48 protein-coding genes, 2 tRNA genes and 1 riboswitch (1 of these 51 running past the window's edge) are annotated in these 57,671 nt (G+C 40.6%); of the genes, 5 read left to right on the top strand and 45 right to left on the bottom strand.

The annotated features are described in order from the left end of the window. From yihA to tcuA, 29 genes are all read right to left on the bottom strand, one after another. On the bottom strand, positions 1-422 hold the 5' portion of the coding sequence (gene yihA / locus MHZ92_RS12710; protein ID WP_239432090.1) for a ribosome biogenesis GTP-binding protein YihA/YsxC. 160 nt of this gene lie to the left of the window's left edge; only the first 422 of its 582 coding nucleotides appear in the window; its start codon is at positions 420-422; the stop codon falls past the left edge of the window. After that, the gene (gene lon, locus MHZ92_RS12705) at positions 419-2,743 is read right to left on the bottom strand and encodes an endopeptidase La (protein WP_239432089.1); all 2,325 of its coding nucleotides are present in this window, start codon (positions 2,741-2,743) and stop codon (positions 419-421) included. Before lon ends, yihA begins: the two co-directional genes overlap by 4 nt. 120 nt (positions 2,744-2,863) lie before the next feature. Next, a complete protein-coding gene (gene clpX, locus MHZ92_RS12700) occupies positions 2,864-4,132 on the bottom strand; it encodes an ATP-dependent protease ATP-binding subunit ClpX (RefSeq protein ID WP_239432087.1) in 1,269 nt (422 codons plus the stop codon). A gap of 146 nt (positions 4,133-4,278) precedes the next feature. Continuing rightward, entirely contained in the window at positions 4,279-5,565 is a 1,287-nt protein-coding gene (tig, locus tag MHZ92_RS12695; RefSeq protein WP_239432086.1) for a trigger factor, read from the bottom strand. Between the two features lie 111 nt (positions 5,566-5,676). Further along, positions 5,677-6,654: a DUF3196 family protein gene (locus MHZ92_RS12690; RefSeq protein ID WP_239432084.1), complete on the bottom strand. Its 978-nt coding sequence runs from the start codon at positions 6,652-6,654 to the stop codon at positions 5,677-5,679. 133 nt (positions 6,655-6,787) lie between these two features. After that, positions 6,788-7,795 carry an HAAS signaling domain-containing protein gene (locus tag MHZ92_RS12685; RefSeq protein WP_239432083.1) on the bottom strand — a complete coding sequence of 336 codons (1,008 nt, stop codon included), beginning with the start codon at positions 7,793-7,795 and terminating at the stop codon, positions 6,788-6,790. Further along, positions 7,782-8,129 carry a PadR family transcriptional regulator gene (locus MHZ92_RS12680; protein ID WP_239432082.1) on the bottom strand — a complete coding sequence of 116 codons (348 nt, stop codon included), beginning with the start codon at positions 8,127-8,129 and terminating at the stop codon, positions 7,782-7,784. The genes MHZ92_RS12685 and MHZ92_RS12680 overlap by 14 nt, the downstream gene beginning before the upstream one ends. 158 nt (positions 8,130-8,287) lie before the next feature. Then, positions 8,288-8,638, bottom strand: a complete 351-nt coding sequence (locus tag MHZ92_RS12675) for a VOC family protein (RefSeq protein ID WP_239432080.1) — start codon at positions 8,636-8,638, stop codon at positions 8,288-8,290. A 188-nt stretch (positions 8,639-8,826) separates the two neighbouring features. Beyond that, entirely contained in the window at positions 8,827-9,666 is an 840-nt protein-coding gene (locus MHZ92_RS12670; RefSeq protein WP_239432078.1) for a DUF2935 domain-containing protein, read from the bottom strand. A gap of 148 nt (positions 9,667-9,814) precedes the next feature. Continuing rightward, positions 9,815-11,095, bottom strand: a complete 1,281-nt coding sequence (locus MHZ92_RS12665; RefSeq protein WP_239432077.1) for a cation:dicarboxylate symporter family transporter — start codon at positions 11,093-11,095, stop codon at positions 9,815-9,817. Between the two features lie 123 nt (positions 11,096-11,218). After that, positions 11,219-12,112 (bottom strand): response regulator, encoded by an 894-nt coding sequence (locus tag MHZ92_RS12660; protein ID WP_239432076.1) that lies wholly within the window; start codon positions 12,110-12,112, stop codon positions 11,219-11,221. Positions 12,113-12,123: 11 nt separating this feature from the next. Beyond that, entirely contained in the window at positions 12,124-13,389 is a 1,266-nt protein-coding gene (locus MHZ92_RS12655; protein ID WP_239432075.1) for a sensor histidine kinase, read from the bottom strand. 200 nt (positions 13,390-13,589) lie between these two features. After that, entirely contained in the window at positions 13,590-15,620 is a 2,031-nt protein-coding gene (locus tag MHZ92_RS12650; RefSeq protein WP_239432074.1) for an ABC transporter ATP-binding protein, read from the bottom strand. An 11-nt stretch (positions 15,621-15,631) separates the two neighbouring features. After that, positions 15,632-16,522, bottom strand: coding sequence for an ABC transporter permease (locus MHZ92_RS12645; RefSeq protein WP_239432073.1), 891 nt, complete (start codon positions 16,520-16,522; stop codon positions 15,632-15,634). A 35-nt stretch (positions 16,523-16,557) separates the two neighbouring features. After that, a complete protein-coding gene (locus MHZ92_RS12640) occupies positions 16,558-17,466 on the bottom strand; it encodes an ABC transporter permease (protein WP_239432072.1) in 909 nt (302 codons plus the stop codon). 44 nt (positions 17,467-17,510) lie between these two features. Further along, a complete protein-coding gene (locus MHZ92_RS12635; protein WP_239432071.1) occupies positions 17,511-19,157 on the bottom strand; it encodes an ABC transporter substrate-binding protein in 1,647 nt (548 codons plus the stop codon). Between the two features lie 119 nt (positions 19,158-19,276). Continuing rightward, a complete protein-coding gene (locus MHZ92_RS12630) occupies positions 19,277-19,549 on the bottom strand; it encodes a glutaredoxin family protein (RefSeq protein ID WP_239432070.1) in 273 nt (90 codons plus the stop codon). 17 nt (positions 19,550-19,566) lie between these two features. After that, a complete protein-coding gene (locus MHZ92_RS12625; RefSeq protein WP_239432069.1) occupies positions 19,567-20,904 on the bottom strand; it encodes an LLM class flavin-dependent oxidoreductase in 1,338 nt (445 codons plus the stop codon). Then, positions 20,894-21,913 carry an LLM class flavin-dependent oxidoreductase gene (locus MHZ92_RS12620; protein ID WP_239432068.1) on the bottom strand — a complete coding sequence of 340 codons (1,020 nt, stop codon included), beginning with the start codon at positions 21,911-21,913 and terminating at the stop codon, positions 20,894-20,896. Before MHZ92_RS12620 ends, MHZ92_RS12625 begins: the two co-directional genes overlap by 11 nt. Before the next feature lie 104 nt (positions 21,914-22,017). Further along, positions 22,018-22,560 (bottom strand): NADPH-dependent FMN reductase, encoded by a 543-nt coding sequence (ssuE, locus tag MHZ92_RS12615; RefSeq protein ID WP_239432066.1) that lies wholly within the window; start codon positions 22,558-22,560, stop codon positions 22,018-22,020. A 228-nt stretch (positions 22,561-22,788) separates the two neighbouring features. Next, positions 22,789-23,445, bottom strand: a complete 657-nt coding sequence (locus MHZ92_RS12610; RefSeq protein ID WP_239432064.1) for a carboxymuconolactone decarboxylase family protein — start codon at positions 23,443-23,445, stop codon at positions 22,789-22,791. Between the two features lie 50 nt (positions 23,446-23,495). Further along, positions 23,496-25,199 (bottom strand): acetate--CoA ligase, encoded by a 1,704-nt coding sequence (gene acsA / locus MHZ92_RS12605; RefSeq protein WP_239432063.1) that lies wholly within the window; start codon positions 25,197-25,199, stop codon positions 23,496-23,498. Between the two features lies 1 nt (position 25,200). Beyond that, complete coding sequence (locus MHZ92_RS12600; protein WP_239432061.1) at positions 25,201-25,920, bottom strand: ABC transporter ATP-binding protein; 720 nt, start codon at positions 25,918-25,920, stop codon at positions 25,201-25,203. Between the two features lie 13 nt (positions 25,921-25,933). Next, a complete protein-coding gene (locus tag MHZ92_RS12595) occupies positions 25,934-26,773 on the bottom strand; it encodes an ABC transporter permease (protein ID WP_239432060.1) in 840 nt (279 codons plus the stop codon). Between the two features lie 16 nt (positions 26,774-26,789). Then, positions 26,790-27,773, bottom strand: a complete 984-nt coding sequence (locus MHZ92_RS12590; protein WP_239432059.1) for an aliphatic sulfonate ABC transporter substrate-binding protein — start codon at positions 27,771-27,773, stop codon at positions 26,790-26,792. Between the two features lie 167 nt (positions 27,774-27,940). Further along, a riboswitch (SAM riboswitch) is annotated at positions 27,941-28,053 on the bottom strand. A gap of 208 nt (positions 28,054-28,261) precedes the next feature. Next, positions 28,262-29,557: an amidohydrolase gene (locus tag MHZ92_RS12585; RefSeq protein WP_255723525.1), complete on the bottom strand. Its 1,296-nt coding sequence runs from the start codon at positions 29,555-29,557 to the stop codon at positions 28,262-28,264. 69 nt (positions 29,558-29,626) lie between these two features. Then, positions 29,627-31,144 carry an AbgT family transporter gene (locus MHZ92_RS12580; RefSeq protein WP_239432058.1) on the bottom strand — a complete coding sequence of 506 codons (1,518 nt, stop codon included), beginning with the start codon at positions 31,142-31,144 and terminating at the stop codon, positions 29,627-29,629. Positions 31,145-31,233: 89 nt separating this feature from the next. Beyond that, positions 31,234-32,670 (bottom strand): M20 family metallopeptidase, encoded by a 1,437-nt coding sequence (locus tag MHZ92_RS12575; RefSeq protein ID WP_239432057.1) that lies wholly within the window; start codon positions 32,668-32,670, stop codon positions 31,234-31,236. 519 nt (positions 32,671-33,189) lie between these two features. Beyond that, the gene (gene tcuA, locus MHZ92_RS12570) at positions 33,190-34,671 is read right to left on the bottom strand and encodes an FAD-dependent tricarballylate dehydrogenase TcuA (protein WP_239432056.1); all 1,482 of its coding nucleotides are present in this window, start codon (positions 34,669-34,671) and stop codon (positions 33,190-33,192) included. A 130-nt stretch (positions 34,672-34,801) separates the two neighbouring features. Here tcuA and MHZ92_RS12565 point away from each other — a divergent pair, with 130 nt between their 5' ends. Continuing rightward, positions 34,802-35,674 carry a LysR family transcriptional regulator gene (locus MHZ92_RS12565; protein WP_239432055.1) on the top strand — a complete coding sequence of 291 codons (873 nt, stop codon included), beginning with the start codon at positions 34,802-34,804 and terminating at the stop codon, positions 35,672-35,674. A gap of 37 nt (positions 35,675-35,711) precedes the next feature. Here the strand turns inward: MHZ92_RS12565 and MHZ92_RS12560 are convergent, their stop codons facing one another. From MHZ92_RS12560 to MHZ92_RS12550, 3 genes are all read right to left on the bottom strand, one after another. Next, positions 35,712-37,151, bottom strand: coding sequence for a vWA domain-containing protein (locus MHZ92_RS12560; RefSeq protein ID WP_239432054.1), 1,440 nt, complete (start codon positions 37,149-37,151; stop codon positions 35,712-35,714). A gap of 15 nt (positions 37,152-37,166) precedes the next feature. Continuing rightward, the gene (locus tag MHZ92_RS12555; protein ID WP_239432052.1) at positions 37,167-38,342 is read right to left on the bottom strand and encodes an AAA family ATPase; all 1,176 of its coding nucleotides are present in this window, start codon (positions 38,340-38,342) and stop codon (positions 37,167-37,169) included. Positions 38,343-38,576: 234 nt separating this feature from the next. Further along, positions 38,577-40,703: a transglycosylase domain-containing protein gene (locus MHZ92_RS12550; protein WP_239432051.1), complete on the bottom strand. Its 2,127-nt coding sequence runs from the start codon at positions 40,701-40,703 to the stop codon at positions 38,577-38,579. A gap of 351 nt (positions 40,704-41,054) precedes the next feature. Here MHZ92_RS12550 and MHZ92_RS12545 point away from each other — a divergent pair, with 351 nt between their 5' ends. Next, complete coding sequence (locus tag MHZ92_RS12545; RefSeq protein WP_239432050.1) at positions 41,055-42,809, top strand: PhoX family protein; 1,755 nt, start codon at positions 41,055-41,057, stop codon at positions 42,807-42,809. 106 nt (positions 42,810-42,915) lie between these two features. Further along, complete coding sequence (locus tag MHZ92_RS12540; RefSeq protein ID WP_239432048.1) at positions 42,916-43,689, top strand: divergent polysaccharide deacetylase family protein; 774 nt, start codon at positions 42,916-42,918, stop codon at positions 43,687-43,689. 55 nt (positions 43,690-43,744) lie between these two features. Here MHZ92_RS12540 and MHZ92_RS12535 read toward each other — a convergent pair whose 3' ends face one another. From MHZ92_RS12535 to MHZ92_RS12510, 6 genes are all read right to left on the bottom strand, one after another. After that, positions 43,745-44,485: an ABC transporter ATP-binding protein gene (locus MHZ92_RS12535; RefSeq protein ID WP_239432047.1), complete on the bottom strand. Its 741-nt coding sequence runs from the start codon at positions 44,483-44,485 to the stop codon at positions 43,745-43,747. Between the two features lie 4 nt (positions 44,486-44,489). After that, a complete protein-coding gene (locus tag MHZ92_RS12530) occupies positions 44,490-46,118 on the bottom strand; it encodes an ABC transporter permease (protein ID WP_239432046.1) in 1,629 nt (542 codons plus the stop codon). A 67-nt stretch (positions 46,119-46,185) separates the two neighbouring features. Beyond that, positions 46,186-47,256: a Fe(3+) ABC transporter substrate-binding protein gene (locus MHZ92_RS12525; RefSeq protein WP_239432045.1), complete on the bottom strand. Its 1,071-nt coding sequence runs from the start codon at positions 47,254-47,256 to the stop codon at positions 46,186-46,188. A gap of 156 nt (positions 47,257-47,412) precedes the next feature. Continuing rightward, positions 47,413-48,501 carry a class III poly(R)-hydroxyalkanoic acid synthase subunit PhaC gene (gene phaC / locus MHZ92_RS12520; protein ID WP_239432044.1) on the bottom strand — a complete coding sequence of 363 codons (1,089 nt, stop codon included), beginning with the start codon at positions 48,499-48,501 and terminating at the stop codon, positions 47,413-47,415. Between the two features lie 67 nt (positions 48,502-48,568). Then, positions 48,569-49,345, bottom strand: a complete 777-nt coding sequence (gene fabG, locus MHZ92_RS12515; protein ID WP_239432278.1) for a 3-oxoacyl-[acyl-carrier-protein] reductase — start codon at positions 49,343-49,345, stop codon at positions 48,569-48,571. Positions 49,346-49,390: 45 nt separating this feature from the next. Further along, the gene (locus MHZ92_RS12510) at positions 49,391-49,768 is read right to left on the bottom strand and encodes a polyhydroxyalkanoate biosynthesis repressor PhaR (protein WP_239432043.1); all 378 of its coding nucleotides are present in this window, start codon (positions 49,766-49,768) and stop codon (positions 49,391-49,393) included. A 216-nt stretch (positions 49,769-49,984) separates the two neighbouring features. Between MHZ92_RS12510 and phaQ the strand changes: the two genes are divergently transcribed. Beyond that, complete coding sequence (gene phaQ, locus MHZ92_RS12505; protein WP_239432042.1) at positions 49,985-50,392, top strand: poly-beta-hydroxybutyrate-responsive repressor; 408 nt, start codon at positions 49,985-49,987, stop codon at positions 50,390-50,392. Positions 50,393-50,465: 73 nt separating this feature from the next. Then, entirely contained in the window at positions 50,466-50,972 is a 507-nt protein-coding gene (locus MHZ92_RS12500; protein ID WP_239432041.1) for a hypothetical protein, read from the top strand. Positions 50,973-51,139: 167 nt separating this feature from the next. On the opposite strand, the gene MHZ92_RS12495 is transcribed toward MHZ92_RS12500, so the two are convergent. From MHZ92_RS12495 to MHZ92_RS12465, 7 genes are all read right to left on the bottom strand, one after another. Then, positions 51,140-52,699 (bottom strand): ABC transporter substrate-binding protein, encoded by a 1,560-nt coding sequence (locus tag MHZ92_RS12495; protein ID WP_239432040.1) that lies wholly within the window; start codon positions 52,697-52,699, stop codon positions 51,140-51,142. 130 nt (positions 52,700-52,829) lie between these two features. Beyond that, a complete protein-coding gene (locus tag MHZ92_RS12490; protein ID WP_239432039.1) occupies positions 52,830-53,876 on the bottom strand; it encodes an ABC transporter ATP-binding protein in 1,047 nt (348 codons plus the stop codon). Continuing rightward, a complete protein-coding gene (locus tag MHZ92_RS12485) occupies positions 53,869-54,882 on the bottom strand; it encodes an ABC transporter ATP-binding protein (RefSeq protein WP_239432277.1) in 1,014 nt (337 codons plus the stop codon). Before MHZ92_RS12485 ends, MHZ92_RS12490 begins: the two co-directional genes overlap by 8 nt. Positions 54,883-55,005: 123 nt before the next feature. After that, positions 55,006-55,905, bottom strand: coding sequence for an ABC transporter permease (locus tag MHZ92_RS12480; RefSeq protein WP_239432038.1), 900 nt, complete (start codon positions 55,903-55,905; stop codon positions 55,006-55,008). Between the two features lie 15 nt (positions 55,906-55,920). Next, positions 55,921-56,871 (bottom strand): ABC transporter permease, encoded by a 951-nt coding sequence (locus MHZ92_RS12475; protein ID WP_239432037.1) that lies wholly within the window; start codon positions 56,869-56,871, stop codon positions 55,921-55,923. Positions 56,872-57,470: 599 nt separating this feature from the next. Continuing rightward, positions 57,471-57,542, bottom strand: a tRNA-Glu gene (locus MHZ92_RS12470). Positions 57,543-57,551: 9 nt separating this feature from the next. After that, positions 57,552-57,642, bottom strand: a tRNA-Ser gene (locus MHZ92_RS12465). Between the last annotated feature and the right edge of the window lie 29 nt (positions 57,643-57,671).

Below are 57,671 nucleotides of genomic sequence, written 5' to 3'. Positions count from 1 at the left end.
GCGATGACGATTGTCGGGATATGGTAATGCCCTAAAAAGTCATACATGAGGCAATCATCGACTGTCGGCGGATGCCGTAGATCCACAATAAGAACGACAGCACGCAATTGTTCTCGACCAGTTAAATACCTTTCGATCATTTTGCCCCATGCTTCCCGTTCCGATTTTGACACTTTTGCATAACCATAGCCAGGAACATCGACGAAGAATAATTTTTCTTCGATTTTATAAAAATTCAACGTTTGGGTCTTCCCAGGTTTTGAAGAGGTACGCGCTAAGCTTTTCCGTCCGATCATTTTATTGATGAACGAAGATTTACCCACATTTGAACGTCCGGCCAATGCAAATTCCGGAAAACCATCATCCGGGTATTGTTCTGGTTTGACCGCGCTCATAATCATCTCTACTTGATTGACTTTCATTCGGAAGCCTCCTCTAATGCGTATGACAGTACTTCTTCAGCATCCGATACAAGCTTGAATGTCAGCTCACTACGTACACTTTCAGGGATATCTTCAATATCCCTTTCATTGGCTACCGGCAAAATGATTGTCGTCAAGCCCGCCCTATGCGCACTCAATGACTTTTCCTTTACTCCCCCGATTGGCAACACTCTGCCTCGAAGTGTGATTTCACCGGTCATCCCAACCTCTCGACGGATTGGTTTCTTCGTCAATGCTGAAACGAGAGCCGTAGCAATCGTCACACCTGCAGATGGGCCATCTTTCGGGACGGCACCTTCTGGAACGTGAATATGAATATCGCTCGATTCATGGAAATTAGGGTTGATGGCAAAGTCCACTGCTTTCGATCTGACATAAGATAATGCAGTTTGCGCAGATTCCTTCATGACATCGCCCAACTTACCTGTCAAAATCAGTTTACCTTTGCCGGGAGATAATGAAACCTCAATTTGGAGGGTATCTCCTCCAACCGTCGTATAAGCCAAGCCGGTTGCTACACCGATTTGGTTTTTCTTCTCAGCCTGTCCATAACTATGCTTCTTTTTTCCTAAAAGCGTTTCAAGGGTATTCACGCTCACCGTGACACTTTTCTTTTCTCCTGTCACGATCTGTTTCGCAGCTCTTCTGCAAATCCTTGCAATTTCCCGTTCCAATCCACGGACGCCGGCTTCTCGCGTGTAATAGCGAACAATATTACGGATGGCATCATCATGGAAACGAACTTGCGATTTTGTTAATCCATGCTCCTTCAACTGTTTAGGTATCAAATGATTTTTTGCAATGGACTGCTTTTCCATTTCGGTATAGCCCGGAATGGAAATGACCTCCATCCGATCCCTCAAAGGCCCAGGTATAGAGCTTAAATCATTGGACGTTGCGATAAATAATACATTCGATAAATCATATGGTTCCTCTATATAATGGTCGCTGAACGATGAATTTTGTTCAGGATCTAGAACTTCAAGCATCGCTGCCGACGGGTCTCCCCTGAAGTCATTCGACATTTTATCGATTTCGTCAAGCAAGAACACCGGATTGACCTTACCTGCTTTTTTCATACCTTGAATGATCCGGCCCGGCATTGCGCCAACGTATGTACGCCGATGTCCTCGAATTTCGGATTCATCGCGTACGCCGCCCAGCGAAATCCGGACAAACTTTCGACCAAGAGATTCGGCGATCGATCGAGCCAAAGAAGTCTTACCGACTCCCGGCGGTCCATCGAGGCAAAGGATCGGTCCTCGTAACGAGTTTGTCATTTGGCGGACAGCCAAATATTCCAAAATACGTTCCTTAACTGTTTCGAGACCTTCATGATCACGGTTCAATATTTTCTCTGATTTCTTAATGTCCAATTGATCCTTCGATGCATCGGACCATGGTAAAGCGACGAGCCAATCGAGATAATTTCGGATCACTCCACTTTCCGCAGATGCAGAGTGCGTTTTTTCATATCGATTTAACTCCCGGAATGCAGCTTGTTTTACGTTCTCTGGCATGCCGGCTTCTTCAATCTTTTTCGTCAACTCTACAATTTCAATATTTTTGCCGTCTTTGTCCCCAAGTTCTTTTTGAATAGCTTTCATCTGCTCACGCAAATAAAACTCTTTCTGAGTCCGTTCCATCGCTTCTTTGACACGGGTGTTTATTTTCCGTTCCAGCGCAAGGATTGCCTGCTCATCATGAAGTTTATTGATGAGGAACTCCAATCTTTTCTTGACGTCTGTAATTTCGAGGATTTCTTGTTTGGCAGACAGCTTCAAAGGCAAATGAGAAGCAATCATATCCGCAAATCTGCCCGGTTCTTCTATTGAAGCGATCGAGTCGAATGTCTCTTGTGAAATTTTTGTGGAATAATTCGTGTAATTCTCGAAATAAGGAAGCAGTATACGCATTAAAGCAATGGTTTCTGCATCCATTTCAGTAGTATCTGGAAGTCGTTTGACATCCACGACAGGATAGAGGTCTGCCTCTTCATAATTCGACCACTCGGCCCGCTCAATTCCTTCAATATACAACCGATATGTTCCGTTGTTCAGTTCCGTTAATGACTTCACATAAGCTAAAAGACCGATTTGGTATAAATCTTCAGCTTCAGGGTTTTCAACACCTGTGTCTTTCTGGGAAGCGAGCATGATGTAATTACCGTTTGCTATGGCATGTTCAACAGCAAATACAGACCGCTCTCTCCCAACATCAATATGTAAAACCATCGTCGGATAAACTAACATCCCACGTAAAGGCAATAAAGGCACGTTCAGCTTTTTTCGATTTGGCATGCGGAAGTCACCTCCATAAGTTATGTATATCCATTATTACAATTCATATAAGGTGGAAAAAGCCGACAACCGATGAGCGAATGATTCGCATCGCCGGAGTCAGCTTTATTCCTCCAATTATCAGGCCGTATTCTTCTCTTGATCGAGTTTGAACGGTGTACCATCTTCTCGATAAAGGAGTGGACTTGATTTTTTCAGGACGGAATCCTTCGTAATGATGCATTCGGTAACTTCATCAAGAGATGGAAGTTCATACATAATATCCAACATGATATTTTCAATAATGGAACGCAATCCGCGGGCTCCTGTTTTCCGTTCAATCGCTTCCTTAGCAATTTCCAGAAGAGCATCCTCTTCAAATCGCAATGTCACGCCGTCTAACTCAACCATCTTTTGATACTGCTTAACAATCGCATTTTTAGGAACCGTTAGGATTTGGTAAAGAGTATCTTCATTCAACTGCTCCAATGTTGCAATGACTGGCAAGCGGCCGATGAACTCAGGGATTAGACCAAATCGTTGTAAATCTTCAGGAATCAGTTTCGAGAGCAAAGATGCTTCCTCTTTTGACTCTTCTTCGTTATTCGTACCGAATCCGATAACTTTCTGCCCCGTCCGGCGTTTGATGATCTCTTCCATGCCATCAAATGCTCCGCCGACGATGAAAAGGATATTTGTCGTATCGATTTGAAGGAATTCCTGATGCGGATGCTTCCGTCCACCTTGTGGAGGAACGCTTGCAACTGTGCCTTCAAGAATTTTCAGAAGTGCTTGCTGTACGCCCTCACCTGAAACGTCCCGCGTAATCGATGCATTTTCCGATTTCCGGGCAACTTTATCGATTTCGTCAATATAAATGATCCCTTTTTCAGCACGTTCAATATCGAAATCAGCTGCTTGGATCAGCTTCAATAAAATATTCTCAACGTCTTCACCGACATAGCCCGCTTCTGTTAAGGAAGTTGCATCCGCAATCGCAAAAGGAACATCCAAAATACGAGCCAATGTTTGCGCCAATAATGTTTTACCACTACCTGTAGGTCCGATCAAAACGATATTCGATTTGGCAATTTCCACATCGTCAACTTTGCTATTCGTATTGATCCGCTTGTAGTGGTTGTAAACTGCTACGGCCAACGATTTCTTCGCACGATCCTGACCGATAATATATTCGTCTAAAATGCCTTGGATTTCACGTGGTTTCGGAACGTCCTTTAGCTCGAAGTGCTCATCCAGCCCCACTTCTTCCTCGACGATTTCAGCACAAAGTTCAACACATTCATCACAAATATAAACACCCTGACCAGCTACAAGTTTTCTTACCTGATCTTGGGTTTTACCACAAAAAGAACAACTTAGATTATCTTTTTCGTCATTAAATTTGAACATCAAGCTCACCCCTATTCAAGTGACAATCTTACAAGATTCCCCCGGTTTTATCAACTATTTAGAACTTCTCTTCTATTCCGGCGTACAATCCCGCATCTATGAAAAACAAGGTACGGAAACCCGCACCTTGTATTTTACAGTGGTTATTATTCAGTGACTTTTGCGTTCTCAACTAGGAATTCAACTGTCTTATTGAAGCGTAAATCGTTTTCAAGCACTCGTGTGCCACCTAGTGTTTGTTTGATTTGGTCAATTTCCATACCGAATTGCTCAGACATTTTTTCAAGCTCTGCATTGATTTCCTCTTCGGACACTTGAATACCTTCAGCAGCGCCGATTGCTTCTAGCGTCAAGGATACCCGTACACGGCTTAGAGCATCGTCTCTCATTTGAGAGCGCAATGCAGCTTCGTCTTGTCCTGAGAATTGGAAGTACAAGTCAAGGTTCATACCTTGCATTTGAAGACGTTGACCGAACTCGTCCATCATTCGATCTACTTCTGAATCGATCATCACTTCAGGAATGTCGATTTCTGCATTTCTTGCTGCCGCTTCTACAAGATCATCGCGCATTGCAGTTTCAGAAGCGTTTTTCTTTTCTTCGGCTGTCTGTTCTTTCAATTTTGCACGAAGTTCGTCAAGGCTCTCGACACTGTCATCGATTTCCTTTGCAAGCTCGTCGTCAAGTTCAGGAACTTCCTTCGCCTTGATTTCATGAACTTTCACTTTGAATACAGCAGGTTTTCCTGCCAACTCAGCTGCATGGTATTCTTCTGGGAAAGTAACTTCGATATCTTTTTCTTCGCCTTGCTTCATGCCGACGACTTGCTCTTCGAAGCCTGGAATGAATGAGCCAGAACCAATTTCAAGATCGTACCCTTCAGCTTTTCCGCCTTCGAATGCTTCGCCATCAACGAAACCTTCAAAGTCGAGGTTGACAGTGTCGCCATTTTCAACAGCACCGTCTTCCTTCACTACCATTTCAGCCAATGCTGTTTGGCGGTCTTTTAATTGTTGCTCGATTTCTTCATCTGTCACTTCAGTCTCCTGACGTGTCACTTCAAGACCTTTATAGTCGCCAAGTTTCACTTCAGGTTTTAATGTAACATGCGCTTTGAATACAAGCGTTTTGCCTTTTTCCATTTCATCGATTTCGATTTCAGGCTGAGCAATCGGCTCTACATTTGCTTCGTCAAGAGCGTTGGAATACGCTTCAGGAAGAATGATATCAAGTGCATCGTTATAAAGTGACTCAACACCGTACATTCTTTCGAACATTTTGCGTGGCATTTTCCCTTTACGGAAACCTGGAGCTTGCACTTTCTTTACGACTTTCTTAAAAGCTTCATCGAGCGCTGCGTCGACAGTTTCAGCAGGAACTTCTACTGTGAGCGTCCCTTTATTTCCTTCTTCTTTTTCCCATTTAACAGACATATAAATACCTCCGAATCATTCTGACCAAGTATATTTTCTCACGTTTATACGCTATTTACAACCATTACAGTATATCATAGTCTTCATATCTTTCAACAGATTTCCTGTATATTACCTATCCGTTTGTTCGTCCACTAATTTGATCAAAGAATTCAATTCATTCTCGATCATCGGCTCACCAGTGAACATGCTTTCTATGTATTGCGTATAGGCTTCTGATACTTCGTACGTAGAGTATCCGTCCCATTGGAATGGATAGGCGACAATGCCGTAGCGCAGACTTGCTTCGATTGCCATTTGCATGCGAGTTGGATCCTTATCAAATCGTTCGCCAATTTGGTTGACAACTTCGATGGATCGCTCATCTTGACTCGGAAGTTCAAGCTTTGATGGGATGACGCGCTTGGACTGTCCGAACTTCCGGATCGTTACTTCATTACTGTAGCCGGATTCACGTAGAAGTACGAGGGCGTATGTTTTAACGATTGGATGTACCTTATCGGATTCCACGATTTGCGATAGTTGGTTTTTAATTGTCTCATCCAATTCACCATTTTCAAGAGTCGCAAGGATTTCTTGTTGCTTTTCCACCGTTCTGTCGATGAACTCTTCTATCGTAAACGTGTCTGGCTGCGGAGGTTTTACATCTTCACGTACATATCTATAGGAAAGTCTTTTATTCAAATCACGTAAATAGTTGAATTTCTTCACCATATCGGGTGGTACAATACCTTCGTCAAGGAGGGTTTCTATCGTCATTTCGACTTCATCGTAATCCTGTAGTTGAATGCTTATTGCCAAATACAATTCCATGGCGTCGAGATAGTCGGTCGTTCCGCTATGTAATAATTTCGTTGCGACTTCTTTTGCAAGCCGAAAATCTTTTGTTTCATATAAGGAAACCGCGTATGGTGCCAATACCCGGGTATTGTCAGGATCGAAATGGTACACCTGCTCAAATGCCTCCACGGCTTCTGCATAGTCTGCATCTTCTACGGCATCCAAGCCTTTTTCAATCAGTTGCTCCAAGGCGCCTGGAAAGACAACGATGTTATCTTTTTTGATGAGCTTTCGATATTTATGCCTCACTGGATTCACCTTCTTTCATCCATCCACTATAACATATAGCATTTTCCAACCGGAAATGAATTATTCACTCACTATTACGATATATGAAAACCTCCGAACGAATTGCAGTCCGCAAGGAGGTTTCATAGTAGTTTCAAATTTTCGCTTTTCGATAACTATCATAGATTTCAATTGCCGTGGTTACAATAATGGTTATGACGACAGACCACACCGCCCATTTTTCGATATTATTCACTGACGATAAACTTATTTCCAGTAAATTTGCCAGATAAGGAATAAGGTCATCGTTGATCAGAGTGGGATTGGTTGCAATGACGATAATAGCAAGTAAGCTAAAAGTCTTAATGACTGCATTTAGAGTCATTAGCTTCATTGTCCATTGCCGTTCCTTCCATTTATATACCCACAATCCAAGTTCCATTGCAACAACTGGTAAAACCAATGGCCAATATGACAGTAATGTCGATTGATTAAAAATCGGCATCACCATTTGTAGTCCCGAACCTTCAATGGATAGATAAATACCAATGAGATGGTCTGCATTAAAGTAAATAATGGCCCAGATCGCTGTCCAGACGAATCCAAAAATAACCTCCCCTTTTGAAATCGCCTTTTTCCTTGGAATGATATGAACATATTTTAAATCTTTTGGAGTCCACTTCGTTCCATACTTTGTGATCGGGAGATCGCTTTTCGCCAATCCGATTCTTTCAATGAAAACAAATACGATGGTGACCCAAAAGAACGTTTGGATTAGCACATGTATTACTTTGCCGAGAATGATGCCAAAGCTTTTGATAATAACCGCAAAGACACTTTCATCTCCTGTGAAAAGGACAATCGCTTGAACTACATGGACCAATATTGTTATTAAAATAGCCCAAGGGATAATCATTTTCATCGTCCATATATAAGCATCGTAAACTTTCGGTCCAATCAAATGCATAGGTGTATCACGATAACTTGCGGCTAGCCGCGCTGGATCACCAAGTTTCGAAAGGACTTCCATCACCTCTAGCTCTGTATAATCTTCCGGCAGCATATCTTCAATCGTCGATCTAAGCTCAAGGGCTATATCCCCACGCGTTCTTTCCGGCAGTCTTCTCGTCACCTCGAATACATAGGCTTCAATCAAATTCATCCTCGCTATCCCCTTCCAGTAATGTTTTCAGCTCAAAGGTCATCGTTTTCCATTCGTTTTTCAATAGCTCGTAAATTTCAATGCCATATTCACTGATTACGTAATATTTACGGGGTCTGCTTTCAGTCGTATCCCAACTGCTCGTCAATAGTTCCTGCTTCTCTAAGCGGCGAAGAAGCGGGTATAACGTACTTTGCTCAATTGCTACACCCGCTTCTTCAAGACGCTGGACTAACGAATATCCATATTGAGGAGTCTTTAATTGACTCAATACAGCAAGAGTTAACGTCCCTCTCCTCAGTTCAGTTGTAAATGAATCTACTAGTGAATCCACATTGATCACCTCATCTTCTTATACTGTATATCATACACTATTATATTTTTCCCAACAATAGGCAATGTGCATTGTTTCAAATATTTTTACAGATCAAAAAAAAAAGAGTTACATCGACAGACGCAACTCTTTCATCATTAATATTTTTGCTCAATAGCTTACTTTCCCCAAAATTCAATCCACCTTCCTTCGGGATCTGCAATCCAAACAAAAGTCCCGAACTCGCTTTTTTCAGGTCCTTTTAAAAGTGGTACATCAATTTTATTGAAATGCTCTAACCACGCTTCAATATTTTCCACTTGGAAATTCAACATGACGGACTGTTCGACTGGAAAATAACTATTGTCTTCTTCGAAAAGAGAAAAAACTGTTTCGTTCTCTGGATCTGGTTTCATAATAGTGCCATTCCAATCACCCATTGAAATCCCAAGCGTTTCTTCATACCATTTTTTTAATACGTCTAGATTCTTCGATCTCAAAAAAACTCCACCGAATCCTTTAATTTTCATACGAGTACCCCCCATTATCTATATTGATGAAAAATACGATTTATAGAAAAATTCGTCAGAGATGATCTTAATACCTTCAATTTTATGCAACAAAACTGTATATGAACTTCAATATCGGAGTTTATTTACAATGTAAAGAAGGCCTGAACCTTTGATTTCTCAAGGATCAGACCTTCCGAAATTAATTTCTATGATTTAGCCCCCGTAAGGTGTGCGTCGAACATGTCAATGATCGTGAGGAAATGATCCGCTTCACGATACACATGGTCTGCTAGAAGTGGATGGATGATGCTCTTAATTTTACATTCTTCGATTAAGTCTCTTGCAGTTTTCTTGAAATCACGGAGGGAGACGACTGACACGCGATTTTGATCGAGGAATTGATCCAAGAGTGGCACTGTTTGAGAGTATGGTCTCATTCCATCCAGATCTCTCGCCTGGAACAGCAATTCGTCAAAATCATTGCTGAAATTTCTTGCAATGTCGACAAGTTTCCTTTCCGAAGGATCGAGCAAATGTCCTATGAACTTCGCATGGTCAGCCATAATTCGTAAAAAGAATACATTCTCTTTTATAATTGCATCGGCGAGCGGTTTTAGTTTCCCCTCATTCAATTCAATGAGTCGTTTCCTAAAATAATTCGCTTCCCTGCTAATATGATCGACTAAAAGAGGGAAGTTATTGGCACCGGGCAGCTGACAAGTAAGGATAAGTCCTAACACTTTCCGTTTAAAAGCGTAAATGTTCGTTGCAGCCATCTGTACTTCCGAATTAAACCTTCTGATGGTCATCGGGTCAGTTTGGTTCGTAAATGCATATGCCTGTTGCTCAATCCGCTCAAAGATATGGTAAAACTGATTAGCTTCTGCGATTAATTGCGTATCTTCAGCTCGAAAACCTAATCTGAGAAATAAGGAATGCTCTTTCATAATTCTTGACCAGAATCGTATTTCCTCCAAGGACTGTTCCACAAACTCGGCCGGTGAAATCGAAGTAGTGCTCGTTTGATACTCCTCGTTCCAATACATATGGATCTCCCCCTCATAAATGTACACGCAGTATCAATGTATTCAAGTCCCGTTTGTCCCTATTCCGAGTTTGCTAATCAAGTCATATTTCCGAACAAAAAAGAACGATGTAACGAAAATATCGTTACATCGCTCATATTCAATCCAATTATATCGTTTCGCCAACCATTGATTCTTCCTTACGATCGCCTTTATCTTCAATTCCGAAGCGACCTTCCCATTTAGCCATAACAACCGTAGCCAATGCATTCCCAAGTACGTTGACGACTGTACGACCCATGTCGAGCAGTCGGTCGACTCCTGCGATGAAGGCAAGGCCTTCCAGTGGAATACCGACCGTACCAAGCGTTGCAAGTAATACAACGAAGGATACGCCAGGTACACCTGCAATACCATTAGAAGTAATCATCAGTACCAAAACTAATGTAATCTGCTCCATGATGCTTAGATCGATGCCGTACATTTGTGCGATGAAAATCGCTGCAAGTGCTTGATACAATGTAGAGCCGTCCAAGTTAAATGAATAACCCGTAGGAATAACAAACGACACGATATCTTTCGGAGTGCCGAATTTCTGCATCTTTTCCATAAGCCTCGGTAATACAGTTTCAGAACTAGCCGTAGAGTAAGCCAAAAGGAGCTCGTCTTTTAACAGTTTGATAATGGCGAAGATGCTTGTACCAACAAGTTTCGCAATTCCGCCAAGAATGATGATTACGAAGAAAATCATTGTAGCATATACAAGAATCATTAATTTACCGAGTGGCACTAAAGATTCTAGTCCGAACTTCGATACTGTCACACCGATCAAACCAAATACACCAATCGGTGCAAATTTCATAATCAAGTTGGTCACCCAGAACATAGCATCTGCGGTACCTTGGAAAAAGGCGAGCACTGGCTTTCCACGTTCACCGATCGAAGCAACCCCTAATCCGAATAATACTGAGAAGAAAATGACTGCAAGCATATCGGCATTTGCCATTGCTTGAATAACGTTACTTGGAACGATACCGACAAGAACGTCCATAAATCCTTCATTTTGTACACTTTCAGTTGTTTGGACATAGGAGTCGATATCGCCCTTCTCCAATGTCGACATATCTATGCCTACACCTGGCTTGAAGATGTTAGCCGCGGATAACCCAACGATGATTGCGACTAATGATACGACTTGGAAGTAAATCATTGTCTTTCCGCCAAGTTTACCTAATTGTTTCAGATCGCCCGTACCTGCAACACCAACGATCAAAGTTGAAACGATGATTGGCACAACAATCATTTTAATCATATTGATGAAGATTGTACCAAGTGGTTGCAAATACGTTTCTATAGCGGGGTTACCATAAAAGATCGCCCCAACGATAATTCCTGCTATTAAACCGATAAGTATTTGATAAGCTAAAGGAATTCTAAATATCTTTTTCATAAAGTTGCCTCCCTCTTTTCCCATTGAAAGCGTTTTCTTCGCTTTTTCAAGTGTAAGAGAGACTTATCGAATCCGACAAAATCCGACAAATTGTAAATATCATTTATTTATCACTAGAATGTTCTAAAAAGTTGATTTTCCAGTATACTTTTCTTCTGTTTCCAGGTAAAGCACCTGGATGAACTTCTTTATATTTATTTTCACTCGAGCAGTCGTTTCTTTGTCTTCATCGATTTGTTTCATACGGAGGCGAATGTCTTGGAAGTCAAAATAGCGTGGCGCATAGTACTCGAATTGAGGGGATGTATAATCGACAACTCCCATCGAAGCTATGTTGTTTACCGCAGCTACAATCGTACGGCGGATCCGTTGCTCAATCGCTTTGCTTTCTTTACTTACATTGACATTTTCCATTTTTCGAGCGACCGCCTCGTACAAATCTTTCAAAGGCGGCAATTGCGGAATCCGCTCCTCGCGGCTCATCAAAATTTCTATAATGGCAACGATGTCATCGCTGCCCACTTCGCCGATGATTCCCATATCGTTTAAGATGAAACGAACGATATCACTCACCCTTTTCCGTCTAGGTTGTTCCGTGGTAGCATCAATATTCGCCAGTGAATCCCTGATCGTTCGCAGCGATTGTTGAAGCTGGTACTTTTCCTTTGTCTTCATTAATATACTTCGTACTTCCACACGATTGATCGGCTTATGAATAAAAAACTCTACGCCTTTTTCATATGCCTCTCCGACCATTTCCTTGTTAACGATTTGAGAAATCATAATGAACTGTCCTTGAAAACCTTGCTTCTTCAATTGCTCCAGCGTTTCGATCCCATCAAGTGCCGGCATGAGTAGATCGATCAGAACAACATCCGGTTGGGTGGACTGTATAGGTGCAATCGCTTGCACTCCATTTTCCGCTTCTCCAACGACATATCCAAGTTCGTCTTCATTAATAATTTGCTCAAGCATTCTCCGGGATGCCAAATCATCATCTACAATAAAATATCGCATGATTCTTCACTTCACTTTCGTATCATATCGGATGGAATCCGAATCTGAAAAATTGTTCCTTTTTCCGGTATTTGAAATTGGACGTCACCTTGCAGCGTTTGAATAATCTGCTGGACATGGGAAAGTCCGATGCCTGTTGCCGCCACACCTTGTTCGTTATACTTCGTTGTATAGCCTGGTTCAAAAAGAATCGGAATGTCCTCTTTTCGTATCCCTTTGCCAGTGTCTTGAATCGATATCAAAAGATCGTCCGCTTCCTCGGACACATGTATCGCTATACTGCCCGTCCGATCTATTGATTCAACAGCGTTGGCCGTTATATTATTCAATAATGCTAACAAGGGGATATGTTGATCTGTTTCAAAATCGACAGTTATTGTTAGTCGGAAATCGACGCTCCGTTTCAACAACTCGCTATATTTTCGATTTGAGGTAATGACATAGTCAAACAGATCAGACAAAAGAAAGCGATCTGAACTATCTTCTTTCGTTATATTAGATAATCCTGAAAGTATACGCTGCGAGTCTTTTTTCACTTCATGGATCTCTTGCGCAATTGCAAGTGCTTGTACACTTAAGTCATGCAAATTGTTCTGTTTTAACTTCCGATACAATTCATAGCTAGCAGCTGTTACTTGCTCAACATGATTCATCGATTTCTGCAAATAAAGCGACTCTGCATACAAATTTGAACCGATGCCAAGCATTTCCTGCACTCGCTTTTTTTGCTCAGACAAAATAATGGAGCTATACAAACCAACCACAAAAAAACTGCGAAGCGTTGCCACCCCGCCAAGTAGTGCCAAGTCTCTCAACATCAAGCCGTCGCTGTTTAACGTCCAAATACGCATTACGTTTTCCGTAATATTACCGACAAACTCAAAGAATGTAGCCCATAAACCTAACAAAAGTGGTGCTGTTCGATACTTGTCTAGGCCAATAAAATGAAAACCTAACGCAAATACAACATAATAGAAAAAAATAGGCAAATGATGCTGAAAACTTTCCAACAATGAAACAGATATTGCTGTTACATCAACGCCAGTTCGAAACATAACAACGGCTAAGCCCGTTACAAATCCCGTCAATGGAAGAGAGCCGGACGGTCGAATAAGAAGGAGAAGAAAAAAGATGATACTTCCTAAACTAAACCGAAATGCCTCTCCATAGAACGGTATATATTTAAACTCCCCTGCAACCGCTGTCAAAACAGCCGTCAACAATAAAGCCATGATGTCTATTTTTTGTCCTTTTTGGGTCATATGCTTAGTTAACATATAACATCTCCTACTTGTAGCGATAATCTTCTAAGGAAATTATAGCATGACAAATGTTTATTCGTTTTTTAACGCATTATTAAAAAAAGAAAAGACGATACAAACGTTTCTATTACAACGTTTATATCGCCTTTTTATTATTTTGATGACGTGCTAAGAGAACTTAAATAATGTCATTAGGCCCTAATGACTGCCCTCCGTTATAATATCGGATAATGACAAGCAGCCCAATGTCCCTTTTCCACCTCGCGGAATTCTGGTTGTTGTTCTCTACATTTTGCGGTTGCTGCCGGACAGCGTGTATGAAAACGGCAACCTGACGGTGGATTAGCAGGTGACGGAATTTCCCCTTTTATTGAGATTACTTCTCTCCTACTTAGAGGATTCATGTCTGGAATAGAGCTGATTAGTCCTTTTGTATAATGGTGTGCTGGCTGTTTAAATAGTGTTTCACTGTCGGCTAGTTCCACAAGCTTCCCTAAGTACATAACGCCAATTCGATCGGAAATATGACGGACAACATTTAGGCCATGACCGATAAATAAATAGGTTAAATCAAGTTCACGCTGTAACTCCTGCAGTAAATTAACAACTTGCGCTTGCACAGATACATCGAGCGCGGACACTGCTTCATCGGCTAAAATGAATTTAGGGTTAAGCGCTATCGCCCTGGCAATTGCAATGCGCTGGCGCTGCCCTCCTGAAAATTCATGTGGATATCGATCATATGCATTTCCACCTAAACCTACAGACTCTAGTAATTGCTCAGCTCTAACCCGGTTCTCACGAGCAGTAAAGGATTTATGAACTTTTAACGGTTCTTCAATTATGTCCCCAACTTTCCAACGTGGGTTCACTGAACCATAAGGGTCTTGATAAATCATTTGCATATGTTTACGCGTTTCCCGCAATTCTTTTGAGCTAAGTTCTGCCAAATTCGTCCCTCGAAAAAACACGTTCCCAACACTTGCCTTCTCTAGCTGTAAAAGCAATCTCCCAAGCGTCGATTTTCCACTTCCTGATTCCCCAACAATTCCGAGCGTTTCTCCTTTTTTAATTGTAAAGGAAACATCTTCTACCGCTCTGACATAAGATCGTGGTTGTAAAAAAGCACGTTGTCCAATCGGATAAAATTTACTCAATCCTTCAACAACAAACAAATCTTCCAATTGTGAGTCTGCATTCGCTCTATCCTTTTGACGAACTGTCGTTGTTGACACTTCATTTTCAGTTGCCGACTGTTTCCATGCATCCGATTCCACTAATTCCTCTGAATACCAACATGCCGCTTGGCGACCGTTCACATTCTTCAATGATGGTTTGTTACTTCGGCAGTGGTCTGTTGCAAATGGGCAGCGCGGATGGAACAAGCAGCCTCCAGGCAAATCCGAAAGCGATGGAATGGTCCCTTTAATTGAAAATAATCTTTTACTCCGGTCACTATCCAATGTTGTGACAGATTGCAACAGGCCATGTGTGTAGGGGTGATGTGGTACTTCAAACAATTGCGATGTCTTTGCTTGTTCAACAATTTCTCCCGCATACATCACGATGATTCGATCTGCCACTTCGGCAGCAATGCCCATATCATGTGTGATCAGTAAGATGGACATACCGAACTCTTCCTTCAATTCCTCAAGAAGTTGCAGGATTTGTGCCTGGATCGTGACATCGAGTGCCGTTGTCGGCTCATCGGCAATGAGGAGATCTGGCCCGCAAGCAAGTGCCATCGCAATCATTGCACGCTGCAACATACCACCAGATAGCTCGTTCGGATATTGGTTGAAGCGTAATTCAGCATCCGAAATGCCAACTCTTTTCAATAGGTAAATTGCACGTTTTTTTGCCTCTTCTTTATTCGATTGCTTATGTTCAAGGATCGTCTCGATAATTTGTTTTCCAATCGTAAACACAGGGTCAAAAGCGCTCATTGGTTCTTGAAAAATCATTGCCACTTTTTTACCGCGTATAGAGCGAAGCTCACGTTGAGAAAGGTTCGTCAGGTCGATGCCGTCTAAAGATATACTGCCATTCGCTATCTTTCCATTTTCATATTCGATGAGTCGCATGATTGACTTAGAAGTAACAGTCTTCCCACTCCCGGATTCTCCGACGATACAAACCGTTTCACCAGCCTTCATTTGCAAGGAAACGTCTCTGATAGCTGTCAAATCACCATCATTACCTGCGAAATCGACTTGCAAATGTTGTACATCAAGTAGTTGTGTCATATGCTTCTCACCTACCTTCCTCTACTCATTTTCGGATTTAATAGATCCTGAAGTCTGTCTCCGACAATGTTTATCGCCAGGACAAATGCGGTAATAGCAAGACCTGGGAATGTCGCCATCCACCAGCCGACAGTCAAGTAATTCCTTCCTTGGGATAGTAGAGCGCCCCAATCCGGAATTTCTTTGATGACACCTAATCCAAGAAAGCTTAAACCCGCCCCAGTTAAAATAGCGGAACCCAGCCCGATTGTCGCCATGACAAGCATTGGAGACCAGGCATTCGGTAATATATGCCACAATAAGATCCGTCCACCTGATGTACCGATCGACCGTGACGCCGCTACATATGGACGTTTTTTAATGCTAATCATCTGACCTCTCATTACACGGGCATAGCCTGGTACGGATGAGATGGCAATTGCCAATACAATATTTATTAAACTAGGACCTAATGCCGCAGCAATCGCTAGTGCTAGGAGTATTCCTGGAATCGTCATTAAGATCTCAATGATTCTCATAAAGATGACGTCCACAATACCGCCGATATAGCCTGCTAACGCTCCAATCGGTCCACCTACCACGACACCGATCAACACAGCGGAAACTCCAATGATCAAAGAATCCCTACTGCCATGAATGACAAGACTGAACACATCCCGACCAAAGTAATCAGTTCCAAACAGATGCTTTGCACTAGGGGCTACTAAAATACGATCCGTATGCATGACGGTAGGGGCGTAAGGTGCGAGCCACGACGGAAATAACGCGCTTACTAAAATACATAGCAATACAATTAGCGCGACATAGACGGATATAGTTGAAAACGAAAATCTTGTTGTAAACTTAGATATATTCAATTTGGGTATTTGCACGACCCTACTTTCATTCGCGACATTTTTCATCCCTCAGTCCCTTCCTTTCTGTCCTAGAATCCTAGTCATCGCGCTCTCCGAATACGAGGATCAATCAGTGAATAAGAGATATCTACCAATAGATTGACAGTGACATAAACGATGGCGATAAAAAAGATTACCCCTTGAATAACCGGCATATCTTTCGTCAATATCGCATCAGCAATAACCCTGCCAATCCCCTGTCTCGAAAAAACAGTTTCAATGACGACTGTTCCAGCCAGCAGATCGCCGATATACATCCCAATAATCGTGATTGCAGGGATAAGTGCATTACGCAAAGCATGCCGGAACATAACAATTCGTTCAGATAACCCTTTTGCGCGAAGCGTTAAAATGAATTGTTCATCCATCACTTCCACCATACTTGTGCGCACCATCCGGAGAATGAGTCCGGCTCCGACAAAACCAAGAGCAATCGATGGCAACACGAGCGTCGCCCAGCCATCTGAACCCATAATAGGAAGCCAGTTCAAATGCACCGAGAAGATAAGAATCAGTAAAATTCCAGACCAGAAAGTCGGCATGGATATTCCGAAGAGTCCGATCATACGTACGAGCACATCAATCCATCTATTTCGATAAATTGCCGAAAGAACTCCCAAAGTAACACCTATTACAATCGCAAATATAATACTCGTAAGTGTCAGCATGAGCGTAGCCGGTAGATGCATCAGAATTTTTGGCAGTACCGGCTCGCTTGTTACAAGGGATTGACCAAAGTCCCCTTGTAGCATACTTGTGAAATACTCAAAAAACTGTACATAAAAAGGTCGGTCAAGCCCTAATTCTTTACGCAAGTTGTCAATCGCCTCGGGAGATGTTGTCGAAGGATCCACCATCGACAACACCGGATCACCGGGCATCATATAGATAATGAAAAACACAAGGACCAAGGAGCCCAGAATGGATATGAGTGCACTTGAAAACCTCATGAGTGCCCTGCTAAGAACGGCCATACATATCAGCTCCTCTTACTTTACTGTTGAATATACGCGTCATTGAACAACGGATATCCAAGTGAATCAAACGTAATTCCATTCACCTTATTCGATGCAGCGACTGTGTAAGGGAAAATATAGATTGGAATAATCATCGCTTTATCAATGATGATTTGCTGTGCTTCTTTATAAATCTCTTCACGCTTCGCCGGATCTGATTCCACAGTTCCTTGTTCCAGCAACTCATCTAACTTTGGATCGTATCCCCCGACCAATGATTCCAAGACTCTCGAGCCATCCGGTGTATGGTAAATTTCTCGAAGTGCATTCGGATCGGAGTTCACTTGGCTATTGCCGTAAAGATCATAATCACTTTTTTCATAGATCACCGTCATAAAATCTGGCGTTACGTTAATTTCTACCGCAATACCAACCTCTTTCAGCTGTTGTTGTACAATGACAGCAATATCATTTCGCTTTTCACGGTTAGGGGATGCATCTACATAATTTAACGTCAGTTTTTTTCCATCCTTTTCACGAATGCCATCTGCCCCCATTACATAACCCGCTTCATCCAGCAATTTGTTTGCCGTATCCGGATCATATTCCCAGCTATTTTCGAGTGTTTCATCGTATCCTAATATTCCTGGTGTGAGTGGAGACCAAGATCTCTCATACGTCCCCATATACAAGGTTTTAACGATTGTCTCGACGTCGACAGCCAACATAACAGCTTTACGGACATTTACATCTTTCCACGGTTCTCTCCTCTGATTGAAAAAGAGAGTATATGGAAGGCCGAGTGTGTTTACTTTAAGCAGTTGAGTATTCGGGTCATTTTCTAATGAAACGATATTTTGCGGTGGAACTGTTTCTGCGGCGAGTACTTGCCCGCTTTGCACACCGCCTACCCGAGTCGCCTCTTCAGGAACGATTTTAAATATCAATTTATCGAGGTAAGGTTGACCCTGATTTTCCACATAGGATGGCCCCCAATTATAATCGCTGTTCTTTTCAACTTTAATATCTGCATTCTCCGTCCAGCTAACAAATTTGAAAGGTCCTGTTCCTACCGGATTTTTCCCGAACTGATCTCCATACTTCTCAGCTGCTGTAGGAGATACAATTCCGAGCATCGCCTGACTTAAATTACTTAAAAAAGAGGATGAAGGTGTGGAAAGATTCAATTTCACTGTATATTCATCCAAGACTTCTGCTGACTCATACGGTTTTAGGAGTGCTCTTGAATTCAGTGCTTTCGTTGCCGGATTAAGTATCCGGTCAAAATTATATTTCACCGCTTCTGCATTGAATGGGGTACCGTCATGGAAAGTAACGTCTTCCCGTAATTCGAATGTATAACTTTTGCCGTCATCCGAGACGGTCCATTTTGTAGCAAGCCATGGCTGAATGCTATTGTCTGCCTCTTGCACAACAAGGCTGTCAAAAATCGTTCTAAATGCACGGACTGCTACTGCCCGACTACTGCGGTGAGGATCGAGTGTATCGGGAGAAGTCGCGAGTGCAAACGTCAACTCCCCGCCATATGTTGGCTCTGCCGTCGTTTGAACGCCGGATTTTTGAGTGCTGCCATCCGGATTTGCACCTTGAGAGCAACCTGATAAGAAAAGAACCAAGGCAATAAAAACCACCAAATATTTTGTCTGATATAAATTTCCTCTCATGCAAACGACTCCTAACTCTAGGTATGATGTTACTAGTTAACTAGTTGAATAGAATGAGACCACGCCATCTTTTGTTACTGACAACGGTTGGCTTACACCTTCCGTCCGTAACAAACGAATTACTTCACTTTGACTGCGACCTCTTCTAACGCTTTTTCCAAAAACTCTAAACCGACTTCCGTGACACCTTTGTATACATTCCCTTGACCAAGCTCTATGACAGGCACATGTCGGACGCCATATTTAATCTCTAAAATATCCCGGCGATCGTCATGTTCCGTAACATCAACCGATTTGTAATCAAACCCTTTTCCTTCCAAATACTGTTTCACTTCCTCGCAATAGTGACAGCCCTTCTTTGACCAGACAATAATATTCAATGTTTTCGTCATTGTTTTCTCTCCCCTATTTAGTGAATTACTTTCTCGTTTTTTTTCGTATATTGATTTTCCTTAAACGGCAGACCTAAATTTCCGCGCAATGTATCACTTTCGTAATTCCGGCTATAGTAGCCTCGCTCCTCTAAAATAGGGATGACATGTTCTACAAAATCAGTAAAGTCGCTACCCAGTACATGTGGGCTTAAGATGAATCCATCCGCCCCGCCTTCTTCCACCCAAGTAATTAATTGATCTGCCACTTGCTCATATGTTCCGAAGAAAGCTCCCTTACGTGTCGTCTCTATCATGGCGACTTCCCTCAACGTCAAGTTATTCTCACGTGCCCTTCGTTTGATGCTATCAGTTGTTGACTGGAAACTATTTTTCCCTACATCGCCAATATCAGGGAAGGGCTCATCCAAAGGATATTGACTAAAATCGAAATGGTCGAAATATCTTCCCAAATAGTTGAGGGCTTCTTCAATCGTGACCAAGTTTTGAATAGCTGTATACTTTTCTTCAGCCTCTTCAATTGTCGCGCCTGTAATTGGGCTCAATGCCGGGAAAATAAGAACCTCATCCTTGTTTCGTCCTTTCTTCTCTGCCCGCTGTTTGACGTCATTGTAATAAGCTTGTGCCTGTTCGAGAGATCCCGCATGTGTAAAAATGGCTTCAGCCACTTTTGCCGCAAAGTTTTTTCCTGTATCCGAAGCACCCGCCTGGAATATGACGGGCTGACCTTGGCGTGATCGATCTATATTTAGAGGGCCTGCAACGGAAAAAAATTGGCCATTATGATTCAAGGTATGTAACTTGGTACGATCGAAAAATTGGCCAGTTTCGCGGTTTCGGACAAATGCGTCGTCTTCCCATGAATCCCACAGCCCTTTAACGATTTGTAAGTATTCGTCTGCAATTTCATAACGTAAAGAATGATTTGGGTGTTGGCCTTTGTTGAAATTTGTAGCGGATCCTTCCAATGGTGATGTCACCACGTTCCACCCTGCCCGACCGCCACTTATTTTATCGAGCGATGCGAATTGCCTAGCAACTGTAAACGGCTCACTATACGATGTCGACAATGTACCAACTAGACCAATTTTGGACGTTACAGTCGCGAGTGCGGAAAGTATTGTGATCGGCTCAAATCGATTCAAAAAGTGAGGGATTGATTTTTCATTTATGAACAACCCGTCAGCTACAAAGACGAACGAAATACCGGCTTTTTCCGCCTGTTGTGTAATCGATACATAATGTTGCAAATTGACACTTGCATCCACCGGAACAGAAGGGTCTTTCCACGCATTCATATGACCACCTGCGCCATGCAGCATGACTCCAAATTTGATTTGTTTTTTATTGGACATTGACTGTTTCCTTCCTTTCTACGTTTGAATATTCAGGGCTTAGCAGTTGAAATGACCGAAATCGTACTTCTTCATCTTCAATTGGCGTGTGGAAAATGAATTCATCCACTTCATAAGCTTGGTGCCATTCTTTCAACTTCCCTTGGATGAAAGAAGGTGTTCCGGCAATAATGTTTGAAGCATGTTCGGTCACTCTATATGGTTCTCCTGCCTGTTCCCCGAACGTTTTCGCGCTTTCCTCGGAAACGACGGTGACACTTCTCCCGCTTTCCAAATGAACCTTATAAATCTTTCGATCTTTTGCAGTCTGCTCTGCCTCCTGTTGAGTAGGTGCAGCGAAGACAGCAGCAGCTACGATAAACCGTCCGCTCTCACTTTCGGCGTGATAGACTTGCGCCGCTTCTTCCAATACACCAAGATCACTGTTAATAAAGTGGGCATAAACGAAATTCCAGCCGATATCGGCAGCTAATTTTGCACTTGCAGGACTTGCGCCGAGCAAATAGTTTTCCGTTTTTTCTGGTGGAATGGGTGTCGCCTGGACATTTGCTAACGGATGACCGTCTTCTAGTGAATTGTCAAGAAATTTATTCAATAATATAATTCGGTCCTCGAAGGTAATTTCACTTTGTACATTTCCAATTTGCAGTGCTTTTGTAGATAAAGGCAAACCGCCAGGTGCTTTTCCGATTCCTAGATCTACCCTGCCCGGTGCTAATGAAGAAAGAAGGTGAAAATTTTCCACGATTTTATAAGGGCTATAATGTTGCAGCATCACACCTCCGGAACCAACCCGAATTGAATTTGTCTTTGCAAGCAAATGTGACATCAGTATTTCAGGCGACGATCCCGCCAACTGATCAGTATCATGATGTTCCGAAACCCAGAAACGCTTATATCCCCATGCTTCCGCTTTTTGCGCTAAGTGGATTGTTTGCTTCAGTGCATGAGTAGCGGTTGACCCAGGAAAGATTGGACTTTGATCGAGTATCCCAAGCTTGTAAGCCATTGCTTTCACCTCTATCTGTATATTTATTAATCCTATAGGAACAGTATGATTTAACTTTAAAAAAATAAATGTTTTACACTTCTAGCTTATTAATTTGTCTCTTTTTACTTTTGAGATAGTGATACTTCGAGCGGGTCGATTTGTTGCAAGACCTCTTCTAAGCGAACTTCTATTTCCCTTTCAATTAAAAATGTGCCATTATCTAGTCGTTCAATTTGCTTATCAACTACATAGACTGTGTTCAGGATCTCGGTTGCACCAAGTACAGAGAGAATAGGTTTTAGAGCGTACTCGATAGCTAGAAGATGCCCTAGAGATCCACCCAGAGCAAGAGGTATTACCTTCTTATCTTGTAAAGCCTTTTGAGGCAGCAAATCTAAAAATGTTTTTAATACACCAGTAAACGATGCCTTATATACCGGTGTTAACACAACTACAATATGTGCGTCTTCAACGAGCTGTATCGCCTGTAAAATCGACTCGCTTGTAAAATTCGCATTTATCAAATCTTCCGCAGGTAAGTCCTGAACGTGAATTGTATTGAATGAAATATGCTTAGTTTCAAAGTGTCTTTCTACTTTGTGCTGTATTCCCATCAATCGTGATTGCTTGCCAATCCCACCATTAATAATGATTGCACTTGTCATATTTCCACTCCTTTTAATCTTTACTAAAATAATAGGATTAATATACATTCAACATATGTCATTGTCAATATCCTTGTTACAAATGTTTTGAATTGAATAATTCGAACTATATTTTTCAACTCAATGAATATTCTGCAAGATAGAGCTGTCCAGAAAGTCAGTGTAAGCCTACTTTTTGAACAGCCATTTCACAATGAAACGATAAAAACCTAGAAACTAAAACTCTATTTATGAATCAAATGCATTTAATGCATTCACACTATGAGCCAACGCTGAACCTGCTTTTAATGCAGTAGCCACCATAATCGCTTCTGCCACTTCTTCCTTAGATGCGTTCGCATTCTTCGCACTCTTCGTATGGACGTCAATGCAATAAGGGCATCCTGTAGTGTGCGCGACAGCAACAGCAATCAATTCCTTTTCTTTTACACTTAATAGACCATCTTTCATTGATTTCGTATCAAAATCAACAAAAGACTTAAAGACATCTCCGTTCAGCTTTGAGAATTCCTTTAATCTATTAAAATAGGTTGCTTTGTATAAATCATCATCTTCAGTTTGATCGTATGCATTTAATGCATTCACTCCATGAGCAAGAGCCGATCCCGCCTTTAACGCCGTCGCGACTAGAATCGCTTCCGACATTTCTTCCTTCGTAACATCTTCTGATTTCGCAGCTTTCACATGAACTTCAATGCAATATGGACATCCTGTTGTATGGGCTACTGCAATGGCAATTAATTCTTTTAACTTCTTAGTTAGTTTCCCCTCAGACAGGGCAAGTTTGTCAAATTGTGCATAAGCCTTGAATGCATCTGGAGCAAGGTCACTCAATTCTCCAAGACGATTAAAATATGATTTTTTATACAATACTTCTTTACTCATAATAATTTCCTCCTCAGTAGTTTCTATTTATTATTTCTCAACTTCCAAAATCAGACGTTTACTTTTTGTAGTTCCCTTGCCTTCAATTCCCGTCGAAGAATTTTTCCGCTAATTGGCGTCTTAGGCAATTCCTCGAGAAATTCAATTTCTCTCGGTGCAGCATGAGCAGCAAGCCCACTTCGTACAAAAAGACGTAACTCTTGCAGTAGCGCATCACTTGCTTCAAATCCATCCCGTAAGACGATAAACGCCTTCACGATTTCTCCTCTCACCGCGTCTGGTTTCCCGATGACACCCACCTCCGCAACCGCTGGATGTTCGATCAGTTTACTTTCCACTTCAAACGGTCCGATTCGCTCGCCCGAAGAATTGATCATATCGTCACTTCGGCCTTGGAAAAAGATATAGCCGTTTTCATCGATCGTCGCCAAATCGCCAGATACATACCATCCTTCGAACGGGAAGTACGTCGAATACTTGGCAGGATCGTTCCACACTTCTCTCATAATTGCAGGCCAATTCGCTTTTAAAGCTAAGTGTCCTACTTTGCCGGGCGCAAGCTTTTCACCATCATCGCCTAGAATTGCCGCTTCAATTCCCGGAAACGGTCTTCCCATTGATCCTGGAATAATTTTATCCGATGGCAGATTAACAATGAGTTGAGCCCCTGTTTCTGTCATCCACCATGTATCATGGATACGGTTCGACAACGTCTTGATTCCCCAACGGATTACTTCGGGATTTAACGGCTCGCCCACACTTAAAATATGCCGGATCTTCGATAAGTCATAATTTGTCGTCTTATCATCCCCTTCCGCCATCAGCATTCTGAAAGCTGTCGGCGCACTATACCAAACGGTGACACCAGATTTTTCCAACACAGAATACCATTCATCGGCATTAAATCTGCCCCCGTGAATAACGATTGTCGCCCGATTCAATAAAGGAGCGAAAACACCATACACCGTTCCTGTCACCCAGCCAGGATGTGCCGTGCACCAATAGACATCCTCTTCTTTCAAATCCAATACCCATCTGCCTGTAATATATTGTTGAATCATCGCTCGGTGAGCATGGATAATCCCTTTTGGTCGACCTGTCGAACCGCTCGTATAATGAATATTAAGCGCATGGTCCAACTCCACCCACTCGATGAGATCTCCTTCGATCTCAACAGCTCGGGCTTCGGCAAACAACGAAATTTCATCATCCTTGCATTGTTCAGGCCCAGCCGTTATGAACACTGTTTTCAATGATGGCAACTCGGCACGCGGAACCCGTTTTATGAACTCAGGTGAGGCAATTAAATACGTTCCCTCACAATCGGCAATCCGCTCCTTCACTGCATCTTCCATAAACGCTTCAAATAGCGGTCCAACCACAGCGCCAAGTTTAATGGCAGCGAGCATCGCGATATGACAATCAGGATGCTTTGGTAAAAAGATAAAGACGAAGTCTCCTTTTTTCACTCCCTTCTTTTTCAAAACAGTAGCCCAGCGATCGGTTTTCTCTTTCAATTCTCGATACGTAATTGTGTACTCTTCATTTTCTCCAAAATAATGCAATGCAACTTTCTCTCCATACCCATCCACGACATGGCGATCCACACATTCATAGGCCATATTCACTTTTCCGGTAGTAGACCAACTGAAATTTGTTTCAATACTTTTCCACGAAAAATCTTTTCTTGAAGGAAGTTCAACTGTAATATTGTAATTTCCTTCATGTGGATAAATCACTTCCTCATTTGCCATGTTAGACAACCTCCTTTTCGATATGTAAAAGTTCTAGGATTTCCGCTTTCTTAGCCGCCAAAAACGAATCACCTCGATCTCTCGGTTTCGCTATATCAATCGACAATTCCGCTTGTAATGTCCCGGGCTGGCCACCTAGGATGAAAATCCGGTCGCATAAGTAAAGCGCTTCGTCGATGTCATGCGTAACGACTACCATCGTTGTTAGACGCTTCTTTTGGATTTTCAATAATAAATCTTGCAACTGCATTTTAGTGAAAGCATCCAACGCACTAAATGGCTCGTCAAGAAGCAAGACATCCGGCTCGCCAATAAGTGCGCGGGCAATTGCGGTTCGTTGTGCCATTCCACCGGACAAGTCTTTCGGATAATGAGCGTCGAAGTCAGACAAACCAACAAGATTCAAATACTCCTGGATTGTTTCTTGTTTCTCCTTCTCATCTTTCGCTCCGAATAAAATATTTTCTCTTACAGTTAACCATGGCATCAATCTCGGCTCTTGAAAAATCATCCCGATTGGCTGTTCCCCTGCACTACCAATTTCAATTGCCCCTTCATAATTCTGATCCAGTCCGGATAAAACGCGCAGCAGTGTACTTTTTCCACAACCACTCGTTCCCAGGATCCCGACAGTTTCCCCTTCCTCAATGGAAAATGATATGTTGTTGAATCCTGCAAGCCCGTTATTAAATGTCCTCGTTGCCTCTTTCACTTTCAACATTGAAATCCCTCCATCATAGTTGGTTTTGAAGATTGTCTTGCCACTTCAATGCACGTGCTTCCAATGCCTTCAACAGGGAATCAGTCGCTTTTCCTAACAGTGCAAATAAAATAATGCTGGCAATAATGAGCTCTGGTGAGTACGTATTCTGACCAACGACGAGTAAATACCCAAGCCCTTGACTGGCACCCATTAGCTCGGCGGCTACGACGAACATCCAGCCCAATCCAACACCACTACGTAAACCGACGAGAAACGATGGAAGCGAAGCGGGCAAGATAATACGACGAACAATTTGCAACGGAGTGAAATGGTAAATCTTCCCGACTTCAATCAATTTGCGATCCACACCTTGAATACCTGAGACGATATTCAAATAGACCGGAAAGAATACACCGACAGCAATTAGCATTACTTTTGAAGTTTCTCCAATCCCCATCCAAAGAATAAACAATGGGACCCAGGCTAAAGAGGGAATCGAGCGAAACGCTTGAATTAATGGGTCCATCAGCTGTTCAAACCATTTAAAATACCCAACGATGGATCCTAGTACAACCGCGGCAATTGTCCCAGCCAGAAACCCGATTAAGACTCGAAAGAACGTAATTCCCACATGTCCCCAAAGGGTTCCCTCTTGAGCTAACTCGATAATTTTTTGCAAGATGGTTGTCGGAGCGGGAAAGACATAGGCATCGAGCCAATTGAAACGAACTGCCGCTTCCCAAACGACTAAAAGAATGAATGGAATGATTAAGCCGAGCGCTAAACCCCTCACCTTTCTTTCAACGCTACCTGTAACGGACTGTTTTCCTTTCGCTTCAAACACTTCTTTTTCGTCAATATTGACCGTCATGTCGATTCCCCCTATTTCATTCGATTACGTTTTTTGCAAACTGATCATTAATCAATTCTTCTACAATTTCCGGCACATCCACATTCCCTTTAATCACATTTTCTGATTGCAATACTTCACCGGCTGCAGTGAGTGCTTCGATTTGCTTTTCACCAGGAATTGGATCTGAAAAATCATTGCGCTCCAAACTCTTTTGAGCTACTTCCAATGGCATTTCCGCTTCTTTTGCAAGTATGTCGGCCGCCTCATCCGGATTTTCGATAACCCACTTCCGAGCCTTTTCATACACCTCAATCACTGTTTCTACCACCTCCGGATGTTGTTCAGCAAAGTCAGATCGGACATTCAGCGTTCCGTACGTATTTTTTTCATGATCACGTAAAAATAACTTTGCGCCAGAATCGACTTCAACTTTTGCCATATGTGGATCTAACCCTGCCCATGCTTCTACTTGACCCGTTAGAAGGGCATTTGCGCCATCAGAGTGTTGCAAATTCACAATTTCTAAGTCATTTGATGACAAACCAACTTCTTGCAACGAACGGAGAAGGAATATATATGGATCTGTTCCTAGCGTTGCCGCTACTTTCTTTCCCTTCAATTGTTGGATTGCTGTGATGTCTGAATCCTCTGTTGCCACAAGTGCGGTCCATTCTGGCTTTGAATAAATATACACCGATTCAATCGGAGAGCCATTTGACTTGGCAATTAGTGCAGCAGCGCCTGCTGTGGAACCGAAGTCGACACTTTTTGAATTTAGGAATTCAAGTGCTTTATTACTTCCGTGGCTGAGTACCCATTCCACTTCAATCCCTTGTTCTTCAAACGCCTCTTCCGCCCAACCAAATTCTTTTAACGCTAGGCTAGTTGGCGAGTAATACGCATAATCCAACACAACTTTTTTCAACTCTGCTTTTTCCTTCCCTTCGCCAGATGAACAAGCTGTCATTAGGAGCGTTGTCCCGATAACCAATAGCAGGAATGCAATCCATTTCCTCACGATAATTTCCTCCTCAAACTCTTTTTTATATTGAAAATCATTTCAACTAAATTATTTATTGTTCCTATTGGTATAGTCGGATTTAACTATGAAAAAATCCGATTTTCTTTCATAGGATATGAGAAAAGAAAAACCCTCTTCATAAGAAGAGGGCTGCAGAATTCCTCCTCTTATCTTCCAGGCACCAAACACCTGTAGGATGTAGCACCTTTACAGATCAATCCATCTGTCGGTTGCCGGGCTTCATCGGGCCTATTCCCTCCGCCACTCTTAATAAGAGATATATGCAATTGTCATAATCATTTTTTAAATTTAACTGATTGAAAATTAGTATAGACAGATAAAAATAAATTGTCAACCTTATTTTTTTATTATATAAAAACAGGCCAAATTGATTACTCATTTATACGCAATAAGATCTATTTGAACCACCTATAACATAACCATAAAAAAGGGAATCAACATGGATTCCCTTTTTGATAAACATCTTATTTGCTGTTTATTTTAACAATTGATCGATATAAAACATCTACGGCTGCAAGCATTGTTTCTTCATTAATATCAAATCGTTCATTATGGTGTCCCGCAGGAAGGTCCGTGCCAAAGATACAATAAGTTGCGAGGCCACCTTTTTGTTTTACCCGTTCCATGAAATAAGTTGCATCTTCGGAACCCGCCGCGTCATTTGATTCTAAAGTAGCTTCTTTTAGATGGGACGATTCTTGTGCACATTCGTTGAGAATCAATGCCAACTCTTTCGATCCTTGGCTACTCAGCGCTTCACCAACTGTATCGATTTGGTAATCGACCTGATACATTTGTGCAGCACCTGCTACAATCGATTCCAGTTGGGTTTTTATATATTGATTTACCTCAGAATTTTCTCCACGTGTTTCCGCTTTTAGAAACGCATGATCCGCGATAATATTTCGTCCTGACCCCGCATGCAATTCGCCAACGTTCACTCTTGAAATCCCATTTGAATTTCTCGCGATTGCATGAATGTTCAATGCCGCATTGGCAGCAGCTAACAAAGCATTATTTCCTTCTTCAGGTTTAGCTCCTGCATGGGATGCCTTGCCTTTAAACGTAATATCCAGTTTTGATGTAGCTAAGAAACCGTTATTGGAAGCAACAAAATGTTGATGGGGAACCCCTGTCCCAACGTGCGAGGCGATAAAATAATCAACATCGTCTACAACACCCGCACGAGCCATCGATTTTGCACCACGTGTTCCCTCTTCTGCAGGTTGAAAGATCAATTTGATCTTCCCTTTTAGTGCTTCTTTATTGTTAGCAAGTACCGCAGCCAAGCCTAATCCAATTGAAGTGTGAGCATCATGACCACATGCATGCATTTTATGAGGGAGCGTAGACCTGAATCCCTCTTGTTTTGGGAAATGACTGTCCAACTCAGATTCATGTATATCTAGCGCGTCCATATCAAAACGATAAGCTACTGTCGGCCCTTCAATTCCGGTATCCAATGTTGCAACAATACCTGTATACCCTTCAGAAAAGTTTTCGATATAGTCTTTATTGGCCCCATTCTCCAGCGCCCATTCATAATGCTTTTTCGTAGTTTCATCATCCGGTTTTCCCATACAATGATCTGTCGACATAACAGCTTTTCCCATTGCTAAATCAAACCCTAGTTCATCCAAGATAGAAGCAACAATCGAAGCCGAACGCATTTCGAGAAATCCTGTTTCAGGGAATTGGTGAAAATCCCTTCGCCAATCAATTATTTTCCGCGATAAATCGACATTCTGATTTGTAATCATTATGTACATCTCCCTTATCGTTTTTGAAGAAGCAAATGCTAACATGCTATGTACATGTTAGCATTTTTCTTATAGAAACGGCGTAACACCCGGTCCAATTGGTAAATTAAATGTGTAGAAGATTACAATTAAAATGATCCATACAGCTAAATAGATCAATGCAAACGGTAGCATCAGTGACATCAACGTTCCAATACCAGCCTTTTTGTCATATTGATGCATAAACGATAGAATCACGACAAAATATGGATTTAATGGTGTCATGATATTAAACGACGAGTCAGCTACACGGTAGCCTAGTTGTGTGAACGCTGGATGGTACCCTAACTGCATAAACATTGGGACAAATATCGGTGCTTCAAGTGCCCATTTGGCAGAACCTGAAGTAATAAAGAACTCTAGGATTGCCGTCAGGATGATATAGCCAATGATCAGCCATATTCCTGTAAAGTTAATATCTGTAAGGAACTCCGCCCCATTAACCGCGATCCAAATCCCAATATTTGACCAGTTGAAGTAAGCGATAAATTGGGAAATTGCAAATATTAAAACGATATAGCCAGATAAGTCTTTGATCGATTCAGCCATATACTTACTAACATCTTTTGACGTCTTAATATTCCCGATCGTTACTCCATACGCAATACCAATTGTCATGAACCAAAATAGAATAATTGGCACGATTCCTGATAAGAATGGAGATGGTATTAACCCACCATCTTCGTTTGTTAAAGCGCTATTGGGTACATTAATAGCAATAACGAGAATTGCAATATACACAAGTCCGGCAATGATAGCATTTCTAAATGCTTTGCCCGCTTTCGGGTTTTCTTCAAAATCTTCGATTACCGCTTCTCCTTCATATTTACCAAGTCTAGGTTCAATAATTTTTTCTGTAATTAATGCACCAACGATTGTTAATACGAATACCGAAACTATATTGAAATACCAGTTATCTACCGGTGTAACGACAAGCGTTTCATCAATAATTTTGGCAGCTTCCGTAGAGATACCAGCTAAAAGTGCATCCGTTCCTACAATTAATAGGTTGGCTGTAAATCCTGCACCCGCTGAACCAAACCCTGCTATTAAACCGGCAATCGGATTACGCCCTACTTTATAGAAAACCATTGCAGCCAAAGGCGGAATTAAAATCATCGCTGCATCTGAAGCAAGGTTACCCATGATCCCTACAAAGACAACTGCATACGTTACTAATGCACGAGGTGCCTTCAGGATTGTTTTTCGAATGGCATAATCCAGCAATCCTACTTTTTCAGCTAGCCCAACTCCAAGCATCATCGCTAATACAAGGCCTAATGGCGCGAATCCGGTGAAGTTACTAAGCATGGAAGTAATTATATATTCGATCCCTTCACCAGAAGCCAAGTTCTTAATCGGGACTTGTTCACCACTTCCCGGGTGGACAACCGAAATACCGAATAAGCTTAGAATATATGACAAAATAATAACAACGACTGCTAATACCGCAAATAAAATAAATGGATCAGGTAGTTTATTACCTAAAACTTCAATCCCATTTAACAGTTTACCAAATATACTTTTCTTCTTCGTTTGTGAATTCATGCTGTACCCCCTAGTCGACTCTTTCATATTTTTTATAGGGAGTAATGAAATCGGCAACTATGCCGATTTCTTCTCCGTTTGTCTGTTTCTTACTGGTTTAATTTTGATGGTTTGACGTCCTTCGGAATCGGACATGTATACGGATTTTTCGCTTGGAACGCTTGGAATTCCTGTTTCACTTTTTCAAGATCTTCCGGTTGATTGATCAGCTGTATACCTGTTAACGCCATTGCTTCCGCTGCGCGGAGCATCCCTTTATGTGCATAGCTGCTAATCCCTTGGGTTGTCATTTGCCAAGTATGCAAAGGTGTCCCTAATGCTGATGTAGAAGCAGTTAATTGTGCAGTTGGAACGACCCAACTAACGTCAGCCACATCCGTCGACCCTGGTAGTACGCCGTCTTTATCACTATATGGCGAGATGGAATCAGATAAGTATTTCCCTTCGAACTCGCTTCCGTCTCCTGAATAGCCGAACCCTCTCAATAGATCCAAATAATTATCTTTTTCACCTTGCGATAAAGAATTCCAAATCTTTTCAGCAAAAGCTACTTCTTCTTCAGTAGGCGCTTCGATTCCAGCCTCATGTAAGTTTTTATGCAATATTTTTTCCAGACTTCGATTTGGGATATAGTTGGAACATGCCTTGTCAAATCGAATCGTCACTTCAGTTTCTGTCATCATTGCAGCGCCTTTGGCAATTTGGCAGACCCGTTTATAGATATCATCCACTTCGCTCACTTTTGGTGAACGAATTAAATAGAGCACCTCTGCTTCAGCTTGAACAACATTCGGAGAAATTCCGCCAGTATTTGTCACTGCATAGTGCATTCTCGCCTCCGGGATTACATGCTCGCGCAGATAGTTAACGCCGACGTTCATCAACTCGACAGCATCCAGTGCACTTCTCCCTAAATGTGGAGAGTTTGCAGCATGGGATGAAATACCTTTAAACTTGAATGCCACTTGGTAGTTAGCCAAGCTTGAAAAGTTCATAATGCTGTTACTAGGAGATGGATGCCATGTTAGTGCAATATCGGTACCTTCAAAAACACCTTCACGAACCATAAATGTTTTTCCAGATCCGCCTTCTTCTCCCGGACAACCGAAAAACTTCACAGTGCCGGATAGCCCGTTCTCCTCAAGATACTTCTTTGTTGCGCATGCTGCTGCAAATGCACCTGTTCCGAGTAGGTTATGTCCACATCCATGGCCATTGCTCGTTTCCCATGGTTCATAAGCTGTTTTATTTGGCTCTTGACTTAATCCCGAAAGCGCATCGAATTCTCCTAAGAAACCGATGACCGGCTTTCCGCTTCCATAAGTAGCTACGAAAGCTGTATCGATCCCTGCAACGCCACGCTCTACCGTAAAACCTTCTTGTTCACATGCATTTGCAAGATATTCAGATGAGACATATTCCTCAAATCTTGTTTCTGGGTGATTGAAAATATATTCACTCACCTCTTCAAATTTCGCTTTATTCTTTGCCAAGTATTCCTTCGTAAATTTACTTACAGTTGACATGATGAAGACCTCCTATGTAGTAACTCAAGCTTCTGTACGTAAAAATTCACGATAACATTCGTTTTTTCCAGGTTCTCTATATACTTCAGGTTGATAGCTTAGCCGATCTTTACATCAGTGAGGATCTAGATTGGTAATTTTATAAAAATTGTATCCGCTTTCTTTCCACATTATTAAAAATCACATATGAAAACCAAACGTGCTGATTTATCATATTTGTTTAATAAAGTGTCGGTAACTCTTCTTATAAACATGATGATAATTGATGTAAGCCCTTACCATTTTGAATTTAAGCGTTATAGAGAACCTACCGAATTTACCGATAAAAGCAGTTTACATTAATTATATAATACTGTCTAGTACATTATTTTTTTAACTTTAATTACTATTTTTTCCTGTTCAAATCAGAATGACTTTATTATATATTCAGAATACCAAACTCTATTCCTTCATATATAATAAAAAACTACACAGAATGTAAAGATATTCTGTGTAGCCAAGAAAAATTATTTTGCTTTTTTATTTAACCGCATAAGCATGTGTTGCTGCTGATTTACCTGCTAATTTACCGAATACAGCACCTGACATTAATCCGGATCCGCCTGGATAGTTTTCATAGAATATACCACCAATCATTTCCCCTGCCGCGAAAAGGCCTTCAATTTTTTCACCATTTTCACGAAGAACTTCTCCATTTGGTGTCGTGGCTAATCCTCCGAACGAGAACGTAATCCCACACGTTACTGGGAATGCATAAAACGGACCTTCACTAATTGTTTGTGCCCAGTTAGATTTTGGAGGAGTAATGCCTTTAGTGCCTTTGCCATCCTTTTCAGAAGGGTTAAACTCCCCATCTTGTACAGCTGCGTTAAATTCTTCTATTGTCTGTAAAAATTGATCTTTATTAATATCTATTTTTGAAGCCAGTTCTTCTAAGGTTTCCGCTTCAAAGACAGTTGCTTCTTCTAAATTATATTCTTCACGTAAGATTGGTCGGACTTTTGCATCGTAAATTTGGTATGCCATATTTTTTGGTTGTTTTAAAACTTCTTTCCCATATTTCGCATATGTGTAGTTACGATAATCCGCCCCTTCATCAACGAAGCGGTTTCCCTCTAAGTTGACCATTACGCTGTACGGATAGGAGTGCTTCTTGAAGATATCCCCTGGTTTTTGGAAATCACCAACTCGTGGTGCATTTGCATCTGTACCAATCGCGTGACATCCGTCGTATTGACCAAACTTTTGTGCACCAACCTCAACAGCCATATCGATCCCATCACCCGTGTTAAACTCCGTTCCACGTACTAATGCTGCACTCCATTCCTCCCCTAAGGCCTCTACACGTTTTTTCTTGTCAGCTTCCAAGCTACCACAAGCTAGCACAACACTTTCGCAAGCGATCTTTTTTGTACCCTCTTTTGTCTTCACTTCTAACGCTATGACTTCGTTATTTTCCGTAATGATCTTCTGAGCTGCCGCTTCATACCAAACATCAATTCCTAGTTCTTCACATCGATTGAATAAGCTACGCATTAAGCCAATTCCTTTATCTACAGTTTTAATTGGCAGACCACCCCAAAATTGAATTCTACCTTCTTTTGCAAATGATTGGTTCGCATAGTTTAATTCGAATTCAACACCATGCGTTTTCATCCACTCAATCGTAGGAAGTGATTGCGTGACAAGTTGTTTGATCAGTTCAGGTTTACTTTGGTTTTTGGAAACACGCATAATATCATCATAAAAGTCTTGAGGTGTATACTCCGGCATATCAATTTTATTGGACGTTTCTTCATCTATATCAATAATGCTTCTAATCGAATCAAAGTTGTTATAGGCTACACGGATAGCACCATCCGTAAAGAATGAGTTGCCCCCACGTTTCTCAATTGGACCTTTTTCTAATACTAATACATGGCTCCCTTGTTCTTTAGCGGAGATCGCAGCACATAAGGCTGCATTGCCTGCCCCCACAACGATAACATCATAACTTGACATTGTACCTATCCCCTTTACTTCGTTGATAACTAAAGCATAGTTTACTTTTCGAAATAAATAAAATACAATAATTTCAATGCACCCCATAAATTTTTTCTATACCAATGTCGAAACACCCCTGGAGGTTTCAATGAATTTAAACGACTGCAAGCTATTAGCTGATTTACGTATCACACGAAATATTACACATACAGCTGCAAATCTTTATATTTCTCAGCCCGCCTTAACGTATCGCATTCAGCAATTAGAAAAAAAATATGGAGTTCCACTTATCGTTCGAGGCTCGAAAGGGATTGAATTTACAGAGGAAGGGAGAATTTTACACGAACATGCTTTAACCATGCTTCAAAATGAAGAGTTAATTATGGAGCGACTTGCGAGAGCTTCCGGAGAAATAAGCGGGACAATTAAAATTGGTGCTTCAAGGCTCTTCTCCCACTACAAACTGCCGAGGATCTTGAATGCATTTAATAATATGTACCCGAATATCGATATTCATTTGAAAACCGGGTGGAGTAGAGATATTAAAGAGGCCCTCACACTAGAACAAATTCATGTAGCAATTATTAGAGGAAATTATACAATTAATGCAGAGAGTCACTTACTAAACAAAGAAGAGCTATATGTTGTATCCAAGACTCTGTTCACAAAAGAAGACGTTCCAAATTTACAATTGATTACATATGAAACTGATTTATCATTAAGCCAAATGATCGATAAATGGTGGCGTACGAACTTCGACGCACCTATTAAACCGTCTATCGAAACCGACCAAGCAGCAACATGCAAGGAAATGGTCAAGTACGGGATGGGAATTGCGGTACTTCCAGCGATCAGCATCGAAGGAGAAGAACTATTTAAAATATCGCTTAATGAATTTGGAGACGAAAGATATTTTCGGGAAACGAAATTATATTACAATAAGTATGTCCAAGATCTTCGTCACGTAAATTTGTTTTTAGACTTTATGAGAGATTGGTATCCAACTAAAGTAAATGTATAAGATGCCTCAAAGTCGTTACTTGACTTTGAGGTATCGCTTATATTTCGAAAACAATAGAACTTCCATCGTCTTCAAAATCTTTTACCATAACAACTATATCGGAAAACTGATCCACTGTATTTGTGCTCGTCCCTAAAAGAAAGGACAAAACTTTAAAGGCTTTCTCTTTTTTCTTCTTATTAAACTCCTCAAGGAAGGGTTCCTGTAACATGTCTTCCCCATCCGCAACAAAAACGACATCGGCTTGCTTAAACCGACTTTTAGTAATGATACGGAGCGATTCACTAAGAGGTAGGGCAAAATCTGTTCCTCCACTTAGAAAGGTTCGGGCCAAATTCACAATATCTGAGGTCTTTATTTTACCTTTTTCATATGTAAATACTTGTGTCCTTGTAGAAAACAAAATTAAACAAAAGTCCCGTTTCTGTCTTCTCGCTACCGACATGAGGGCTAAAGTGAACCCTTTAGCTTGACTATCTAGGCTTCGCATACTCCCCGATTGATCTAAGCAAAGGATAATTGGTCCTTTCCCTAGCACCTCCCTTCCTTTCTGTTCAAAGATCATCGTTTGACCTTCTACAAACCGACGGAGGAAATCTTTCTTAGTTGTTGGATGCATGTATAATCCGAGTTCAATCGGTAACAATCGTTCAATGTCGTTGCCTAATGTGACTCCACTTCTATCCATTGCCTCCTTATATGGGGCCTTCTGCTTTTTGCGGGCTACTTGTTTGAACCGACCTGCCCAGTCCGCAATTTCTTTCATTTTTTTATCTGAAGCAATCTTCTCCGCGAGTATTAATTGGTCTCGAAAAGGAACCTTTCTCAGTTCTACATCTCCACTGCCAGCTCGGATGCCGCCAAACAATGATCTCAGACCTTCCTTCACTTGCATCGTTTCTTGAAAGGCCTGTTCCAATGTATGAGAAAAGTGGTCACTGTTGTTGTCGAGTGTCTGTTGCAATTTCTTTTCAAATTCCGTTATCATTTCTGTAATATTCTCTTCAGACACATGACTTCCATTAGTTGTCTTCTCTTGCCAATCATGCTGTCGAAGCTGCTTATGCATTTCGAGAATTTCCTGTATTTGTTTATGTAAGTGTTCATTTTCTTTTACTTGCTCTACTAGCCATTCGTTCGTTTTCTCTCCGAATTTTACCGTACCGATTGCTGACAACAAATCATCCAACCGGGTGAAGCTTCGAAAGCTTACAAAGGATTCATCCGCCATGATTCTTTCCATAAGTGATTTATTCACCTTCAAAGCACTATCAACGTGTTCGATGATTTCAGGTTTCATCTTATACAAGGAAGCCCATATGTCAGACAACAACAAATCAAACATCGGCAGCGCACCTTCACCTCTCACCTTTTGAAGAGCAGATGACATTTCAAAAATTTCTCTGAAACGTCTTTTATCGAATGCGTCCGTATTCAAAACTGAACGATTATCATATCGACTGTTATGCCTTTCCACAAAGAACACGCCCTTTCACATTTTAAAAAAGGTACTGGCGGACCCCCTCTTTTCATTTCGAGAATCAAAATACCATGGCTCTAAAATTTTATTCAAGATTTCATGTTCCATCGATGTCACTTTATCAAGCAATCCGTCGATATCTGTCTTCCGACTCTGGTAATCGCTTTTGAGCTTTTTCAAATCAGCGATTAAGGCCTTCATTTTTTGAGTCGCCTCCATTCCAACCTCAGGAGAATTCTCCTGCAATACGGAGTAGTAAATTTCATTTGCTTCTTCTTGTATGGAGTAGAGAGCCTGCGAAACAACATCATGTGAATGATTGCGAATAATGGCAGCTACAACATCTTTTTGGTCCACCGTTTCCCACAGGACATTTTCAAGGATGACAAGATCTGAAACCTTTACAACTTGCCTTTGGCTTAATAATGCCTTCGCTTGAAGGACCGATAACAACTGTTTAAACCGCCTGTCGGAAGGGCGTATCCCTTCGTCACGCAAGTCATAACGAATTTCCGAAAGTGTTTTATAAACTTCATCTAGTATTGGTACATTGTCCGTCAGAGATTGAAGTTGTACCAATTCTTCCATCGTCATGGAAGGCATAACGTAGTTCTGACCGGTTCCCTTCATCATAGAGACGAAATTCGTTTCGTTGGCAATGTAATCAAGCTCGAACCGAAGCAAGAACCTGTCGAAAAGAGCTTCCAATCCTTCCCCTTCTTCCGGGTATTCGTTTGAAGCTCCAATAACGGATACTAACGGAACCTTTACGGGCGTTCCGTTATTATAAAAGATCCGTTCGTTGATGAGTGTGAGCAAACTATTTAAAATTGCAGAGTTAGCTTTAAATATTTCATCCAGGAAAACAAGATGCGCTTCTGGCATTTTAGCTATTGTATTCCGCTTGTAAATACCTTTTTCAAGATCTTGTAATGACAATGGGCCAAACAGTTCTTCAGGTGTACTGAACCGCGTTAATAACCACTGGAAGTACTCTGTCCCTTGTACGATGTTAGCTAACTCAACCGACAATGCAGATTTCGCAGTTCCGGCGGGTCCGATCAGGAGCATATGCTGTCTAGCGAGCAGGGCGACAAGAATCCCCTCAACCTCTTTCTCCCGTTCAAAATACTTCGCATTGAGCGCCTGTCTGATTTCCTCTAACTTATGTAAGTTTTCGATTGTCATTTAAATAACTCCTTACGCCGCAATGTAAAAAGAATTCTCACTGAAGAATGATTTCCTTACATTACAGTTTGAAGTATCATGAGTCATTTTAATCTGCCGAGCAGCAAATAAAAGCGCTGACTTGTACAACTCATTAAAAAAGTAAGCGCCATAAACGTTTGCATGAAAACGTTTATAGCGCCTTTATTAAGAAATTGTCATCTACTTCCCAGTTATGCTATTTCTCTTTTTCCTTCACTTTTCGTTATTCTTCTTTTCTTTCTCTTTCTTCTTCTCTCTCTTTTCCCTTTCCTTCTCTCTTTTTTTCGCTTCTTTCTCTCTTTCCTTCTCTTTTTTCTTCTCTTTTTTCATCCGTTCTTTCTCTTCTTTCTTCTCCTGTTTCCTTTTCTCTTTTTCTGCTTTTTGTTCTTTCTCCCTCAACTTTTCCTTCTGATCCTCTAGATCTTTTTTCATTTTCGCGATTAATGGTAAATCAAATTTCTTCGTAGGTAATTCACTGATTGACCTTGATAGGACTTGCCCGAAAATTGGCGGCACTGTGAAACTGCTAGTCGATGTTAAGAAATGTTCGGCATCCGTTTTATCATAACCTAACCAAACTGCACCGACGATGTCTGGTGTATATCCGACGAACCAATGATCTTTTGATCCATCCACACCCGCGAATGGCAGCTGGGTGGTACCTGTTTTACCGGCTACTTCCATCCCTGAAATTTGAGCTTTCTGGGCCGTCCCAACATCGACAGCACCTTTCAACATATAGGTCATTTGCTGGGCAACTTCCGCTTCTGTTACGTTGACAGACTGTTCATGCCACTTTCCAATGACCTCGCCTTCTGAATCTTTTATTTCTAAAATCGCATGGGCTTCCATCATAACTCCATTATTCGCAAAAGCAGAAAACGCTTGAGCCATTTTTAGGGGTGAAGTACCTTTGTGCAAGCCCCCTAAGGCTAGGCCAAGATTATGATCTTGTTCTTCCAATGGGATTCCGAACCGCTCTACGGTGCGCACACCAGTTTCAATTCCGATGTTATGTAAGAGCCAGACGGGAGGGATATTATACGATTGGGTGACCGCATCATACATTGTCACTTGCCCTCTAAACTTATGGTCAAAATTTTTCGGGGAATAGCCATTAATATTGATTGGTTCGTCAACGAGCATATCTGAAATTTGATAGCCTTGCTCCAATGCAGCAGTGTAGACAAGCGGTTTCAAGGTCGATCCCGGTTGTCTAACGAGCTGGGTCGCATTATTAAAGCGTCCATACGTATATTCTCCTCTGCCCCCAACCAATGCATTTATTCCACCTGTTTTAGGATTCAAGAAGACAGAAGCGCTTTGAATGAGTTGATCGGGTTTACTCTCTGGAAAATAACGATCATCCTCATAGACTTCTTCAAGGGCATCTTGGATGACAGGATTTAACTCTGTATAAATATGGTATCCTCCAGATAGCACTTCATTTTTCGTTAGCTCGTACTTGTTGACCGCCTCTTCAATAATAAAGTCTATATAATACGGATATTTTCCTTTATAATTCGGCATTGTTGGATCGGCTAACACAATTTCTTTTCCGATCGCTTCATCGAACTCCGCTTGACTAATATACCCTTCATTTTTCATTAACGATAAAACAATGTTGCGACGTTCCATCGACTTTTCGATGTTTTTATACGGAGATAAATAGGAAGGTGCTTTAATTAATCCTGCTAATGTAGCAGATTCGCTTAACGTTAATTCGCTTACATCTTTTCCAAAATAGACTTCTGCAGCCCGTTGAACGCCCCATGCCCCTTCGCCAAAATAGATTTGATTCAGGTAGCGTTCCATAATGTCATCTTTTGAATACGTTCTCTCAATTTTCTTCGCGATAAGCAATTCTTTAAATTTACGAGAATACGTACGTTCCTGAGTTAGAAACACATTTTTTGAAAGCTGTTGAGTGATTGTGCTCCCCCCAGCAACAACCTCACCTGTTAACAGGTTTTGGGTAAATGCCCGCGCAATACCGAAAAAATTAATGCCATTATGTTTATAAAATTGTTGATCCTCAACAGAGATGACTGCTTCAATCAACTCTTTTGGAATTTGGTCTAGACGGACTCCTTCAATGTTAGAATTTGAAATTTTACTAACGATCTCTCCGTTTTGATCGTAAATAAACGTCGGTCTCGGTTCAGGTTCTTCTAGTTTACTCACATCACTTGATGAAATTAATTGATTCACCATGACCAATCCACAGAGGACTACAAGGAGCATTACTAACAATAATATACGGATAGGCTTTTGTATGTTAGACCATTTCTTCCTTCTATTTAATCTTTTCTGTTGTTGCTTATGTTCCACTCTTCCCATATGAATTCCACCTTCTTCATTGCCTTTCGAACTTTCAAAGTTTAGCATACCCGTAAGAAGAAACCTACCCTACTTTATGTTTAGTTAGTATAACAAAAGAAGCCGAATATCGTAGCGGCTTTTCAGCTCTTTATTGAACAGAGCTAAGCTGGAGCTTTCATCGTAATTATCATCCTCTTTTAAACATTTATTTACTCATTAAGTCATATTTCATTTCTAGCTAATTAGTATTATTTTTATATTAATAATAGAGTTTACAATTTCATAATATTTATATAACATTTCCTTAACATTCTATGATTATGATGATCATGGAATTATATTTTAATAAACTATTGGAGGTCTAATCGAATGAACAAGAAAAAGGTAATCATCCCACTATTAACTGCAGCACTTCTATTTCCAACTGCGGCCAATGTATTTGCTCAACCGCATAAACCAATTGAAGGCGTAAAATCTGTTGAATTTATTAGTATGCCTGTACCTGTTACGAAAGAGGAAAAATCAACAATGTACAGTGATGCTAAAGTAAAGGTGACATTAAAAGACGGTACTCAAAAGACAGTAGAGTTGGATTACACTTCGTTAGCAGAACCTGGTGATGTCATTAACGGCAAAATTGTCGGAGCTGCAGTCGACATCAACGGTAATGTCATAACGAAAGCAAATGGCGAGCCCATAGTTTCAACAGCACCAGATGCAAACTCTCTGCTCAGTGTAAATGGCAAAAGCGGCAAGTTATATATGATCAATCATTTTGAAAGTATGCCAAGTAATGAAATTGGTACAGTGCCAAGAGCGCTATATTTAAACACTGTCCAACAAGATAAGAAAACAGGCGAACTCAAAATTACTGATATTGAACCGATTGATTTTTCAGAGTACGGTGGGGTTTGGACTCCATGTGCTGGTATCTTATCTCCTTGGAACACTCATTTAGGTAGTGAAGAGTACGAACCAAATGCACGTGCCCATGAAGCAAACCCTGAAAAATCTTCTGTTACACAATTTGCAAGAAATTATTATCAAGATTCCACAGCAATTGGAAATCCTTACTTATATGGATATACTACAGAAGTATCCGTTCATCCGAACGGTGAAGCAAAAGCGGTCAAGCACCATAGCATGGGTCGGTTATCTTTTGAAAATGTAACAGTAGCGCCTGATAACCGCACTGTTTATTACGGAGATGACGGCGGTTATGTGATGTCATTCATGTACATTGCTGACAAAGAAAAAGATTTATCCGCTGGGACACTTTATGCTGCAAAATTTGAGCAAACGAGTGCCGAAAACGGTGGTGCTGGGAATATAGAATGGATTAAATTAGGACATGCAAACGACCAAGAAATTAAAGAATTAGCTGAAACACTGACATTCAGTGATATTTTCGAAACGACAAATGATGCTGAGTATGCAGCAGCAAATGGCTTCAGCCATATTAAAACAGCAGCTGGAGAAGAATTTCTGAAAGTAAAACCAGGCATGGAAAAAGCGGCGGCTTTCTTAGAATCCCGTCGATATGGAGCAATGCTTGGAGCAACTTCAGAGTTTAACAAGATGGAAACAGTCACATTCAACAAAGCCGATAACAAAGTCTATATGGCTATGTCCACGATTGCAAAAGGCATGGAAGAAAATCCAAATGATCCTGTAGATGATATTCGACTGCCAAAAATCAATGCAGGCGGCATTTATGAAATGAGTCTAGCTGAAGGACAAACAGATCGTGAAGGCAACCCTATTGATAGCGATTATGTAACAACGAAAATGGAAGCTATTTTAGTCGGTGAAGACATTCCAAAAGATGAAGATGGCAACAGAGCTCATCTCGATAAAATTGCTAATCCAGACAACATTGTATACTCCGAAAACCTAAGAACTTTATTTATTGCTGAAGACACGGGCAATCATGTAAATAATGTTGGCTGGGCTTATAATATTGATTCTAAAGAACTTTCTCGAATCGTTTCTGCACCAGATGGCGGTGAAGTCACTGGAATACAAGCGATTGATAATTTAAATGGGTACTCTTACTTAATGGTTGGTTCTCAAAATCCAGGGAACATCGGTTATATCCAATTACCCGCTGTTGATAAAAAATAATCTAGATAAGTGAGAGGCTGGGACAATGTCCCAGCCTCTTTATTGATGTTACTTTCTATATTCGATGAACAACTGGGAACACTATTTCAAAAAAAGGAGTTATTTAATGAAAATCTTAATAAGGAGATTTTTACTTTTGTTAATCACACAACCTACGTTCGCAGCAGCTCCTTCTTCTTCCCCAAAAAACTTGGCAATTGTCATCGATGATTTCGGCAATAATATGCCGGGCACGGAAGAGATCCTTAACCTCCCGATAAAGCTAACTGTAGCTGTTATGCCCTTTCTGCCATCGACCAAAACGGATGCAGAGCTTGCTTTTAATAATGGGCATGACGTACTTGTCCATTTACCGATGGAACCGAAGAAAGGCAAAAAAAATTGGCTTGGACCACAAGCCATTACGACCGATTTAAGCGACGATGAAATCCGGAGACGTGTAGAAGCGGCCATACAAGATGTTCCTCATGCAGTTGGCATGAATCATCATATGGGTTCAAAAGCAACAGAGGATGAACGAGTGATGCGGATTGTTCTGGACATATGTAAGAAAAATGGGCTCTTTTATCTTGATAGCAAGACGACAGGGAAAAGTGTCGTCAGTAAACTGGCTACGGAAATGAACGTCCCCTTTTTAGAAAACGATTTATTTTTCGATCATGTCTATACGACCCAGCATATTAAGAAACAAGCCCAGTTATTGGATCGTAAATTATTGGAAAATGAACGAATCATTGCTATAGGTCATGTCGGGGTATCAGGGCCTATAATGGTCGATGTGCTCAAAGAATACATTCCTGTTTTTCAGGATAAGGCGGAAATCGTTGGGTTATCTGATTTAATACCTGAATATAAAATACTGGATAAAGGACTTGAGTAAATCTGAAACACGAAGGCACAATGCCTTCGTGTTTCTCTGTTGGCTTTCGTTCATTTCAAACAGTCAGAAGTTCTTCGGAAGCTTTTTCAACCGTACTTGGAAGTTCCGAAGTTGAAAGACCTAACAAATCACAAGGACGCCCAATCTTTTCAATCTTACCGTCTTTAATTTTCACAATGCGGTCTGCAAGTGCATGTGCATCATTTACATTATGGGTGACAAAAATAGCAGTTGTATTTGCTTTTTTAAGAATCCGACGAAGATCTCCTCTAATTTTCACTTGCAAATCTGTATCAAGATTACTAAACGGCTCGTCTAGCAGAATTAGATCGGGTTCTGGAGCAATTGCACGTGCAAGTGCAACCCTTTGTTGTTGACCACCACTCAATTGATGTGGATATCGCTTTTCAAACCCTTCAAGTTCAACGAGTTCGAGTACTTCATTTGTGCGCTTCTTCTTATCATTGCGACTCATCTTCGAGAGCCCAAACAATATGTTCTCTTCTACATTCATATGAGGGAAAAGCGCGTAGTCTTGAAACACCATTCCAATTCCACGCTTTTCAGGTTGGATAAATGTACGAGTATCCATAATTTTTTTACCATTTAATATGAACGAACCACCATTCGGCATTTCAAGTCCTGCAATTATGCGTAAAATTGTACTTTTCCCACTTCCGCTTCGGCCGAGTATGGAGATGACTTCTCCTTTTTCCACTGTAAATGAAATATCGTTGATTGCTTTCATTGATGAATTTGAATAAGTAAAACTCAAATTTTGAATATCGATGAACATATCATTATGGCTCCTCTCTTAGTAACTTATGGAAAACAATAATGGCAATTGCGCTTACACCAACAATTAGTAACGAAGCTTGGGAAGCCTCCATGATCTTTTCATCGCTAGCATATTGGAATGCTTTTGTTGCTAGTGTGTCGTAGTTGAACGGTCGTAAGATAAGCGTTAATGGAATTTCTTTAAGAATATCTACAAAAACGAGAACAAATCCACTAATAATAGCGCCCTTCATCATCGGAACGTCTATTTTGAAAAATGTACGCATGCTATTAGCTCCTAACATGCGAGAAGCATCGCGGAAATCCGTTCCAATTTTATCGAATCCAGATTCAATTGAATTATACCCAATCGCAAAAAAACGGATAACGTAAGCACTGATGAGCATAAATAGACTAACGCTTAAAACAAGTGCTGATTCAACGCCAAAAAATTGATAAATCGGTGCAAAATTGCGGTCAAGAGCAATAAACGTTGTAACAACCGCTACCGCGATAACTGCCCCTGGAATTGAATAACCGAGAATTGTCAGTTTCGGTAACAGTTTTGCAAGCTTATGATGTACGATACGGCTAAAATTACCAACGATAAGCGAGAACACGATAATCAATGTTGCACTTATTACAGCAACTGTAACTGAGTTTTTCGTATAGGTGAGGACTTCCTCCATTGGTACCTTCCCAAACGTCAGAATAACCCAGTCAATCAGCTGAATAACTGGTATAAGAAATGCAACGCTAAAAATAATCAATGTATATATTGTGGCAAAGACGGCTGACTTCCCTTTTAATTTCACAAGAGGGAGTGGTCTCACTTTCGTCGTTGAATAACTGTACTGTTTACCGCCTCGTAGCAAACGTTCAATGATCAGAATAAAAATAACTATACCCATGAGTGATGCCGCGAGTTTGATGGATGAATCAAGATCACCAAGCCCGAACCATGTTTGGAAAATTGCTGTACTGAACGTTTGAATCCCGAAATACTTGACAACGCCATAATCATTTAGTACTTCCAATACGACGAGACTAACTCCACCAATAATCGAGACGCGTGAAATCGGGATAACCACTTTTGAAAAAATTTCCCATGGCCCTTTCCCAAGAGTACGGGCACTTTCAATGAGTGATGCCGATTGATGAGATAAGAATATTCTTGTAATCATGTATACATACGGATAGAGGAATATTGTATAAATGAAAATCGCACCTGGTACATTCATAATGTCAAAAAATGCGGGATTCGGCGTAATATCAAACTGGTTTCGGAGTGTTTTTTGAATAACGCCTGTGTAATTAACGATGCCATGATACGTGTAAGCTCCGATAAATGGCGGGATAGATAAAGGCAGGATGAGTGCCCATTTCATGAAATTCCTTAGCGGAAAATCATATTGGGCAATAAGCCAGGCAAGGCTCAATCCAATTGCACCTGTAAACAATGCTGTAAAAAAAACGAGTGTCAATGACGATTTTATATATTTTAAGAGCATGTATTCCTTAATATGCGCCCAGTTTTCACTTGCCGGCGAAAATATGCCAGTCACAATCGAGACATTTGGCACAAACAGCAAGATAATAATAAGTATTGCACCGATTGTCCACCCATTCACGTTCGCCAAATACCTGTTCATGACAAATCCACCCTTTATCTTTTCCGCAATAAGCCCCTTACCGCAAAAGCGGCAGGGGGCTTACTCTTTATTTCCAGCCGACTTCGTTAAAAATCATAATCGCTTTCGCGTTGTTTTCTCCGAGAGTCGATAACGGAATATCTTGTTCTTTGAATTCACCCCAAGATTTGAGGAGCTCAGAAGGTTCTACATTGTTATTCACCGGGTATTCATAATTCGCCGAAGCGAACTCAGCTTGCGCTTCTTCCCCAGTAAGGAATTCAAGTAATTTCAATGCATTATCAGCATTTTTCGATCCTTTTACCACGCCCGCACCGCTAATATTCACATGTGCTCCAGTTGTTTCTTGGTTCGGGAAGAATACACCGAGATTCTCTGCTACTTTCACTTCTTCAGGTTCTTGCGAGTTAAGCATTTGACCAAAATAGTACGTGTTCATGATCGCAACATCGCCAATTCCAGCAGCAATTGCTTTTGCCTGATCCCGGTCTCCGCCTTCAGGATTTCGAGCGAAGTTGTTAACAATACCTTGTGCCCATTCTTTCGCCTTCTCTTCTCCATTTATTTCAATGAAAGAAGCGAGAAGTGATTGGTTATAAACGCTTTCTGAAGAACGAACAAGAACTCGTCCTTTCCATTCATCATCAGTAAGAGCCTCGTATGTAGATAATTCTTCAGGCTTCACTTTGTCTTTATTATACACTAAAACACGTGCACGTTTCGTCAAACCTACCCACATATCATCATTATCTCGGTAATTAGAAGGCACTTGTTTAGATAATGTGTCACTAGACGCCGCTTGAAGCAATCCATCTTCTTTTGCACGGTAAAGTCTACCGACATCTGCTGTTAATAAAATATCTGCTTTCGTTGCAGTTCCTTCACGTTTGATTCGCTCGATTAGCTCGTCGGCTTCACCTTTAATCACATTCACTTTAATGCCTGTTTCTTCTTCAAATTTTTTATATAACTCATTATCGACATCATAATGTCTACTTGTATATAAATTCACTTCTCCTGAATCTACCTCAGACCCTGTTTTTGTAGCCTCATTTGTAGAACTAGTGTTGCCTGCACTGCCGCATGCCGAAAGTACAAGCATCATCGTGACAAGAAGGAAAATCAAGCTTTTTTTCATACATGTTCATCTCCTGACTTCTTTAATTGAAAATGATTCTCAATGTCAATGATAATATATAATGTATTAACTCCGGTGTCAACAAAAACCTCAAAAAATTCGACAATAAAAAAAGTGCCAGCTGCCAACATAATTGATGTGGCACTGACACTATTATTAGTTGGAGTTTTGGGTTAACCACTTTTCAATCATCGGATGGATATCATTGATCGCCTTACTTCCTGTGACAACAGAAACATGGCCAGTATCGACTATATGAAAGGCCTTGTGTTCACTTGAGACTTTCGCATTGAGCGGTTCTGCTTGCTTCGGATTCACAATGACATCTTTCTTCCCGGCAATATTTAATAGGTTTGCTGTAATCTTACGTAACTCTACCCGTTGTCCTCTTATATAAAGGTCGTCGTTTATTAATTTGTTTTGTTGATACAATTCACCGATCCATTGTCTATATGCTTCACCAGTAAAAGGGATTCCATCCGCGAGCCACTTTTGCATGAGCTTCCAATTGGTAACGAACTTTTCATTGTCTACACGATCGACTAGACTAACATAAGGCCCGTAATAACTGCCAATTGGGTTCAATAACTTGTTTCCAAAATCAATCATTTCAGCAGGAATTAACCCCAGCGTGTCTACTAATTTATCCACATTATAATAACGTTCATCCAACCATTTTGTATATAATCCTGCGTCAGAAAAATCAATAGGCGTCGTCAATAATACAATGTTTCGAATAGGTAATTGTGGGTGTAGTGCGGCAAAAATTGTTGTCATCGTGCCGCCCATACAATACCCTAACAAACTGATTTCACTTGCCTCTGACGTTTTAAGAACTTTCTTAACGGCTTTCGGAATGTAATCTAAAATATAATGATCGAACTTCAAATGCCTATCCTCATAACCAGGTGTTCCCCAGTCAAGTAAATAAACATCGTGACCTAGATTAGTTAAATATTCAATTAAGCTATTTCCTGGAGTTAAATCTAAAATATATGGCTTATTGATCAATGCATAAATCATTAAAATTGGTACACGATTTGTTTTCTTACTTTGCGGTTGATAGCGATACAATTTAGCTATATTTTTAGTCCAAATGACCTCTTTGGGCGTTTGACCAACTAGTGGATCAGCTTCTTTTGTTATAACATCCATTACTCGTTTATATCGTCGATAATTAACCTTAATATCATCCGGTAATGTATCTAATAAGCTATCTAATTGATTTGTAATGGAATACACCATGATTTACCCCCTATCATTTTTCATGGAACTCCTATTGGGGATTCCCCTATATATATAAAATTACAGGTTACATATATAAGCCGCCATTTACGTTAATCGATTGACCTGTAATATAGCTTGCTTGAATAAGGAATAATACCGCTTCTGCAATTTCATCCGTTTGCCCTAAACGTTTCATCGGTATTTTGGAAATGATATTTTCTCTAACACTTTCAGGCATTTCTTCCACCATTTCAGTCTCTATGAAACCTGGACATACAGAATTGACCGTTATCCCATTCTTCGCTGTTTCTAAAGCAAGAGATTTTGTTAAACCTATAATGCCAGCTTTAGAAGCTGCATAGTTTGTTTGTCCAAACCCTCCCGCTTGCCCGATGATTGAGCTTATATTAATAATTCGACCATAATTCTGTTCCAACATGTGATTTATAACTTCCGAAGTTGTAAAAAATACACTGTTTAGATTGACATCAATTACCTCTTTCCATTCCTCACTGGTCAGTTTACGGAATGTCCGGTCTCTTGTAATTCCGGCGTTATTTATTAGAATATCGATTTTTCCATATCGTTTAATTACTGCTTCGATAAGTTTTTTTACGTCGTTCGGCTTCGATACGTCCGACTGAATAGCACAGCAAAAACCGCCTAATTCTTCAATTTCCTTCACGACAGCCTCTGCACAGTCTATTCTAAACTGATAATTAATGACAACGTATGCTCCATTTTTCGCTAGTCCTTTTGCGATTGCAGCTCCAATACCTCGGGAACCACCTGTTACGACCGCCACCTTACCTGCTAGCGGTTTATTAATTGGGTTTAACAGAGTTAATTCAGCTTGACTCATTGTCACAGACAATCATTCCAATCCTCAATTTAATAGTTGATTCTACTATTTTTCAGTACCTTCAAAAGTGCTCAGTAGCTTATCTATTTTTTTGTCCAAAATAGAAATAGCTATTTTTAATTGATTAATTTCTTCTTCCAACCCATCTTCCAATGCCTCCAGTTTGCTTTCTACATTAATGACAAGTGAGGCCACATCTGCAACTTCACTACGGGTAGGTAAATTGACACTCTTTAAAAAGGTTTCTGTTTTCTCATTCATCAGCTTTTGCGCTTGAAGGTAATGGTTTAAGGTCTCTCCCATCCCTTCAGAGAAAGATTCCTTTTTTAACATTTCTTGAATTACACCAGTCCAGTTTGCATCAGTCTGTTCATAAAATGTTTTCCACATGTTGAATGGATCAAATGGCAATGTATTTGTCAAAACCCTCATCTCCCTACATATAATTTGACGACTTTACTACTCTATGAATGTGTCCGCTACTCTATGCAAAAAGAACTAATCTATTTATTTGTTTTCCAAGTCATACTTTTTAGACCTTATGTGTAAATTACATGTATGGGATACACGTTGGAACATTTATTAACACCTATGTGTATATTACATGTATGAACTCAATTCGATTGGTGGTGAGAACAGGTGGAACGAAACAAGCAATCCAATAGTGATGGAAAAAATGCTAATTTAGGCACTCCTAAAAATTTCCTTGTACCCATCATGCTCTTGCATCTTCGCGAGTTTAATGCCCATGGCTATGAACTAATGCAAAAGATTACACAATTCGGTTTCAACGCAGTGGATCAGGGAAATTTGTATCGGAATTTAAGGCAACTGGAGAAAGATGGGAAGGTTACTTCTGAGTGGGATACAGCATCTGACGGGCCAGCAAAACGAATTTATTCGATTACGGATGCAGGCGAACAATACTTAGACCTTTGGGCAAGTTCTCTGGCAACCTACCAAAGTATGATCAATCAGTTCTTCAATTTGTACCAACCATTTTTCCCTTTTCAACAGCGCGGAAAAGATTTAGATGATGATACGTAAAAGAAGGTACCAATGCACTTGGTGCATAGCATATTGCTTATAATTCGCTTTACAATTAAAAGGAGGAAATGGAATGAGTAATGTAGAAGCTAAAAATCAAATATCTAACGGGGCGTCTTTAATCCTAGATACTTGGTGGAACAGTTTTAAAGTATTTCAATCTTTTCAAACAGAAATTGCAGAAAAATCATTACAGCATCTTCATAACCAGAGAGACATTCTAAATTCAACTCGAGAGACACTTGGTAAAATAGAAGAAGATAAAAACAAATTTGAAGTAGAATGGAAAGCTGCATTCCAAAACACGATCAAATCATTTAATAATGAGCAAGTTGAACGACTATTAACAACTTGGATCAATCAAATTGAAGAAATAAACAAAACCGTACGTGAAATGTCAGGATTATCCCATCAAGCCATCTTGGATTTATTGACTCAATCCCACAGCCAATTAGAGACCAATGTGAAGACGGCACTTGAACAACAACACAAAAACAGTGTTGAAGTGCTTGAAAAAATCGAATTGTTGATTGGGCAAATAAAAAAACAAGCAAATAATGATTTACTTCCAACTAAATAACATAAAGACTCCTTCCCATTTCATTGGGAAGGTTGTCTTTTCTTTTACCTTACTTTCTTTCATCAAATTAGAATAAGAAGTTGCACACAAAAGATGACTCCGGAATACCGAAGTCATCTCCTCGTTAATTTTGTTATTTGACTTTGTTAAAACTGTTAAACTTAAATTTACTTTTTCAATGAGACATTCCAAAGAATTGGATTTGAGATGAATTGGTATCCATCCACATCTTCACTCATTGAAGTAATCATCGTATTATTTCCTGGTTTTAATATTGGAAGGTAGTCCCAAAAGGCTTTATGAAGTTCACCGGAGAACTTCTGGGCTTCTTCTAAGGAATCAGCATATAGAATCTCATCGACAATACGTTTAATTTCATCACTATCTGTCCAACCAAACCACTCAGAATTCATAAATAGATACTGGATCGGGATTGGTCTAATGGTAAAAGCAGTGAAAAAGATATCAAATCTATTTTCGTCCTGACGTGCTTCAAGAACCGTTGACCAGTCAGTCACTGCAAGTTTTACATTCATTCCAGCAGCTTCCAATTGTTCTTTAACAACAACCGACATATTATAGTAATTTGTATACTCGCGGGATGTTAGAATCACGACTTCTTCACCGTTATAGCCCGCTTCCTTTAGCAACTTTTTCGCCAACTCTGGATCGTACGTATTATACACATCGCTACCCTCATTAGTATACCATCCAGTTTGCTCTTTCTTCGACAACGCATGGTCCTTAAGGTAAAATTCTTCATCGACGTAAGCCGCAATTAACATATCCTCAACGTTAATTGCCGCATTTGCAGCTTGTCTAATTTTCTGATCGGAGAAGACACCTGCTTTTTTATTAAAAACCATCGTAGTAAATGCACTCGAATCGATTGCATGCTTGATGTTATCATCTTTCATAAGCACTTGTGCAGAATCCGGAGGAATATCACTAGCAATATCATAGAGTCCTGATTGAAGCCCTGCTACTCGTATGGAAGGGTCCGTTACAATGTGGAAGAAAATATCATCGAGAAGGGCTTTCTTTTCCCCTGCTAAACCGTCTGCAGGTTCATTGCGTGACTGATAATCAGCAAATTTAGCGAGATGAATATATTGATCTTGCTTCCATTCAACAAGCTCATACGGTCCAGTACCAATATATTCATCTACCGATTCGACATCCGCTTTTTCAATGATTTCCTTAGGCATAATCGCAGCAAACTGTGTCATATCAGCATAAATGAATAGATCCAATATAGTTGATTCTTGCAGATGGGCAACAACCGTATAGTCATCTTTTATTTCATACTCCGTTCCATCTAGGTAAGTTCTAGCTTGGGAAGATAATTTATGCCATCTCTCCAAGGAAGCAACTACATCCTCTGCTGTCATTTCTTTTCCATTGTGAAATTTAATACCTTTACGTAGATTAAAGGTTATTTCCTTTCTATCCTCACTTACATCATAAGACTCAGCCAGCATCGGTTGTATTTCTAGACTGGTATTGAATGTTAGTAATGATTCGAAAATATGGTGAGAAATGTCCCTTGTTGCATCAGCAGTCGTGAATTGTGGATCCAATGTAACTGGTTGAACATGATATGCAAAGTTTAATTCACCCCCGGCTATATCTTCACCAGCTGTATTATCCTTATCGTCAGAACAGCCAACAAGAGCAATACTTATTAATAGTAATAAAAAAAAGTATCCAATCTTCTTCGAATACATATAAAGCGCCCCCTCATATAAAGTATTTAGTCAACCTTCACTTCATTGGACAGGAATACCTCCATCACCCCCTATTAAAAGTTGATGTTCCTAATGCAAAAAATCTATAAATCCAAATTGCTAAGTCTAATTATCTATACAAATGGCAAGATACAAAATGATTGCTAGACATTTCCTTCTTTTCAGGCGCTTCCATTTTACAAACATTCATCGCTGAAGGACATCTTGTATGGAAAACGCAACCAGGCGGTGGGGATAAAGGTGATGGAATTTCGCCTTTTAAGATGATACGCTCCTTCTTCACAAGAGGGTTAGGAAGCGGCACAGCGGACAAAAGTGCTTGTGTATAAGGATGAAGAGGTGTCGCCAACAGACTGTCAGCTGGCGCTTCTTCAACAAGATTCCCTAAATACATTACTCCAATTCGATCTGATATGTAGCGGACAATACTAATATCATGAGCAATAAAGAGGTAAGTCAACTGTAGGTCTTCCTGCAACTCCTGTAATAAATTTATGACTTGAGACTGAATTGACACGTCCAAAGCCGACACTGGTTCATCAGCAATTATTATTTTCGGATTGACAACTAAAGATCTAGCTAAACCAATACGCTGTCTTTGCCCTCCAGAAAGTTCATGCGGAAAGCGGTAATAGTGATCAGTCTGCATTCCTACTTTATTCAAGATTTCCATTACGATTTCTGTACGTTCTTTCTTAGTCCCAATGGAGTGAATCGTTAAAGGTTCTTCTAAGGTTTGCCCGATCCTCTTCCTTGGATTTAAAGATGAATAGGGATCCTGAAAGACCATTTGCAGTTCCTGACGCACCTCACGAAGATTTTCGCCTGTTAGTTCAAACAAGTCTTTGTTTTTATATATCGCCTTGCCTGCCGTAGGTTCAATTAGACGTAGCAGCGTTCTACCAATTGTACTTTTTCCACATCCAGATTCACCTACCAATCCGTAGGTTTCCCCTTCATACAATCGAAAAGATACATTATCAACAGCTTTGACACTTCTTTTTTCTCCCCTGATTTGTCCGAATGGTTTCTTAACGGGATAGTATTTTTTTAATCCTTGAACATCGAGAATCGGAATTTTTTCATTATGTTCCTCTTCTCTATTGAATAAAGGAGTTTTCTCACTAATATCCTTAAGAGATACTGTATTAGGCATACTGTCCCTCCTCTTCTAAAACAATTCTCTCCGCATGCCAACACCTAACTTTTTGACCTTTACGATATTCTGTTAGGTCTGGAGCTTTTTCTAGACATAATTCATCTGCATATAGGCATCTTGGAGCGAATCGACACCCTTTGGGTACATTATTTAATGTAGGTACCATTCCTTTAATAACATGTAACTTTTCAGATTTGTCCCCATCCAGATGTGGAATGGATTTCATCAATCCCTTGGTGTAAGGATGGAGTGGCTGAGTAAAGAGATCTTCTACTGTAGCTTCTTCAACTATTTGGCCAAGATACATAACAACGACTCGAGTACAGAGCTCAGCGACAACTCCCAAGTCATGTGTAATAAAAAGAACACCCATTCCGTGCTTGCGATTCAACTCTTCGATAAGTTCAATAATTTGGGCTTGAATAGTAACATCCAATGCAGTTGTCGGTTCATCTGCAATTAATAATTGAGGTAGACATGAAAGCGCGATTGCTATCATAACCCTTTGTTGCATTCCACCTGACAACTGGTGTGGAAATTCATTAACCCGTTTTTCAGGTGCTGGTATTCCCGTAATTCTCAACATTTCTACGGCTCTAGCATATGCTTCTTTTTTTGAAACATCTTGGTGAAGCAGGATTGTTTCTGCAATTTGATAACCAATAGTATATACCGGATTAAGCGAGCTTAACGGATCTTGAAAAATCATGGCTATGTCATTCCCACGAATATTTCGCATCTCACTATCTGAAAGTTTTAAAAGATTTGTCCCTTTAAATAGAATTTCTCCTTCGTATGCGGCCGTATTTTTCTCGTCGAGCAGTCGCAGAATAGATTGGGAAGTTACGCTTTTTCCACACCCTGATTCTCCAACGACCCCTACAATTTCCCCAACGTTTACTTGAAAGGAAATCCCGTCGACTGCTGTCATACGTCCACGCTCGGTATGAAAATGTGTTTTAAGTTCTTTTACATCTAATAGAGGCTGTTCTTGCACGATCATCATCCTCCTGTCTCTATTATGATTCTCGGCGTTCGTCTAGCGTAGGGTGCCGGAATTTCTGAAACTATTGATTTCAACTAAGAAACTCTAAGAGCTTATTATCTATTAATAATTCTTTATACTTTATTTTTTAGCGTAATTTGTATGTGGATCTAATAAATCACGAAGACCGTCTCCTAGTAGATTTAAACCCAATACAGATAGAATAATCATAATTCCAGGGAATACAGTCATCCACCAAGCACTAAATATGACCAATTTTCCATCATATAATATATTTCCCCAGCTTGGATCTGGTGCAGGAATTCCAGCCCCTAAAAAGCTTAATGCAGCTTCAGTGATAATCGCATCTGCAAATATAAATGTTGCGGCAACGACAAGTGGTGAAATTGTGTTGGGCATTATATGTAACCAGATGACACGAAAAGTACTTGCACCCTGTACTTTTATAGCTTCAACATATGTCTGCTCACGAATTACGATTGCCTTTGAGCGAATTACACGTGCAACATAAGGTGTAAATACGATACTTAATGCAATAACTACGTTTAGAGTTTTCGGCCCTAATGATGACATCAAGGCAATGGCAAGTAGTATTCCAGGAATAGACATGAGACCATCACAAACCCGCATAAGTATATGATCAAGAATCTTGTAATAACTCGCATACAATCCGATAATCAGCCCCATGAATGAGGTGATCGCTGCAACCGAAAAACCGACGCCAAGCGTCACTTTAGCACCAAACACAATACGGGAAAGAAGATCTCGTCCGAACTCATCTGTCCCAAGTGGATGTTGCATGCTTGGTGCTTGTAATCTATTTTGGACAACCATTTCATATGGATTGTATGGCATGAGCAACGGTCCAATAAAGGCAACTAAAGTTAAAAAAATTATGGTAACTCCCCCGGTAACCATAAGTTTATTAGAAAAAAGACGTTTCCTAAATAATTGTCTTTGCTCTTTTTTTAATTCATATTTGATATTGGAGAGTTCCTTATTGCTTTCAATTGCTTTCATTCCCCTCTCTCCCTTCTATTTACGTTCCAATCGTACACGCGGATCAATAACGCTATATAACAAGTCAATAATTAAGTTAATGAAAACATATGAAACAGTGACGAATAAAACGACTCCCTGAATGACGGCATAATCACGGCGTGCGACTGAATTAATAATAAGCTGCCCGATACCAGGAATATTAAAGATTGTTTCTGTAACAACGGCTCCAGCTATCAAACTTCCAAAGGATTGTCCAATTACGGTTAAGACAGGTAAAAATGCATTTCGAAGCGCATGTCGATAAACAATATTACGTTTTTTTACTCCTTTTGCTAGCGCTGTTTTAATATAGTTTGTATTCAAAACATCCAGCATCGAAGTACGTGTCATACGAGCAATGAGTGCCGCCTGTATTGTCCCTAATGCGATAGCTGGCATAATTAGGAATTTTATATGACTCCATAATCCTGTGCTCATAGGCTTGTAACCCGCGACTGGTAGCCACCCTAATTGAACACCAAATAAGAGGATTAAGAGAAGGCCTAATAAAAAGCTTGGAATAGATAACCCAAGTAATGACATCCCCATGATAGAAGAATCAGTAACTGTTCCCCGGCGTGTTGCTGCAATAATACCTATCGGAATAGCAATGAGTAAAGCTATGATTTGGGCAAATATTGCAAGGGATATCGTCGGTTGCAAATGTTCTATAATAGCTTTTGTTACCGTCTCTTTCATAAAGAAAGAAGTTCCCAAATCGCCTTTTAACACGCCTCCCACCCACCGTAGATATTGTTCGTAGATAGGCAAATTGAGACCAAGCTGTTCACGTAGTTCCGCAATTTGCTCTGCAGTAGCTTCTTCTCCCAACATAACTGACGCTGGATCCCCTGGTGTTAAATGAACAATCATAAAGATGACGATTGAAACTACAAATAAAACAGGTATGAGTGATAGAATACGTTTTACTATATAACTAGCCATAAAACTAACCCCTCTCTACTATATGTCTTGGTGGTTTCTTACTAAGTCGATGCTCATATGGAAAGTCGAGTACATTACATGTCTAAGGTGATTGTGGAAGGTGTAAGCTCAGAAGGTGTTTGGCACTGGGTAAGATAAATTTGTGGAATGGAAGCAGGATCCCTGTATTCATTCTTATGAAGTTAGGGATGTCCAAACACGAAGTGAATCAGCAGATGGAATTGCTTGCGAATAGAAAGCTATTTCATTTTTTTCATTTTGCCTCTTAAAATAAAATGAAAGCGCTTGCAATTAAACTTTTAACATAGTAATTATTTTGTTATGAGAAGCTTATCTTTAAAATCGTGGAACAATTTGTTTTACTTTATACCAAAAATACGCAATTGTCAATATTAATTGAATAGTTAATACGATACCCTTTAATTAGGGTTTTGAACTTTTTTCCTTGTTGATTTTGTTCACAATTCAAACATGAGCACCATCTGCGTCATGTTTATATTCTCGGAAGGTAAACAAGTAGCATGATTACAGAGTTTACTAAAACAAAAAAAATATCCTACCAAGTTATTTAGAAACTTGGTAGGATATTTTTTCTTCTATGACCCCTACGGGATTCGAACCCGTGTTACCGCCGTGAAAGGGCGGTGTCTTAACCGCTTGACCAAGGGGCCGAAATCTCATGGCGGAGAAGGAGGGATTCGAACCCTCGCGCCGCTTTCGCGACCTACGCCCTTAGCAGGGGCGCCTCTTGAGCCTCTTGAGTACTTCCCCGTATAAAAATTGGCTCCGCAGGTAGGACT

Source organism: Sporosarcina sp. ACRSL (genome assembly GCF_022346605.1).
Classification (GTDB): domain Bacteria; phylum Bacillota; class Bacilli; order Bacillales_A; family Planococcaceae; genus Sporosarcina.
The sequence above is the reverse complement of the archived record's forward strand: the minus strand, read 5'-3'. Positions and strand labels throughout refer to the sequence as shown.

Excerpts from the sequence above, each read along its gene's own strand:
- lon (WP_239432089.1), bottom strand. The coding sequence starts at position 2,743 with ATGCCAAATCGAAAAAAGCTGAACGTGCCTTTATTGCCTTTACGTGGG.
- clpX (WP_239432087.1), bottom strand. The coding sequence starts at position 4,132 with ATGTTCAAATTTAATGACGAAAAAGATAATCTAAGTTGTTCTTTTTGT.
- tig (WP_239432086.1), bottom strand. The coding sequence starts at position 5,565 with ATGTCTGTTAAATGGGAAAAAGAAGAAGGAAATAAAGGGACGCTCACA.
- MHZ92_RS12685 (WP_239432083.1), bottom strand. The coding sequence starts at position 7,795 with ATGAATTTGATTGAAGCCTATGTATTCGAGGTGACGAGAAGACTGCCG.
- MHZ92_RS12675 (WP_239432080.1), bottom strand. The coding sequence starts at position 8,638 with ATGAAAATTAAAGGATTCGGTGGAGTTTTTTTGAGATCGAAGAATCTA.
- MHZ92_RS12670 (WP_239432078.1), bottom strand. The coding sequence starts at position 9,666 with ATGTATTGGAACGAGGAGTATCAAACGAGCACTACTTCGATTTCACCG.
- MHZ92_RS12665 (WP_239432077.1), bottom strand. The coding sequence starts at position 11,095 with ATGAAAAAGATATTTAGAATTCCTTTAGCTTATCAAATACTTATCGGT.
- MHZ92_RS12660 (WP_239432076.1), bottom strand. The coding sequence starts at position 12,112 with ATGCGATATTTTATTGTAGATGATGATTTGGCATCCCGGAGAATGCTT.
- MHZ92_RS12655 (WP_239432075.1), bottom strand. The coding sequence starts at position 13,389 with ATGTTAACTAAGCATATGACCCAAAAAGGACAAAAAATAGACATCATG.
- MHZ92_RS12650 (WP_239432074.1), bottom strand. The coding sequence starts at position 15,620 with ATGACACAACTACTTGATGTACAACATTTGCAAGTCGATTTCGCAGGT.
- MHZ92_RS12645 (WP_239432073.1), bottom strand. The coding sequence starts at position 16,522 with ATGAAAAATGTCGCGAATGAAAGTAGGGTCGTGCAAATACCCAAATTG.
- MHZ92_RS12640 (WP_239432072.1), bottom strand. The coding sequence starts at position 17,466 with ATGAGGTTTTCAAGTGCACTCATATCCATTCTGGGCTCCTTGGTCCTT.
- MHZ92_RS12635 (WP_239432071.1), bottom strand. The coding sequence starts at position 19,157 with ATGAGAGGAAATTTATATCAGACAAAATATTTGGTGGTTTTTATTGCC.
- MHZ92_RS12630 (WP_239432070.1), bottom strand. The coding sequence starts at position 19,549 with ATGACGAAAACATTGAATATTATTGTCTGGTCAAAGAAGGGCTGTCAC.
- MHZ92_RS12625 (WP_239432069.1), bottom strand. The coding sequence starts at position 20,904 with ATGTCCAATAAAAAACAAATCAAATTTGGAGTCATGCTGCATGGCGCA.
- MHZ92_RS12620 (WP_239432068.1), bottom strand. The coding sequence starts at position 21,913 with ATGGCTTACAAGCTTGGGATACTCGATCAAAGTCCAATCTTTCCTGGG.
- ssuE (WP_239432066.1), bottom strand. The coding sequence starts at position 22,560 with ATGACAAGTGCAATCATTATTAATGGTGGGATTGGCAAGCAATCACGA.
- MHZ92_RS12610 (WP_239432064.1), bottom strand. The coding sequence starts at position 23,445 with ATGAGTAAAGAAGTATTGTATAAAAAATCATATTTTAATCGTCTTGGA.
- acsA (WP_239432063.1), bottom strand. The coding sequence starts at position 25,199 with ATGGCAAATGAGGAAGTGATTTATCCACATGAAGGAAATTACAATATT.
- MHZ92_RS12600 (WP_239432061.1), bottom strand. The coding sequence starts at position 25,920 with ATGTTGAAAGTGAAAGAGGCAACGAGGACATTTAATAACGGGCTTGCA.
- MHZ92_RS12595 (WP_239432060.1), bottom strand. The coding sequence starts at position 26,773 with ATGACGGTCAATATTGACGAAAAAGAAGTGTTTGAAGCGAAAGGAAAA.
- MHZ92_RS12585 (WP_255723525.1), bottom strand. The coding sequence starts at position 29,557 with ATGATTACAAATCAGAATGTCGATTTATCGCGGAAAATAATTGATTGG.
- MHZ92_RS12580 (WP_239432058.1), bottom strand. The coding sequence starts at position 31,144 with ATGAATTCACAAACGAAGAAGAAAAGTATATTTGGTAAACTGTTAAAT.
- MHZ92_RS12575 (WP_239432057.1), bottom strand. The coding sequence starts at position 32,670 with ATGTCAACTGTAAGTAAATTTACGAAGGAATACTTGGCAAAGAATAAA.
- tcuA (WP_239432056.1), bottom strand. The coding sequence starts at position 34,671 with ATGTCAAGTTATGATGTTATCGTTGTGGGGGCAGGCAATGCAGCCTTA.
- MHZ92_RS12565 (WP_239432055.1), top strand. The coding sequence starts at position 34,802 with ATGAATTTAAACGACTGCAAGCTATTAGCTGATTTACGTATCACACGA.
- MHZ92_RS12555 (WP_239432052.1), bottom strand. The coding sequence starts at position 38,342 with ATGACAATCGAAAACTTACATAAGTTAGAGGAAATCAGACAGGCGCTC.
- MHZ92_RS12550 (WP_239432051.1), bottom strand. The coding sequence starts at position 40,703 with ATGGGAAGAGTGGAACATAAGCAACAACAGAAAAGATTAAATAGAAGG.
- MHZ92_RS12545 (WP_239432050.1), top strand. The coding sequence starts at position 41,055 with ATGAACAAGAAAAAGGTAATCATCCCACTATTAACTGCAGCACTTCTA.
- MHZ92_RS12540 (WP_239432048.1), top strand. The coding sequence starts at position 42,916 with ATGAAAATCTTAATAAGGAGATTTTTACTTTTGTTAATCACACAACCT.
- MHZ92_RS12535 (WP_239432047.1), bottom strand. The coding sequence starts at position 44,485 with ATGTTCATCGATATTCAAAATTTGAGTTTTACTTATTCAAATTCATCA.
- MHZ92_RS12530 (WP_239432046.1), bottom strand. The coding sequence starts at position 46,118 with ATGAACAGGTATTTGGCGAACGTGAATGGGTGGACAATCGGTGCAATA.
- MHZ92_RS12525 (WP_239432045.1), bottom strand. The coding sequence starts at position 47,256 with ATGAAAAAAAGCTTGATTTTCCTTCTTGTCACGATGATGCTTGTACTT.
- phaC (WP_239432044.1), bottom strand. The coding sequence starts at position 48,501 with ATGGTGTATTCCATTACAAATCAATTAGATAGCTTATTAGATACATTA.
- fabG (WP_239432278.1), bottom strand. The coding sequence starts at position 49,345 with ATGAGTCAAGCTGAATTAACTCTGTTAAACCCAATTAATAAACCGCTA.
- MHZ92_RS12500 (WP_239432041.1), top strand. The coding sequence starts at position 50,466 with ATGAGTAATGTAGAAGCTAAAAATCAAATATCTAACGGGGCGTCTTTA.
- MHZ92_RS12495 (WP_239432040.1), bottom strand. The coding sequence starts at position 52,699 with ATGTATTCGAAGAAGATTGGATACTTTTTTTTATTACTATTAATAAGT.
- MHZ92_RS12490 (WP_239432039.1), bottom strand. The coding sequence starts at position 53,876 with ATGCCTAATACAGTATCTCTTAAGGATATTAGTGAGAAAACTCCTTTA.
- MHZ92_RS12485 (WP_239432277.1), bottom strand. The coding sequence starts at position 54,882 with ATGATCGTGCAAGAACAGCCTCTATTAGATGTAAAAGAACTTAAAACA.
- MHZ92_RS12480 (WP_239432038.1), bottom strand. The coding sequence starts at position 55,905 with ATGAAAGCAATTGAAAGCAATAAGGAACTCTCCAATATCAAATATGAA.
- MHZ92_RS12475 (WP_239432037.1), bottom strand. The coding sequence starts at position 56,871 with ATGGCTAGTTATATAGTAAAACGTATTCTATCACTCATACCTGTTTTA.